Below are 54979 nucleotides of genomic sequence, written 5' to 3' on the forward strand. Positions count from 1 at the left end.
GTCGACTACGCGATCGGGAAGACGAAGGCGGAGCTGCCGGACACCGACCCCGTCGCGATGCGCCTCGGCCTCACGCTGCACCGGCTGGCGGGCGCGCTGGTCTACGACTGGGAGTCGACGGTGCACCGGCCGCGCGGGCTGAGCTGGGGCGGGTTCCGGGTGCTGTTCGTGCTGTGGCTGGCCGGCCCGCTGGAATCCCGCCACGCGGCGCGCCTGGCCGGGATGAGCCGCGCGGCGGTGTCGGCGCTGGTCAAGACCCTGGAGCGGGACGGCCTGGTGACGCGCACGCAGGTCCCTCGCGACCGACGGGCCGTCCGGCTCGCGCTGACGGAGGCCGGCCACACGTCGGTGACGGACGCCTACCAGGCGCACAACGCGCGCGAGCAGGCGTGGGCGGCGTCGCTGACGGCGTCCGAGCAGACGGTCCTCATCGGACTGCTGGAGAAGCTGACGACGAGCCCGGCCGCCGCGGCGGCGCAGCGGCTGGCTTAGCTGGCCAGCCCGGGCAGGGTGTGCCCGGTCTGCTCGGCCTTCGCACGCAGGTACCGGACGTTGTTCTCGGTGGCGAAGACCCCGGTCGGCACGCGCTCGCGCACCGCGATCCCGGCGGCCTCGAGCTGCGCGGCTTTGTCGGGATTGTTCGACAGCAGACCGATTTCTGCGACGCCGAGCGCCTGCAGCATCTGCGCGGCGACCGTGTAGTCGCGGGCATCCTCGGGCAGCCCGAGCGCGGCGTTGGCGGCGTAGGTGTCGAGGCCTTGGTCTTGCAGCGCGTAGGCGTCGAGCTTGTTGTAGAGGCCGATCCCCCGGCCTTCCTGACGCAGGTAGAGCAGGTAGCCGCCGGCCGCGGAGATCCGTTCGACGGCCTCGGCCAGCTGCGGCCCGCAGTCGCAGCGCGCGGACCCGAAGACGTCCCCGGTGAGGCATTCGGAGTGCGGCCGCACCAGCGGCACGGCCCCGGGTGTGCCGAGCACGAAAGCGAGGTGCTCACCCCCGTCGGCCAGCCCCCGGAAGGTGACGGCTTCGGCGTCGACCGCGATCCCGCCGTCGAGCCGCAGCGGGATCCGCACCCGCGTCCGCACCTCGGCCGTCATGCCTGCTCCCCTCGGATCGCCCACGTGATCGACCCTACCGGAAGTTCAAATTCGAACATCAAGATCGCGCGGAACATCACTGGGGCCAACACCGCCGGCTCGCGGGATCTTCCCGATCGAGGGAGGAAGAGCCCGCTGAGGGCCCGCCGAAGCGAGCCCTCAGGGACCGTCAGAGCCGATCGGCCGCCAGCGAAGTTCCCTCGACGCGCGCCCGGATCTTCGCGAACGCGATGTCGCGCGAGGTCGACGTGTCGTCGGCGAACGGGGAGAACCCGCAGTCGTCGCAGGTGCCGAGGCGGTCGGCCGGCAGGTACTTCGCCGCCGCCAGCACGCGGTCGCGGACCTCCTCGGCCGTCTCCACCCGCGGGTCGATCGGGTCGATCACGCCGACGAAGATCCGCTGGCCGGCCCGCAGGTTGTCCCGGATCACCTCCAGTGCGGCGGCTGGCTCGGCCTCGCTCGCCAGCTGGACGTAGAAGTTCCCCGCGTCGAGCGAGAACAACGCCGGCAGCAGGCCCGCGTAGTCGACGTCGAGGCTGTGCACCGAGTCCTGGTCGCCGCCGGGGCAGGTGTGGACGCCGATCTTCGCGCGCTCCTGCGCCGTGAACCGCTCCAGCACCGCGTTGTTGAGGTCGACGAACTGCCGCAGCAGCCCGCCGGACGGGTCGAGCTTCAGCGACAGCCGTCCCTCGGTGAAGTCGATCTGGACGGCGTGCGCCCCGGCGTCGAGGCTGCGCCGGATGTCCGCTTCGGCCTCGTTCACCAGGTCGGCGACGAACTGCTCCCGCGGGTACCCCTCGATGCCGTCGCCCGGGTAGATCAGCGAGATCGCCGACGCGGCGATCGCCGCCTGCTTGACCGGTTTGTCGGTGAGTGTCTTCGCCCGCGTCAGGTACTCGTCGGCGTGCGTCGCGTACCGGAACGGGCCGGCGGTCAGCCGCGGCAGCTGCCGGGTGTGCCCGTCGGCGAACGGGATGACGACGCCGTCCGGCGCCAGCGCGGTCAGCCCGGCCAGCGGGTACGTCGCGAAGCTCGGCTTGCCCTGTTCGCCGTCGGACACGACCGGCGAGCCGGTCTCTTCGAACCGCCTGAGCGTGTCGGCCAGCGCCCGGCTCTCCAGCTCGGCGAGCGCGGCGGCCTCGATCCGTCCGGCGGCGAACGCGCCGAGCCCCTCGATCAGGTAGTCCGGGCGCGGGATGCTGCCGATCGGTTCGGTGGGCAGGGTCATGGCGTCCTCCGCTGCTTGACGGTCCTGACCGGCCTCGACCCGGCGCGAAGCCGGCCTGACCGGCCTCGTGCCTGGCGAACGTAGCGTGATCGGGACCGGTCACGGAGCGCGGATCACCCGGTCGGCGCAGCAAAAAGCACGAATTGAGCAGGCATTCGGCGGTTAACCAGGAGGACTATTGGGTATTCGCTCTGGCGATGACGGCGGGTTCGGCGCCGAAGGAGTACCCCGATGCTCAGTCACCACGATCGCACCGAGCTGGAGAAGATCGAGCGGAACCTCGAGCTCAGTGATCCCGACCTAGCCACCGCCCTGCGCGACGGCAAGCGCCCGAAGTCGCGCGCGCTCCGCAGCGCCTTCCTGATCGCCGTCGACGTCGTCGCCGTGACCCTGCTGGTCCTCGGGCTGGTCCTGCCCGATCCCGGCGTCACGCTCTGCGGGATCCTCGCCCTGACCGGCACGGTCTGGACCCACGTGGCGCGGCACCGCATCTGAGGCAGACTGGGCCCGTGAAGTGGGTCCTGCACGTCGACCTCGACCAGTTCATCGCCGCGGTCGAGATCGCCCGCCGACCGGAGCTGCGCGGGAAGCCCGTGGTCGTCGGCGGCAACGGCGACCCGGCCGAACGCGCCGTCGTCGCGACGGCGTCCTACGAAGCCCGCGAGTTCGGGATCCGGTCCGGCATGCCGCTGCGGATCGCCGCCAAGCGCTGCCCGGACGCCGTCTTCCTGCCCAGTGACCCGCCTGCCTACCTCGAGGTGTCCGAGCACGTGATGACCGCGGTGCGGGAGTTCCCGGTCGTGGTGGAGGTGCTCGGCTGGGACGAGGCGTTCGTCGGCGCCGAGACGGACGACCCGGAGGCGCTGGCGACGTCGATCAAGGAGGCGGTGGCGCGCGAGACCGGGCTGTCGTGCGCGGTCGGCATCGGCGACAACAAGCTGCGGGCCAAGCTCGCCACCGGGTTCGGCAAGCCGGGCGGGATCTTCCGGCTGACCCAGGCGAACTGGTGGGACGTGATGGCCGCGCGCCCGACCGACGCGTTGTGGGGCATCGGCGGCAAGACGACGAAGAAGCTCGCCGAGCTGGGCATCCACACCGTCCTGGACCTCGCCGGCGCGGACGTCGCGGCGCTGGCCGCGCGGTTCGGCCCGAAGACCGGCCCGTGGCTGCGCCTGCTCGGCGGCGGCATCAGCGACGCGGAGGTGAGCGCGACGCCGTACGTGGCCCGCTCACGCAGCCGCGAGACGACGTTCCAGCGCGACCTCACGGACCCGGCGGAGATGGCCGCGGAGGTGTCGACGCTGGCGAAGCGCGTGGCGCAGGACGTCCTCGAGGAAGGCCGCCCGGCCGCGCGGGTCGCGGTGAAAGTGCGGTTCGTGCCGTTCCTGACCCACACGCACAGCATCACCCTGCCCGAGCCGACGTCGGACGCGGCCGAGATCGACCGCGCGGCGCAGGAGGTGCTGGCGATGTTCACGCTGACCCGCGCGGTGCGGCTGCTGGGGGTACGGGCGGAGTTCCTCAGGGCGGACTAGAGCCCGTCCGGCAGCGGCAACGGCCGGTCCGGGTCCAGGTCCACCCCGCCCGCCCGGAGCGTGTGGTCGAGCATCGCCCAGATCGTGCCGCTCAGCTGGGCGGTCAGCTGGTCCAGGCTGAGCGTCCCCGGGTGGTCGAGCCAGCGGGTCGTCGCCGACTCGACGTAGCCGACCAGGCCGAACGCGATCGTGTCCCCCGGCGCCGGGTCCAGGCCGAACGCCGTCAGGTAGCCGGTGAACAGGGCGCTGAGGTGGCGGGCGATCGTGCCGCGGACGTCCGCGGCGCCCTCCGGCGGGCCCGGCAGCGTGCGGACGAGGTACCGGTGCAGCTGGGCGTGCTCGGTCAGCCAGCGCAGGTGCGTCGAGATCGCCGCCGCGATCATCTCGCGCGGCGAACCCGACGGGTGCCACAGCGGCTGGAGCTCGGCCGTCACCAGCTCGGCCGCGCGCTCGGCGATCGCGCGCTGGAGGTCGGCCGCGCCGTCGAAGTGCTTGTACAGGCGGGTCCTCGCGACGCCGGCGCGCTCGGCGATCTGCTCGGTCGAGACGTCCGGGCCGTGCTCGGCGATGGCTTCGAGCGCGGCGTCGACGAACTCGGCACGCCGCCGCTCCTGCTGGCCCGCCCAGCGCGCCGCCCGCCCGTCGACCTTGGTCACGGCGGAAGCCTACTCAGGGCCCGCCGGAGGGTGTACGGTCACCGAAGTAGCTAGTACGGCGTGTACCCCCTACTTCCGGAGGTCGCCATGGGCGTCGAGGCCCAGGACCGGGACGTCACCGCGGCTCGCCTGCTCATGAGCTCCGCGAAGAACTCCTACGACCCGCACGTCGACATCGACTGGACCGCGCCGCTCGCCGAAGGCAAGGCGTACATGCCGCTGGAGCGCGTCTCGCTCTACGGCACCGACCTCTGGGCGAAGCTGACGCCGGAGCAGCGGATCGAGCTGTCCAAGCACGAGATCGCCAGCATCATGAGCGTCGGCCTGTGGTTCGAAATCGTGCTGATGCAGCTGCTCGCCCGGTACGTCTTCGACCTTGACGCGCGCACCGAGCACGCGCAGTACGCGATGACCGAGATCGGCGACGAAACCCGGCACTCGGTGATGTTCGCCCGCACCGCCGAACGGCTCGGCGTGCCGCGCTACGGCGTCCCCAAGGTCGTGCACCGCGCGGCGAAGGTGTTCGGCGCGACCGCCGCCGGGCCGTCGATGTTCGCCAGCGTGCTGGTCGCCGAGGAGACCACCGACCGGCTGCAGCGGTCGATGATGGACGACGACGGCATCCAGCCGCTGATCCGCTCGGTCAACCGCATCCACGTCGTCGAGGAGGCCCGGCACGTCCGGTTCGCCAAGGAGGAGGTGCTGCGGGAGACGCCGAAGCTGTCGAAGGCGGCGCTGCAGCGGCATCGGCTGCGGACCGCGCTCGTCGCGTTCGGCGTGATCGACAGCATGGTCGACCCGCGCATCTACCGCAGCGTCGGGATCGACGCGCGGGAAGGCCGGGCCGCGGCGCTCGCCAACCCGCACTTCCACGAGACGCGCCGCTGGATGGCCGAGAAGATCGTGCCGTTCCTCCGCGAGGCGGGGCTGATCGGCGGCCGGTCCGAGGGCATTTGGCGGCGCGCGCACCTGATCTGACCCCGCCCGGCAGAATTCCCTTCCCGGGAGGCACCGGACTACGCCAGGATTCCCCGGTGACCGAGGGATTCCCGATCGAACCCGCACCGCCGCAGCCGACGGCGCCCGCGCCGCGCTCGCGACTGACCCGGCCCGTCGCCACCGGCCTGATCGGCGTCCTCGTCGGCGCGGTCCTGGTCGGCGTGCCGTGGCTGGTGCTGAGCCTGCTCGGCGGGCCGAGCGGGCAGGCCCCGACCGCGCCGGCGAACCTGGGCGGGCTCAGCAGGGCCCAGGACGCGATCGCGAAGGTCGACGCGGTGCGCGGCAAGGCCCAGATCGACCGCGTCGGCAAGACCGACCAGGAGACGGCCGCGCGCGTGTCGGCGGCCTACGGCGGCGCCGGCGCGGTGGTCCAGGACTACCAGGACGAGGGGTTGCTGCGGTCCGTGCAGCTGATCGCCGTGCGCGCGCCGTCGCCGGAGCTGTTCGCGCCCTACGAAGACGTCCAGGCCCTCGGCGAGGCCAAGCCGGGTACCGAGCTGGTGCGCGTCGGTGCCGTGCAGTGCCTCCTGCACAACGACCCGGTCGCGCCCGGCGCCACCCCGGACCCGGACCGCTCGTTCGTGCTGAACTGCCAGCGCACCGGCCGGGACTGACCGTCACGGTGCGGAGCATGGGCACCGAGGGCAACCACGACCCCCAGGAGCTGGCCGGGATCGTCGAGCAGGCGTGGCGCGAGGTCGTTTCGTGAGCACCCATCCGGACGGCCCGCGCCGACGACGAAGCGCGCGTCCTGGGTCACCACACCGCCGCCCGCCGCGTCTACGACGCCTGCGGGTTCATCGTGGAAGTCCTGCTGCGAGCGGAATTCAACCTCGACGGCACGGACGTCGACGACGTTCTCCTGGCGCGCGCGCTCGCTTGACAGCTTCCCGGCGGCTTTGCCATCCTGGTTCCGGGCCGAGAGGCGCTGCGACGGAACTCCTTCCGCCACGCTCGGCCCGGACCGACTCCAAGGGCGCCTCCCGCACGGGAGGTGTCCTTTTTTGGTGGCACGCAAGAGCTTTCCCGCTCACGTCTCCCGCGCGGTTCCGCAACCGGCCGTCAGGAAAGAGAAATGAGCGAGAAACTCACACGCCGCAACGGGGTCGACTTCGCCGTCGCCGACCTGTCCCTGGCCGACGCCGGCCGCACGCAGCTGCGGCTGGCCGAGCACGAGATGCCCGGCCTGATGGCGATCCGCCGCGAGTACGCCGCCGCGCAGCCGCTGAAGGGCGCCCGGATCGCCGGGTCGCTGCACATGACCGTGCAGACCGCCGTGCTCATCGAGACCCTGGTCGCGCTCGGCGCCGAGGTGCGCTGGGTGTCCTGCAACATCTTCTCCACCCAGGACGAGGCCGCCGCCGCGGTCGTCGTCGGCCCGGAGGGCACCCTCGACGCCCCGGCCGGGACGCCGGTGTTCGCGTGGAAGGGCGAGACGCTCGAAGAGTACTGGTGGTGCACCGACCGGCTCTTCGCGTTCGCCGGCGGCCGGGCGCCGAACATGATCCTGGACGACGGCGGCGACGCCACCCTGCTCGTCCACAAGGGAGTCGAGTTCGAGGCGGCGGGCGCGGTGCCGCAACCGTCCGAAGAGGACCCCGAGGAGTACCGGATCGTCCTGGAGACCCTGCGCGCGAGCCTCGCGGCCGACGGCGACCGCTTCACCCGCATGGCCAAGGAGATCCGCGGCGTCACCGAGGAGACGACCAACGGCGTCAAGCGGCTCTACAAGCTCGCCAAGGACGGCGAGCTGCTCTTCCCCGCGATGAACGTCAACGACTCGGTGACGAAGTCCAAGTTCGACAACAAGTACGGCATCCGGCACTCCCTGGTGGACGGCCTGAACCGGGCCACCGACGTGATGATCGGCGGCAAGCGCGTCGTCGTCTGCGGCTACGGCGACGTCGGCAAGGGCGCGGTCGAGGCGCTGCGCGGGCAGGGCGCCCGGGTGGCGGTCACCGAGATCGACCCGATCTGCGCACTGCAGGCGGCGATGGACGGGCTCGACGTGGTGGAGCTGGACGACGTCGTCGCGACGGCCGACATCTTCATCACCACCACCGGCAACTTCGGCATCATCTCGGCGGAGCAGATGAGCCGGATGAAGCACAACGCGATCGTCGCGAACGTCGGGCACTTCGACAACGAGATCGACATGGCCGGGCTGGCGAAGCGGCCCGGCATCACCAAGAAGGAGATCAAGCCGCAGGTGCACGAGTGGACGTTCCCGGACGGCCACGCGATCATCGTGCTGTCCGAAGGGCGCCTGATGAACCTCGGCAACGCGACCGGCCACCCGTCGTTCGTGATGTCGAACTCCTTCACCAACCAGGCCATCGCGCAGATCGAGCTGTTCGCCAAGCCCGGCGAGTACGCCACCGACGTCCACCGGCTGCCCAAGCACCTCGACGAAAAGGTGGCCCGGCTCCACCTCGACGCACTTGGTGTGAAACTAACCAAGTTGTCGAAGGCCCAGGCGGAATACATCGGCGTGGACGTCGAAGGTCCGTACAAGCTCGACCACTATCGGTACTGATTCGAAGTTGCTCCATTTGCCGCAGTTTGGCAGCTCGGGAAAATGGCCATCCTCACGACGAGAGCGCATCCGCCCGGACGGCACGGAGCCGGGCCGGGTCTCGTGCGAAGGAGAGTGTCAAGTGATCGTCCTCGGTGTAATTCTACTGGTCATCGGGTTCATCGTCGGTATCCCGGTGCTGTACACCATCGGCATCGTGCTGGCCGTGGCCGGCGTGGCGCTGGCCATCCTCGGCGGCACCGGCCGCCGGATCGGCGGCCGGGCGCACTGGTACTGATCCCGTGACCCCCGCCGGCCTGGCGCGCGTCAGCAGCAATGCTGGCCGCGCCAGGCCGTTCGGCTTTCTTTTTCCCGCCACGCGAGCGATGCGGAAGATAAGGGTCCTCCGGCTCCGAGGGGGAGGGAGAGCCGAAGGACCCCGTTAGTGTTAGCACATCGCCACGCCCGTGTACACATCTGCATACACGATCGTGTTACGCGGTTGACGCCTTCTTCACGCCGCGAAGGCCTCCCCGGCCGGCGGTGAGGCCGGCGGGAAGGCCTTCGCGGATCCTGGCGGGAGGCTCAGGAAGCTTGGCGCAGCAGCGGTTTTCCCGGCGCCGCGGCACACGCGCACCCGGCGCCGAGGGCCTGGCAGTCGACGATCAGCCCGTGCCGGACCCGGTCACCGTCCCGGCAGGACGGATCGGTGCACTCGGCGAACCCGCCTTCGGGGTGCACCACCAGGGTGCCGTGACAGTGATCGATCCCCGCGTCACAAGAAGCGCACTCCATGACCGGCCCGCCCTTCCGCGTTCGTGCCCGGTGTGCTCGCACCTCTTGGTACCACCGGAAAGCACGCGGACGCGGAAGGGCGGCGGCGTGTCGCCGCGACCACCCGTCCGGGGTCAGCCGGACTTGGGCGCCCGCTTGCGCGCCGCGGGCTTCTTCTTCGCGGCGGTCGGCTCCGCGTCCTCAGCGGACTCCTCCGAAGTGGACTTCGCCCCGCGGGACTTCTTCGCCGCGTCCACGCTGGCCTGCAGCGCCGCCATCAGGTCGACCACGTCGGCCTTCGCGGTCACCGCCGCCGGCTTGGTGGTCTCCTCCCCCGCCACCTTGGCCTCGATCATCTCCTCGAGGGCCTCGCGGTAGTGGTCGTGGTACTTCTCCGGCTCGAACACCGGCTCGGCGAGCGAGTCGATCAGCGACCCGGCCATGGTCAGCTCCTGGGGCCGGATCTGCGGCGGGTCGTCGCGCAGGAAGGGGAAGTCGGGCTCGCGAACCTCGTCCGGCCACAGCATCGTCGTCATCACCAGCACGTCGGCGTGCACCCGCAGCACCGCCATGCTCTCCCGCTGCCGCACGGCGACCTTGGCGATCGCCACCTGGCTCGACTTGTGCAGCGCGTCCCGCAGCACGACGTACGGCTTCACCGCGTTCTTCTGCGGCTCCAGGTAGTACGTCCGGTCGTACTGGATCGGGTCGATCGACTCGAGCGGCACGAACTCCAGGACGTCGATCGTGCGCTGCGAGGACAGCGGCAGCTCGGCCATCTCGGCGTCGGTGATCACGACCATCTCGCCGTCGGGCAGCTCGTAGCCCTTCGCGATCTCGGCGTAGGGCACCTCGGCGCCGTCGATCGTGCAGAACCGCTTGTACTGGATGCGGCCGCCGTCGGCCTCGTGCACCTGGCGGAGCGAGACGTTCTTGTTCTCGGTGGCCGCGTACAGCTGGATCGGGATGCTCACCAGCCCGAACGACACCGAGCCCTTCCACATCGCCCGCATGCCACGCACCTCCGATAGACCACCGGGTCGCCTTCACGCTACGTGACCACCGTAGCCCGGATCGTCCTCCGGCGACAGTGCGATCTAGACCTCTGCCAGGTACTTCTCCCAGAGTGCGGGGTCCATGAACCAGTGCTGGAAGTCCGTCGGATCGGTGAAACCGTTCGCGAACCGGCGCGCCACGGCGGGGTTCTGGCCGGCCACCCCGAGGATCTGGAGCACGTGCGGGGGCGGCGGCATGAGCAGCGCGTTGGTCCATTCGGTCACGTGCCGGGCGTACTCCCAGTAGCGCTCGAACGTCGCGTCCATCCACCCCGCGTCGAACGGCCGGTCGCCGCGCTCGACGATCGCGTCCAGGTAGGTCGCGGCGCAGTGGCTCGCGTTGTTCGAACCCTGGCCGGTGATCGGGTCGTTCGCGACGACGACGTCGGCCATGCCCAGCACGATCGCCCCGCCCGGCAGTGTGCCGACCGGCTTGCGGACCACCGGGGTGTAGCCGCCGGCCAGCGTCGCCTTCGCGTCGGTGAGTTCGGCGTCGCGGCAGCGGTCGTACTCCCACGGCACGAACTGCTTCATCAGGTCGAGGATCCGCGCGAAGTGCTCGGCCGGGCCCGGGCGGTCGTCGAAGCAGTCCAGCGGGCCGCCGGGGACGCCTTCGAAGAAGAGGATGTCGCAGTTCCCGCTCAGCGTGTACGCGGGGATCATGAACAGCTCGCCGACACCGGGGACGATGTTGAACCGCACCGCCATCTTGTCCGGGTGCTCCGGCCGCGGGCGCACGCCGTGGGCGTAGGCCAGCGAGAGCGCGCGCATCGGCTTCGTGTACGGCGACCGCTCGGGCACGCGGTCGAACAGCTGGACCAGCTCGCCCTTGCCGGCCGAGATGATGACCAGGTCGTAGAGCCGGGCCAGCGCGTCCAGTTCGGACGTCATCACGCCGTGGATGACGAGCTTGCCGCCGCGGTCCTCGAACAGCTCCAGCCAGCCGGCCATCTTCACCCGCTGGTCGACCGACTGCGCGACGTGGTCCAGCTCGGCGAACCAATCGAGCGCGCGGCCGCCGTCCGGGGCGGCCACCGAGACGCCGAGTCCCTCGACGTTCACCGTGTCGGCTTCCCACAGGTCGATGCCGAGGTCCCGCTCGTGCTGCAGCGCGTCGTGGAACATGCACTGCGTCGACATCACGCGCCCGGCCCGGATCTCCTCCGGCGTCCGCGCGGACATCACCGTGACGTCGTAGTCCTTCGCCAGCAGCCCGAGGGCCAGCTGCAGCCCGGACTGCCCGGCGCCCACGATCAGGACCTTGCGCATGAAGCTCTTCTCTCCTCGTTCAGGGCTGCGGGACGCTGCCGGCCAGCTCTCGCGGGCCGGACAGCACGGCGAGCGACAGCGTGTGGCCGACCAGCTCGGTCAGGGTGGCGATCGTCGACGCCCGGTCGCGGGCGTCGCAGGTGACCAGCGGGACGCTCGGGTCGAGCGCGAGCGCGTCACGCACCTCGTCGAGGTCGTGCACCGGCTTGCCCTCGAACTGGTTGACCGCCACGACGAACGGCAGCTCCGAGTCGTTCTCGAAGTAGTTGATCGCCGCGAACGACTCGTCGATCCGGCTGGTGTCGACCAGCACGACCGCGCCGAGCGCGCCGCGGCTCAGGTCGTCCCACAGGAACCAGAACCGCGCCTGCCCGGGCGTGCCGAACAGGTACAGCAGCAGGTCCGGGCGCAGCGTGATGCGGCCGAAGTCCATCGCGACGGTCGTGGTCGACTTGCCGCCCGGCGGGATGTCGTCGACGCCTTGGCCCGCCTCGGTCATCCACGCCTCGTTGCTCATCGGCGGCACCTCGGAGACCGCCCCGACGAACGTGGTCTTGCCGACACCGAAGCCCCCGGCGACGACGATCTTCGCGGAGATCGTCAGCAGATCGCCCTCAGGCGGGGAGCCGCTTGAGCCCATCAAGGATCCTCTCGAGCACGTTGGTGTCGTGGTGGTAGGCGTGCGCCGTGGGGTGGACGAACACCGCGCCCTGGGTGGCGAGGTCGCCGATCAGCACCCGCACCACGCCCAGCGGCAGGTCCAGCCCGACCGACAGCTCGGCGATCGAGCACCGCGCGCGGGCGCGTTCGTAGAGCGAGCGCGACTCGGGCATCAGCGTGCCGCTCAGCGCCGGGTCGTACCGCGGGACCGAGACCAGCGTCTCCACCAGCAGCTGGTGGCGGGTGCTGGTGCGGCCGCCGGTGAGCGCGTACGCCCGGATCCGGCGGCTTCGCCGCGGCAAGGGGGTGTCCTTCTCGGACACGGAGATCACATCCTTGTCGGCCACTCCCATCACGCCCTGGGCCGGCGCGCGGTGAGCACCTGGCGCAGTTCGGCGCGCACCTCGGGGGTGAGCGCGTGGCCGGCGTTGGTGATGAACTGGGTCATCTCGTAGGCGACCACCTTCATGTCCGCCTCGCCCGAGGTCAGCACCGCGAGCCCGGCACCGGACCCGATGCCCATGAACAGGAAGTAGCCGTGGGTGAGCCGGATGATGATCTGCTCGCAGGCGCCCTTCCCGAACAGCGCCGCGCTGTTGCCCGCCAGCGAAAGCAGGCCGCTGGCGATCGCCGCCAGCTGCTCGGCTTCGGCTTCGCCGACCGAGTCGGACGCGGTGAGGGGAAAGCCGTCCACGCTCATGATCAGCGCGTGGCTGACGCCGTGGACCTTGCGCACGAAGTCGTCGAGCAGCCAGGCGAAGTTCGCCGGGGCCGGGTGGGGGGCGCTCACGAGGCGGTTCCTCCGGGCGTCTCGTCCTGCTGGGAACGGTGGTTCTCGGCGAGCGCCGCCCGCTCGCCGTCGGCGAAGGCGCCGAGGTCGGCGAGCAGCTGGTCGTGGCCGGCACCGAGCGTGCCCTGGTGGTGGTCCGGGGGCGGCGGTGGCGGCGGTGGTTCGGGCGCCGCACCGCGGATGCTGCCGGGCACCCGGCGCGGCAGGCCGTTGGCCGTGGTCCCGCCGGTCTGCTCGACCGGCCGCGGGCGGGGGCTCGGCTTGCGCGGCATCGGCGTGACCGGCTCCTCCCGCGGGAAGGCACCCGGGCGGCGGCGCGGGAGCCCGCCGACGCCGGCCGGCTCGCCGGCCGGGGCCTTGACCGGCTCCGCGGTCACGGTCCGGGTGCCGGACCACGCGTTCTCGGCCAGCTCGGTGACGATCCCGGTCGGCAGCAGCACGGTGGCCACCGTGCCGTGCGGGCTGCGCCGGTCCAGCCGCACGGTGACGTCGTGGCGGGCGGCGAGCCGGGAGACCACCGCGAGGCCCATGTGGCGCGCGGCGGCGTCGTCGAGGTCACCGCCGGCGGCCAGCCGCGCGTTCAGGCCGTCGATCCGGTCGGCGGGGATGCCGATGCCCTCGTCCTCGATCCGGACGAGCACGCTGCCCTGCTCGGTCAGGTGCGCGCTGATGTGCACCGGCGAGCTCGGCGAGGACTGGTTGGCGGCGTTGTCGAACAGCTCCGCCAGCACCCGGCCCAGGTCCTCGGCGGCGAAGCCGACGACGCCGAGGTTCACGACGCGGCCGATGGTGATCCGGGCGTAGTGGTCGATCGAGGACATCGCCGCGCGCATGACGTCGAGCACCGAGGTCGCGCGGGCGGCGTCGTCGGCGGTCTCCTGGCCGGCCAGGACGCGCAGGTTCTCGGCGTTGCGCCGCAGCCGGGTCGCGAGGTGGTCGAGCTGGTAGAGCTCGGCGAGGCGGTGGTGGTCCTCCTCCCCCGCCTCCAGCTCTTCGAGCCGCGCGAGGAGCTGGTCGAGGAGGTTGAGGTCACGCAGGGCGACGCTGGCGCAGATCTCGGCCAGCACCGCGTCGTCCGCGGGCGCCTCCGGTACCGCGACGGGCGGGGTCAGCTGCGCGAGCGCCGGGCCGGCCGCGGGCGCGTACCCGGGGTGCTTCGGCGGCGCGGTGAGGAACTGCGCGGCGGCGACCCGCGAACGGTCCAGCAGGACGCGTGATCGATCCAGGAGTTCCCGGGCCCGGCTGGCCATGTGGTCCCACTTCTTCCTTGCTCAGGTTCGGACGCGGTGCGCTGTGCCGACCCCCGGCGGCGACGACCGACATGCAAGCAGAAAGCCTCGTGACGTGTCCACAACCAGTCCCCGCGCGATCGCGCCGCGTGAGTGTGGATCGCGGGCGTAGCTCCTGGTGAGCGCAGTGCGCTAGGCCATTCGGCTCAATTTTGCACTTTGCCGGATGCAACAGTCCGCACACGGGCTCGATACCGCAGACCGCGCGACCGCGCACGACGGAAGCCGACTCGTGTCCGGTTCGCCCCAATTTTGCGCGCCACGCAATTTTTTGCGGGGCGCGCAAGTTTTTCGCTACACTCCGTTCATGCCGCCGGACGAACCACCGAAGCTGACGCTGCGGGAACGCAAGAAGCGCGAAGCCCGCCGGGCACTCGCGCAGGCCGCGTTGCGGCTCTCGATGGACCGCGGGCTGGAGAACGTGCGGGTCGAGGACATCGCCGCCGAGGTCGGTGTCTCGCCCCGCACATTCAACAACTACTTCTCCAGCAAGGAACAGGCGGTCTGCTCGGTGGTCGTCGACCGCCACGAGGGAATGCGCGAAGCCCTGCTCGCCCGGCCCGAGGGCGAGCCGCTCTGGGAGTCGGTCAAGCAGGCGGTGATCCACCAATATTCGCGTGAGGGCGAGCCGGATCGCGCGTATGTTGCGCGTATCCGGGAGCTGATGGGCCAGCTGATGCTGCGCGGCGAGTTCCTCAACGCCCACGCGGCGGTCGAACGCGTCCTTGCCGAGACCATCGCGAAGCGGGCGGGCGGGGCGGACCACCTCCTGTGCCGGCTGATGGCCTCCACGGTGGAAAGCGCTGTCCGCGTCGCCTTCGTCAACTGGTTCATGACCGAGGGCGAGCCGTTCCTCCCGACCCTGGAACGGCTGCTGGACGAGCTGGCCACCGGGATGCCCACCCTGACCGCCGGCACCGGACCGAACACCACCACCACACTGGGGGAACCGTTGTGCTAGTCAAGCTCCTGCGCAGTCACCTGCGCCCCTACAAGACGACGTTGTGGGTGATCGTGCTGCTGCAGCTCGTGCAGACGATCGCCATGCTCTACCTGCCGACGCTCAACGCCGACATCGTCGACAACGGGCTGATCAAGGGCGACCTGGGGTACATCCTGCGCGTCGGCGCCGTGATGCTGGCCGTGACGCTGGCCCAGATCGCCGGGTCGATCGGCGCGGTGTACTACGGCGCCCGCACCGCGATGGCGGTCGGGCGCGACATCCGCTCCGGCGTCTTCCACCGCGTGCAGGACTTCTCCGCCCGCGAGGTCGGCCAGTTCGGCACGCCGTCGCTGATCACCCGCACCACCAACGACGTCCAGCAGATCCAGATGCTGGTCGTGATGACGCTGACGCTGATGGTGTCGGCGCCGATCATGTGCATCGGCGGGATCATCCTGGCGCTCAACCTCGACGTGCCGCTCTCCTCGCTGCTGCTGGTGATCGTGCCGGTGCTGGCGGTCGCGGTCGGCACGATCATCACGAAGATGCGCCCGGCGTTCCGGCTGATGCAGGAACGCATCGACAAGATCAACCAGGTGCTGCGCGAGCAGATCATGGGCATCCGCGTCATCCGCGCGTTCGTCCGCGACAAGCACGAGCGGGAGCGCTTCGACGCCGCGAACGACCAGCTGCTCACGGTTTCGCTGCGCGTCGGCAGGCTGATGGCGCTGATGTTCCCGATCGTCATGCTGGTGATGAACACCTCCAGCGTCGCGGTGCTGTGGTTCGGCGGGCAGCGCATCGACTCCGGCAGCATGCAGATCGGGGCCCTGACGGCGTTCCTGGCCTACCTGCTGCAGATCCTGATGTCGGTCATGATGGCCACGTTCATGTTCATGATGGTGCCGCGCGCGGAGGTCAGCGCCGAGCGGATCAGCGAGGTGCTCGACACCGAGTCGAGCGTCCGCCTGCCGGTGTCGCCGATCCGCCCCGGCGCGGTGCACGGGCACCTGGAGCTGTCCGGGGTCGAGTTCCGCTACCCCGGCGCGGAAAAGCCGGTGCTGTGCGACATCTCGCTGATCGGGCGGCCGGGTGAGACCACCGCCGTGATCGGGTCGACGGGTACCGGCAAGACCACGCTGCTCAACCTGATCCCGCGGCTCATGGACGCCACGAAGGGCACGGTGAAGGTCGACGGCGTCGACGTGCGCGACCTCGACCCGGCGGTGCTCGCCCGCGCGGTCGGGCTGGTGCCGCAGAAGCCGTACCTGTTCGCCGGGACGGTGGCGAGCAACCTGCGCTACGGCGATCCCGACGCCACCGACGAAGAGCTGTGGCACGCGCTGGAAGTCGCGCAGGGCAAGGACTTCGTCGCAGCGATGCCCGAAGGCCTCGACGCACCGATCGCCCAGGGCGGCACGAACGTCTCGGGCGGCCAGCGGCAGCGGATCGCGATCGCGCGGATGCTGGTGCACAAGCCGGAGATCTACCTGTTCGACGACTCGTTCTCGGCGCTGGACTACGCGACCGACGCGGCCCTGCGCCGGGCGCTGGTGTCGGAAACCGCCGACGCGACGGTGATCATCGTCGCCCAGCGCGTCAGCACCATCCGGGGCGCCGACCGCATCATCGTCCTCGACGAGGGCCGCGTCGTCGGCACCGGAACCCACCACGAGCTGTTCGACGGCAACGAGACCTACCGCGAGATCGTGCTGTCCCAGCTGACCGAGCAGGAGGCGGCGTGAGTACCACGGAACAGTCCGCCGTCACCGAGGCGGGGGAACGCCCGACCGCGCAGCGGCACAAGAACACCGGGGCCGCGACGGCCGGTCCCGGCCGGTGGATGGCCGGCGGCGCGCCGCCGGAGAAGGCCCTCGACTTCAAGGGGTCGCTCAAGCGCCTCCTGCAGCTGCTCGCCCCGCAGCGGCTCCAGCTGGTCGGGGTGCTCGTGCTGGGCGCGGCGAGCGTCGCGCTGACGGTGATCGGCCCGAAGATCCTCGGCCAGGCCACCGACGCGATCCTCGCCGGCGTGCTCGGCAAGCAGGTGCCGCCGGGGGTCACCAAGGAGCAGATCGTCGCCGGGCTGCGCGCCCGCGGCGACGGCACGCTCGCCGACATCTACAACCGCGTCGACCTCGTACCCGGCGTCGGCATCGACTTCGACAAGGTCGGGCAGATCCTGCTGACCGTGCTGGCGCTGTTCGTCATCGCGTCGTTCTTCGGGCTGATCCAGGCCCGGCTGACGACGACGCTGGTGCAGCACGCGGTCTACCGGCTGCGCCAGGACGTCGAGGAGAAGTTCGCGCGGCTGCCGCTGAAGTACTTCGACCGCCAGCCGCGCGGCGAGGTGCTTTCCCGCGTCACCAACGACATCGACAACCTGGCGATGTCGCTGCAGCAGACGCTGTCGCAGATCGTCTCGTCGCTGCTGACGGTGATCGGCGTGCTGATCATGATGTTCCTGATCTCGCCGCTGCTCGCGGTGATCGCGCTGGTCACGGTACCGCTGTCGGCCGTCGTGGCGGCGAAGATCGGCAAGCGGGCGCAGCCGAACTTCATCAAGCAGTGGTCCACGACCGGGAAGCTCAACGCGCACATCGAGGAGATGTACACCGGGCACTCGCTGGTCAAGGTGTTCGGCCGCCGCGACGAGTCCGCGGCGATCTTCGACAAGCAGAACGAGACGCTGTACGAGGCGAGCTTCCGGGCGCAGTTCATCTCCGGGATGATCCAGCCGGCGATGATGTTCATCGGCAACCTGAGCTACGTCCTGGTCGCGGTGATCGGCGCGCTGCGCGTCGCGTCGGGCAGCCTGACGCTCGGCGAGGTGCAGGCGTTCATCCAGTACTCGCGCCAGTTCAGCCAGCCGGTGACGCAGATCGCCAGCATGGCGAACCTGCTGCAGTCCGGCGTCGCCTCGGCCGAGCGGGTGTTCGCGCTCCTCGACGCCGGAGAGCAGGCACCGGAGCCCGAGCACCCGGAGCGGCCGTCGGTGATCCGCGGGCGGGTCGAGTTCCAGGACGTCTCGTTCCGCTACCTGCCGGACGAGCCGTTGATCGACGACCTGTCGCTGTCGGTGGAGCCCGGGCAGACGGTGGCGATCGTCGGCCCGACCGGCGCGGGCAAGACCACGCTGGTCAACCTGCTCATGCGGTTCTACGAGCTGGACGGCGGCCGCATCACCCTGGACGGCGTGGACATCGCGAAGATGAACCGCGAGGAGCTGCGCGACCAGACCGGCATGGTGCTGCAGGACGCGTGGCTGTTCGGCGGCACGATCGCGGAGAACATCGCCTACGGCGCGGACGACCCGACCCGCGAGGAGATCATCGAAGCGGCGACGGCGACGTACGTCGACCGGTTCGTCCGGACGCTGCCGGACGGCTACGACACGGTGCTCGACGACGAGGGCGGCACGGTCAGCGCGGGCGAGAAGCAGCTGATCACGGTGGCGCGGGCGTTCCTGGCCAAGCCGGTCATCCTCATCCTGGACGAGGCGACCAGCTCGGTCGACACCCGCACCGAGGTGCTCATCCAGCGGGCGATGAACTCGCTGCGCAGCGGCCGCACGAGCTTCGTCATCGCCCATCGGCTTTCGACGATCCGCGACGCGGACGTGATCCTGGTGATGGAGCACGGCCAGATCGTCGAGCACGGCGACCACGAAACGCTCCTGAGCAGCGGCGGCGCCTATGCCCGGCTGTACGCGGCCCAGTTCGCCGAAGCGATGGCGGAGACGGACTGACGCGGGCTCCGGCCGATCCGGCCGTCGGTCCCGGTACCCTGAAAGCCTTCGAGCGGAAGGGGTACCGGGCACCGATGGCCGACCGGCTCGAGGAGTACCGCGGCAAGCGCGGGAAGGACCGCACCCCCGAACCCTGGCCCGACGGTCCGCCGGAGCCCGGGGGCGACGACCTCTTCGTCATCCAGGAGCACCACGCCTCCCGGCTGCACTGGGACTTCCGGCTGGAGCGCGCCGGCGTGCTCGTGTCGTGGGCCGTGCCGCGGGGGCTGCCGCTCGCACCCGGCGTGAACCGGCTCGCGGTGCACACCGAGGACCACCCGATGGAGTACCTCACGTTCTCCGGCGAGATCCCGGCCGGCGAGTACGGCGGTGGCCGGATGACCGTGTGGGACACCGGGAAGTACGAAACCCTGCACTGGAACGACCACAAGGTCGAGGTCGTCTTCCACGGCGAGCGGGCGCGCGGCAAGTACGTGTTCCTCAACCGGCACAACGCCGACGACGACCGCGACTGGATGCTGCGGCGCCTCGACCCGGCCGAGCCGGGGCACGAGGACGCGCCGGAGTTCCTCGAGCCGATGACCGCCGTCGCGGGCACCCTGCCCGCCGACGACGACGAGTGGGCGTACGAGTTCGCCTGGGGCGGCGACCGCACGATGGTGTGCGTCTCCGGCGGCCGGCTCACCGCCCACGACGATACGGGCGCCGACGTCACCGGCCGGTACCCGGAGCTGCACAAGGTCGGCGAAACCCTCGGCTCGACCGAAGTGCTGCTGGACGGCGAGATGGTGATCGTCCGCGACGGCCGCCCGGATCCCGGCGGCCTCGACGAACGCCGCCGGGTGGACGGGACCGCCGCCAAGCAGATGATGCGGCACTGCCCGGCGTTCTTCTTCGCCTTCGACCTCCTGCACCACGAGGGCCGCCCGACGCTGGAGCTCCCGTACCTGCAGCGCCGGGAGATGCTGGCCGATCTCGGCCTGTCCGGCAGCAACTGGCAGGCGCCCCAGTACTTCCTGGGCAACGGCGAGGCCGTCCTGGCCGCGGCGCGCCAGCACGGCCTTGGCGGGATCCACGCCAAGCGCGCCGACAGCCCCTACCGCCCCGGCGAGGCGGACGGCGACTGGCTCCGGATCGAGGCCTGACCTGTCCCTCAGTCGCCGCGGGCGAGCACGACCACGCCGGCCACGACGACCACCGCGCCGGCGACCACGTTGCCGACGAGCGCGGCCGTCGATGGCTGCGTCTCGGCCGCGTGCCGCAGCAGCCACGGCGAAAGCGCGGCCCACGCGCCGAGGACCGGGACGACCCAGCCGAGGAAGCGCAGCCGCCGCATCGCGATCGCCAGCGCGATCAGGACCACGCCGACGGCGGTGTTGCTGAACGCGAGCACGCCCGCGCCGCCGAACCCGGTGACCCAGGGGGCGAGCACGAGGTAGAGACCGGCGAGCAGGACGAGGCCCGCGGCCGCGCCGAGCACGGCGGTCCGCTGCCCGCCGGCCGGGGTGCTGTGCGAAGTCATCTCCTCACCTCCACCCCGGAGAGGTACCCCGCGGTAGCGGCCGGTAACCGGGGCCTGCCCGCAGCCCTCGAGGCGGGCAGGCCCCGGACGCCGGCTCAGCAGCCGCAGGTGTAGTACGTGATGTCCCAGTGGTTGCCCTCGTCGCAGTAGAGGTTGCCGGAGCCGGCCTTCCACTGCGGGTAGCCGTCGCCGCGCAGCCCGATGTAGCTGAAGGTGTTCTTGATGTAGCTGTCGATGCAGCTGTTGTGCGCGATGTCGACCTTGTAGCCGTTGTAGTGGCTGTAGGTGCCCGACGCGTGGCCGACCTCGGTCCCGCCGGTGATGTTGATCGCGCAGCCGCTGGCCCGCTTCAGCGTGATCACGCCGGTGACCGTCGTCTGGTTGATCTGCTCGTAGGACGTGCACGTCGAGTTGGACCGCGTGGTGCAGTTCCCGCTCGACGAGTGCGTGACCCCGGCGGCGGACAGCTGCGACGCCGCCTGCGCCTGGGTGAGCTTGGTGACCTCGACGCTCGCCGACGCGGTGCCGATGGTGGCGAACGCCACCGTCGCGGCCGAAGCGGTCAGTCCTGCCGCCACGCGCGTGAGCATCCGTTGTCCCGGCATGCCTTGCCTCCTCGGGTACGACGATCCGAACGGCGGCAGCCAACTGGGCACGGCCATAACTTCGCCAAACGACGCGGCCGCCGGGTGCGCTGCGGCCGCGTCAGGTCCTGATCTTCGTCAAGACTTCACGAGTCCGGTCCCGTGCCGGGGATTCGCTGGTGACGGCGGTGAGGCCCCGCAGCGCGAGCAGCTCCCACAGCGGGAACCCGAGCTCGGCGAAGAGGTCGGCCGACGTCCGCAGCAGCCGCGCCGCCTCCGGCCCGCGGCCCTCGTCCGCGTGGGTGCGGCCGAGGCTGAGCAGGGCGTAGCCGGCGCCGCGGCGGTCACGCAGCTCCCGGAACACCCCCATCGCGACGCGCAGGTGCCGCCGCGCGCCCGCCGGGTCGCCCGCGCGGCGGCGGGCCTCGGCCAGGCAGCGGTGGGTGTAGGCGGCGGCATGCCGGTGCCCGAGCTGTTCGAACAGCGTCAGCGAGCGCGCCAGGCAGCGTTCCCCGTCGGCGAGCTCGCCCGCCTCGATGTGCAGGTCGCCCAGGCTGCGCAGGACGTGCGCCTCCCAGTGCCGCTCGCGGGTGCGGACGGTGCTGCCGAGCGCGCCGGCGAGCAGGTCGGCCGCCTGGTCCCAGCCGCCGTGGCGGCGCAGGACGTCGGCGTAGCGCTTGGCGGCCTGGTCGTGCCAGCGGCCGTCGTCGCACTCGCGGGCGAGCAGCATGCTCACCTCGAAGCTCTCGACCGCGCGCCGCACGTCCCCGACGTCCTCGGCCAGCGAGCCCAGCTGCGCCGCCGCGGCCGCCTGCCCGCGGCGGTCGCCGCATTCGCGCAGCAGGTCCAGGGCCTCCAGCAGCCCGGCTTCGGCGGCCCGCGGGTCCCCGCCGTCGAGGTCGACGTCGGCGAGCGCGGCCAGCACCGCGCCGGTGCCCTGCGGGTCGTCGAGCTGCCGGAAGCGGTTCTCGGCCATGACGAAGTAGTTCCGCGCCTGCCGGGCGTGGCCGTGCTGCCAGTGCAGCGAGCCGAGGTTGTACAGCTTCTCCGCTTCCGCGTGCGGGTCCTGGCGGCGGCGGGCCGCGGCCAGGCCGAGCACCGACACGGCGTGGGCGGCGTGGCCGAGCCACGGCGTGCCGGCCAGCGCCGTGCACGCGTCGGCGAGGCGTCCGGTGAGGTCGTGCCAGCCGTGCGCGCCGGCCAGCCGCGCGGCCGCGGCGAGGTGGGCGGTCTCTTCGACCGCCCAGGCCGCCGGATCGGCCGAAACCCGGCGCAGCACAGCGGGATCGGGCTTCGGCAGATCGGCCGGCATACCGCCCTGGGCGTGTTCGGCGAGGACGAGGGTGGCTTCGCAGGCTCGACGGAGCGCGGCTGAGTCGGTTTCCGGGTTTTCGGTGAGGACGAGCCGGGTGAAGGACGGAACAGCCCAGTGGGGTGTGTCGGGGCGCCGGGAGCCCGGCCTGAGCTGGTCGCGCGGATCTTCTTCCCCGGCTCGGTCCGCGGCACCGGCCCGTTCCACCAAGTGCGCCGCGGCCAACTCTTCGAGCCGGTCGCGGGCCTCGTCCAGCGGGCGGTCCAGCAACGCGGCCACGCACCAGTCCGGTACCGGCCCTTCGAACGCCGCCAGCAGCCTCAGCAACGACCGATCCACGGCCGGCTGCTCGCGCAGCGCCGACGTCACCTCCGCCCGGACGCTGAGGTCGCCGGTGGCCAGCTCGTCGAGCCGACGACGGTCGTCGGACAAGCGGGCCGCCAGCTCCCCCACCCGCTGGTTCGGCCGGGCCGCCAACTTCGCCCCGGCGATCCGGACGGCGAGCGCGAGCCCGGCGCACGACGCGAGAAGCCGTTGAGTCGCTTCGGGTTCCGCGCGCAGCCGCGCCTCCCCCGCGATCGCCGCGAGCAGCGCCCAGGCGTCCTCAGTGGACAGTCCGGCGACCGGCACCGGCCGCGCCCCGCACAGGCCGGGCAGCTCGCGGCGCGTCGTCACCAGCGTCGCGCAACCGGGCCCGCTGGGGAGCAACGCCCGCACCTGCGCCTCGGTCGTGACGTCCTCCAGCAGCACCAGCAGCCGGCGGTCGGCGGTGTAGCTGCGCCACAACCTGGTCAGGCCCGCGCGGTCGGCCAGCTCCGCCGGTCTCGCGCCGAGCACGCGCAGGAACCCCGCCAAGACCGTCGCGGGGTCGGCGTCGCGCAGGGAAGCGGTCAGCTGGCCGTCGGGGAAGCGGCGGCGCGCCCGCCAGGCCGCCTGGACGGCCAGCGCGGACTTCCCGGCCCCGGCGGCTCCGTGCAGCACGACGGGGCCCGGGCCGCGCAGGGCCCGGCCGACGTCGGCGAGCTCGGCCGTACGGCCGGTGAAGTCGGGCACCGCGGGCGGGAGCTGGGCGGGCGGCCCGGGGGTCGTCCACTCGGTGCCGGCGATCCGGCGGTACACCGCGACGAGGTCGTCGCCGGGCCAGACGCCCGCCTCTTCCCAGAGCGCCCGCCGCGTCCGGCGGAGCACCTCCAGGGCCGACTCGCGGTGGCCGACGGCGCCGAGCGCGGACGCGAGCCGGGCGGCGAAGCGCTCGTCGGCAGGCCGGGCCGCGACGACCGGGTCCAGCCGCTCGACCACGGCCCGGCCGTCGCCGTCGGCGAGCTCCAGCTCGACCAGCTGCAGGAGCGCGGCCGAGCGCCGGTCCTCCAGCCACAGCTTGTGCGCCTCCAGCAGCGGACCGCCCGCCACGTCGGCGAAGGCGTCACCGCGCCAGCACGCCAACGCCCGTTCGAGCGCGCGACGGCGTTGCGCGCGGTCGTCGGCACCGGCGGACAGCAGCGTCAGGAAGTCGTCGGCGTCCAGCTCTCCCGGCTCGACGGTCAGCGCGTAGCCGCGCGGTCCCGAACGCAGGCGTTGCCCGGCCTCGGCGGCCCCGAGGCCGGGCGAGAGCGTCTTGCGCAGCTTCGACACGGTGACCTGCACGATCGCCGCGGCGCTCGACGGCGCGCCGTCCGGCCACAGCTCGTCGACGAGGGTGTCGCGGCCGACGAACTGGCCGGCGCGCGCGAGCAGCACGGCGAGCAGCCGCCGCGGCTGGGCCGCCGACGGCAGCGCGACGGAGGCGGTCATCGGACCGAGGACCTGGAACCGCACGGCTACACCTCATCCGCGAGATCACCTGATCAAGCGGGGTGAATGTAGCCGTCCGAGGCTGGGCATTTCCCTCGATCACCCGGATGGCCGACGACGTTGGTTCAGGAGTTTGCCAGCAGCTTGCCCAGCAGCTCCGGGTTGTCCGCCAAGCCGGCTCGCAGCGTGTGCTCGCGCAGCGGCCTTAGGTCGCCGTAGGGCTGGTTCGCCCAGTCCAGGCGGCCCTGCGGCGGCTCGGGGTCGTACTCGATGGCGAACTGGACGTTCGTCGCGATCTGCCGCCCGGCCAGCCGTTCGACCAGGTGCAGGGCCAGGTCGATGCCGGCCGAGACGCCCGCCGCGGTGATCACCCGGCCGTCCTCGACCCAGCGCTCGGCGACCGGCGTCGCGCCCAGCCCGGTCAGCAGGTCGCGGAACATCCAGTGCGTCGTCGCCCGCTTGCCGTCGAGCAGCCCGGCCGCGCCGAGGACCATCGCGCCGGTGCAGACGGACGTCACCAGCTCGGCGCCGGCGGCCGCGGTGCGCAGCCAGGCGAGCAGGCGCTCGTCCGACATGGCTTTCAGCGTCGGCACGGTGCCGCCGGGCACCAGCACCGCGTACGGCGAAGGCACTTCGTCGAACGTGTGGCTCGGCGCGACGCTCAGCGGCGTGTCGGTGCCGACGGTGTCCTTCGTGGCCCCGACGACGACGGTCCGGTAACCCGGGTCGAGCTGGGCCAGGGCGCTCAGCACCTGGAGCGGGCCCACCAGGTCCAGCGGCGTCAGCCCCGGGTAGACGACGAAGGCGAGGGTCTTCTGCTCAGCGGTCATGGCCCCACCCTGGCGAGGAGCCGCGGCCCCCGGGACGTGGATGTCCGAAATCCTGCGAACCGCGTCCGAGCGCCGGTCCGGGTGTTAGCGTGCGATCATGCCAGGCTCACCCAGACGGGTCACGATCGTCGGATTTCCCGACGTGGAGCTGCTGGACATCGCCTGCCCGGCCGACGTCCTCGACGCCGCCAACCGCCACGGCGCCCGCCCGCCGTACGAGATCCGGCTGGCCACGATCGACGGTCAGGCCGTCCGCACCTGCTCCGGCTTGGTCCTGCAACCCCACCTGCGGCTCGACCAGGTGGCGGGCGACCTCGACACGCTCGTCGTCGCGGGCGGCTGGGGCAGCACGACGGCGGCGTCCGACGAGCGCGTGCTGGCCCACATCCGGCGGCTGGCCCAGACGAGCAGGCGGGTCGCGTCGGTCTGCACGGGCGCGGAGGTCCTCGCCGCCGCGGGCCTGCTCAACGGCCGGCGCGCGACCACCCACTGGCGCTGGGCGGCGAAGCTGGCGGATGCCTACCCGGCGGTGACGGTGGACCCGGTGCCGCTCTACGTCCAGCACGGCAACGTCTACACGGCGGCCGGGGTGACCAGCGGGCTCGACCTGACCATGGCGCTCGTGGAGGCCGACCACGGGCCGACGCTGGCCCGCGAGGTGGCGCGGTCCCTGGTGACGTACCTCCAGCGGCCGGGGAACCAGGCCCAGGTCAGCCTCTTTCTGGCCGGGCCACCGCCGGAGCACCGCGAGGTCCGCGACCTCACCGCCTACATCGCCGAGCACCTCGACGAGGACCTCGGCACCCCGGCGCTGGCCGCTCGCGCCGGGATCAGCACGCGCCAGCTGACCCGCCTGTTCGACGCCCACCTCGGCACGACCCCGGGCAAGTACGTCCGCACGGTCCGCACCGAGCACGCGGCGCGGATGCTGTCCGGCACCGACCTCCCGCTGGCGACGATCGCCCGCCGCTGCGGATTCGGCTCGACGGAGACGTTGCGCCAGGCCTTCCTCGACCACTTCGACACCCCGCCGTCGGCCTACCGCCGCGTCCATGTCCGCCAGGCCTACGGCTGACCCCGCGTCGTCCCCGCGTGATCGAAGGGACGACACGGTGCATCCGGGCGAACCGGGCCGTGGGCGGCCCCTCGCGCGGGGCGGCGGATCCCGCTGTCAGGATGTGCGGGTGGACCGCCCCGACCTCGACGACGACGAAACCGGCCCGATTCGCCGGATCACGGACGAGGTGTCCCCTTCGCCGGCCCGCGGCGCGTCCGGAACGCCGGGTACGCCCCGTCCGGCCGCCCGCCGGACGCCGCCCGAAGGCGCGCGACGCGCCGCCGATCCCGCCCGCCGCCGCACCGACACCGGGCCCCAGCGGGTTCAGCGGACCGACAGCGGCAACCGGGCCGACACCGGGCCCCAGCGCGCCGCCCGGCGCGGGGACACCGGGCCGCAGCGGGTCCCGGCCGGGACCAAGCCCCGCACCGCGCAGCAACCCGAAGCCCGCACGGCCAAGAAAGCCGAGCCCCACCTCGAAACCGGGCACGGCCACGGGCATGGACACGGCCACGGACCCGCGGCCCCGGCGTCGAAGCGCGTCCGGCTGCTGCTGATCTGGCTGCTCGCTCCGCTCGCCCTGGCCACCGTCGTCGGCATGATCGTGCTCTACCCGTGGGGCAAGCCGGACCCGAAGAGCGTCGTCCCGCAGGGCACGCCCGTGGCCGCGAACATCACCGCGACGAACACCGGCCCCTGTCTGGCCCAGGGCCAGGTCCAGGTCGGCGACCAGAACGACCCCGGCGCCAAGCCCTGCCTGACCGTCGACCTCACCATGACCGACGGGCCGGCCGGCGGGAAGCAGCTCAAGCTGACCGTGCCGATCGAGCCCAGCACCCCGCGGTTCACCGCGGGCGACGCCGTCGTGCTCGCCTACAACGGCGGGAACGCGGGCGACCCGGCGAGCTTCCAGCTCGTCGACTTCCAGCGCGGCACGCCGCTGCTCGTGCTCGCCGCGCTCTTCGCCGTCGCCGTGCTGGTGCTGGGCCGCTGGCAGGGCGTCGCCGCGCTCGTCGCGCTCGGCCTGTCGTTCCTGGTGATCGCCCTGTTCATCCTCCCGTCCATCCTCGCGGGCGAAAACCCGCTGGTGGTGGCCATCGCCGGATCCGGCGCGATCATGTTCATCGCGCTCTACCTGACCCACGGCCTGACGGCGAGAACGTCCGCGGCCGTCCTCGGCACGCTCGCCAGCCTCGCCCTGATCGGTGTCCTGTCGGCGATCTTCTCCGCCGCGGCGTCGCTGACCGGGCTCGACGACAGCACGTCGACGCTCATCGGGTCGCTGGGCCACGGCATCGACTCGCGCGGGCTGCTGCTCGCCGGCGTCGTGATCGGCGCGCTCGGCGTGCTCGACGACGTCACCGTCACCCAGACCAGCGCCGTCTGGGAACTCCGCCGCGCCAACCCCGACCTGAGCTGGCAGGAGCTGTACCGCTCGGGCCTGCGGATCGGCCGCGACCACGTCGGTTCGGCGGTCAACACGCTCGTGATGGCCTACGCCGGGGCCGCGCTGCCGGTGCTGCTGTATTCGTCGATCTCCGGCGTCGGGCTGGGCGCGCTGCTGGGCAGCGAGGAGATCGCGCAGGAGATCATCCGCACGCTCGTCGGCAGCGTCGGCATCGTCGCGGCCGTCCCGGTGACGACCGTCCTGGCCGCGCTGATCGCCTCCCGCGAGCCGGCCGAGTACCTCAGCAGCACCATGAAGGCGGTTCCGTCCCACCCGTAACACCGGCGCACCCCGGCCGCGACGGACCAGCGAGAACGCGGTAGGAAGGCGGCAGCCGACCCGGGAGGCGCCATGTTCCTGCTCGCCGGACCGCGATCCCTCGTCCGTGGCGCGCTGCGGGTGGTCACGGCCACCGTCCAGGCCGTCGAATCCCTGCCACGCATCGCCACGGCTCTCGAAGACGTCCGGGCGACGCTGCACCACGTCGAGCGCCTCGCCGCCTACATCGCGCAAGAGGTCCCGGAGCTCGTGTACCAGCTCGAGCAGCTGCGCGAGGCGGATGAGGAGCTCAGTCGAGAGTCGCCACGAACCGGCTGACGGCCTCCATCGTGAACCGCTGGACGTACTTGCCGGACGGCGCCACCGAAGCCAGCCGGTAGAGCGGCCGCTCGGCCACGCCGGAGCCGCGCGCCTCGGCCTTCAGCTCGGCGACCAGCAGCTCCCCGAACACGAGCCCGTTCGCCTCGACGTTGTTCATCAGCGCGTTGGCGAGCTTCCGCAGCTGGAGGATGCCCAGCTCGCGGCCGCCGGTCCCGGAGAACACCGCGAGATCGACCTTCCCGACCTTGCCCCGCTGGCCGGCGTTGACCAGCAGGCTCACCGTGCGGGAGCCGCGGACGTCGCCGATCACCAGGTCGAGCCGCGTCGCGGCGACCAGGTCGACTCGGCGCAGGCCCCAGGTGCGCACGAGCAGCGTCGAGCCCTCCAGCCAGACGCGGCGCCGGATGCTGACCGCCATCACGTACAGCAGCGGCAGCGCGATCACCAGCGCGACGGCCAACCCGAGCACGGTGCCGCCGATCAGGCCCGCGACGCCGCCGAACGCGGCGGCGACGATCACCACGCCGATCAGGCCCGAGATCCCGCGGCGACGGCGTCCGCGCGGGTCCTCCTCGAACAGCGCCAGCCGCTCCTGCTGCTCCTCCGCCATGCTCACGCCCCCGTCCCGGCGAGGAACGGGTTGCCCGCGCGTTCCCGCCCGATCGTCGTCGCCGGGCCGTGCCCCGGCAGCACCACCGTGTCGTCCGGCAGGCTCTCCAGCAGGGCACGCACCGACTCCGCGTCGGCACCGCGGCCGACCGATCCGGCGAACAGCGTGTCGCCGGTGAGCGCGAGCCGCCCGCCCTCGGGCGTCGTCAGGCCGAGCACCACGGATCCCGGCGTGTGCCCGGGGACGGGCCGGACGTCGACGTCCAGGCCGGCGAAAGTGCCCGCTTCGAGCGGCACGGAGTCGCCCTCGTACAGCTGCGCGTCACCGGGGTGCAGGTGCAGCGGGACGCCGTGGGCCGCGGTGACACCGGCGGCCGAAGCGACGTGGTCCGGGTGCCCGTGGGTGGCCACGAGCGCCGACGGGACCAGCCGGTGCCCGGCGAGCGCCGCGGCCAGCGGCCCGGCCACGTCCTCCCCCGGGTCCACGACCACGCACGGCCCACCGGCGGCTTCCGCCAGCAGGTAGCAGTTGGCCTGCAGCGGGCCGCTGCCGAACCCGACGACGAGCACCGAACGCCTCCCGGACTTCCGCGCCGGATGGCGCCGATCACGATCGGGTTGAGACTAGCGGGCCCTGTACATGGTCCTCACAGGCTGTGCCCATACACTGCCGCTACCTCAGACGTGTGACACGAGCGGAAACCTGGAGGGTACGGGGTGGCGACCAACCAGCAGCGCCGCGAAGCTGCGAAGCGCAAACTCGAGCGACAGCTCGATCGCCGTAAGGAGCAGCGGAAGCGACGCCAGCAGATCGGCATCGGCGTGGTGGCCGTGTCCGTGCTCGTCGTCGCCGGTGTCGTGGTCTGGATCGTGACCGCCAACGGGGCGAACACGGCGGACACCGCGGCGTCCTCGTCGGCCGCCCCGCCGCCCACCGAACTGCAGATCCCGACGCAGCGCACGGCGCTGCCGAAGCGGTCGAAGCCGCTGCCCAACCCGACGACGTGCGACTTCAAGGCCGACACGACGGGCAAGACGCCGAAGAAGGTGAACCTGCCCGACGGCAAGAACGTCCCGTCGACCGGCACGGTGAACGTGACGCTGAAGAGCACCGCGGGCGATATCCCGCTGACGCTCGACCGGGCGCTCGCGCCGTGCGCGGTGCAGAGCTTCGTCAGCCTCGCGAAGCAGAACTTCTACAACGACACCATGTGCCACCGGCTCGGCACCGAGGGCCTGCAGATGCTGCAGTGCGGTGACCCGTCGGCCACCGGCGACCCGTCGGCCGACGGCCAGGGCGGCCCCGGCTACACGATGCCGGACGAGGCGTTCCCGGAGATCAAGTACGGCCGCGGCATCCTCGCCATGGCGAAGACGTCCGCCCCGAGCTCCGGCGGCAGCCAGTTCTTCATGGTCTACGGCACCGCCGACGGCCTCCCGGCGGACTACTCCGTGTTCGGCAGCATCAGCGACGAGGGCCTGAAGGTGCTCGACGCGGTCGCCAAGGCCGGCATCGCGAACCCGAACCCGCAGGACGGCACCGGCGCGCCGACGAAGCAGGTCAAGTTCACGGGCGTCACCGTCCAGTAGTGCCGGGACGCCTCGAGCTGAACGGGGACCCGCTCGGCCCGGACGCCGCCGTCGCGGCGATGACCTCCTACGGTCACTTCACCGCGATGCAGGTCCGGGACGGGCGGGTCCGCGGCCTCGCCTTCCACCTCGAGCGGCTGGCGGCGAGCACGCGCCTGCTGTTCGGCAGCGATCTCGACGTCGACCTCGTCCGGTCCTACGTCCGGCAGGCGATCGACGGTGAACCCGCGCTTTCGGTGCGCGTCCTGGTGCTCACGCGCTCGTTCGACGAGCCGATGCGGCCGGAGATCCTGGTCCGGACGCTCCCGCCGCACCCGCCCGACCCGGCGCCGCTGCGCCTGGGGACCGTGCGCTACCAACGCGATCTGCCGCAGGTGAAGCACCTGGGCACGTTCGGCCTGATCTACCACGCCCGCCAGGCGGAGCTGGCCGGCTACGACGACGCGCTGTTCGTCGACCCCGCCGGCCGGATCAGCGAGGCGTCGGTCTGGAACGCCGGATTCCTGGCCGGCGACACGGTCGTGTGGCCGGAAGCCGCGGTGCTGCCGGGGATCACGATGCTGGTGCAGAAGGAAGCCCTGCGCCGCCTGGGCGTCCCGCAGGAGACACGCGAGGTCCGGCCCGCCGACCTGCGCGACTTCGACGCCATGTTCGTGACGAACTCCGAGACCCCGGGCCGCGCGGTGGCCTCGGTCGACGACCTCGTGCTGCCACCCGCGGACCGCGCGGTGGAGCTGCTCGCGTCGGCCTACGAAACCGTGCCCTGGGACGAGATCTGAACCGCGCCCGCGCCCGCCCCGTGTAGAGGGGGCAACACCGGGACCCGACCGGGTCACCGGGGAGAGGGTGGGCGACCATGGCCGAAAACCGGGTTCCCGCGGTCCGCCGCGTCCTCGGGCGAGCCGGGCAGGCCGGTGCCGCCGGTGTCCTCTTCGCCGTGCTCGCCGGCGGTCCCGCGCTCGCGCAGGCCACACCGCCGCCGCCGGTCAAGTACTTCATCGTCCCGCACGCCGACAACCCCGAGGACATCACGCTGTTCAAGATCGCCGAACGGGCCCTCGGCGACGGGAACCGGTTCCCCGAGATCTTCCAGCTGAACAAGGGACGGCCGCGGCCGGACGGGACGCCGTTCACCGACCCCACGGCCATCGAGCCCGGCCAGGTGCTGCAGCTGCCCGACGACGCCAAGGACCCGGCCGTGCAGTACGGGCCCCTGCCCGCCGCTCCCCCCGCCGCCGTCCCGCAGGCCGCCGTTCCGCAGGCGAAACCCGCCGAAGCACCCTCGTCCGGTCTCGGCGTCGGGCTCGCGTCGGCGGTCAGCGGCACCGGGGGCCTGCTGACCGGCCTGATCGCCGGGCTCTGGTGGCGACGGCGCCCGCAGCTCGTCCCGCCGCCGCCGTTCGAACCGGCCGAGCACGCCGAGTCCGCCGAGTCCGCCGACGGGTCCGGCTCGGTGAGCGGAACCCTGCCGATCCCGGTGGTGCCGCCCGAAGTGCTGCGGCCGGAACCGATCACCACCGAGCTCTCGATCATCGTGCTCGACACCGCCGAGACCCAGGTGATCGCCGCGGTCCGGCCCGGCTCGCGGTTCCACTTCCGGCTCGGCGGAAAACCGGACTTCGCCGACAGCTCGACCGTGCTCGTCGTCGACGGCGAAGAGGAGCAGCCCCTGAGCTGAACGGATCAACCAGCGCCCGAACGCTGGCCTTCGGGCCGCCGGTGCCGCGATAGTCGAACGATGACCTCGGATCCGTTCGGGACCCTGCGCAAGGCGCTGTGGATCGGCGGCGCCCCGTGGACCGGGAAGTCCACGGTCGCGCGCCTGCTGGCCGACCGCCACGGGCTGGCCGCCTACCACCACGACGACCGCGCCCGCCCCGGGAACGCTCCCGGCGGCGACATCCCCGCCGTCGAACAGCTGACCGCCGTGCTGGCCGAGTTCGAGCAGCGGTTCCAGTCGGCGCTGGACGAGCTGCGCGCGTGGGAGTCCCCGCGCCCGATCGTCGCCGAAGGCTGGGGCCTGCGCCCGGAACTGGTCGCCCCGCTGGTGGATTCGCCGCGCCGGATGGTGGTGCTGGTGCCGACCGAGCTGTTCCGCCAGCACCAGCTGCGCCACCGCGCGGACGAGCCCACGATCCCGGAGCAGCGGAGCTCGCTGACCCGCGACCGGATGCTGGCCGCGCAGGCGGTCCGCTCGGCGCGGGCCCGGGGCATCCGCGTCATCGAAATCGACGGCAGGCTCGATCCCGCGGGGGTCACCGACGTGGTCGCCGAGCACTTCCGCGAGTACCTGGACGCGTGACTTCCCGCGCCGGCAACGGGGTTCAGCGGTGGGTGAAGCGCGGTGGCCGTCGCTCCAGGAACGCGGCGACGCCCTCCGCGTAGTCCACGCCGTGCAGCGCCTCGGACCGGATCTCCTCGACCTCCGCGTCCGAGGTCTCCTGCCCCGCCACGATCTTTTCGATGATCCGGTTCATCCCGCGGATCGACGCCTGTGAGCGCGCGCAGAGCGTCGAGGCGAACTCCAGCGTCGACGTCTCCAGCTCGCCGGCCGGGAAGACGTCGTTGAGCAGCCCGATCTCGCGGGCCCGGCCCGCCGTGATCAGCTCGCCGGACAGCAGGAAGTACTTGGCGTGCGCCGGGCCGACCAGCGAGACCAGCTGGCGCGTCGAGTCGAAGTGGTAGACGATGCCGAGCTTCGCCGGGGTGATGCCGAACCGGGACCCCTCGGCCGCGAACCGGAAATCGCACGCCACCGAGATCTGGCAGCCGCCGCCGATGCAGTTGCCCTGGATCATCGCCACCGACGGCTTGCGCAGCGCCGTCAGCGCCGCGACCGCGCCTTCGACCGCCTTGTCGTAGCTCGCCGCGCCCTCGGCCGTCGTCCGCCGCTCGCCGAACTCGCTGATGTCCGCGCCGGCCGAGAAGTGCTTGCCCGCGCCCGCGAGCACGAGCACCTTCAGCGCCGGGTCGGCCGCCACCTCGGCCACCACGTCCGGGATCGCCGACCACATGCCGTAGGTGATCGCGTTCATCTTCTCCGGCCGGGTCAGCGTGAGCCGGGCGACTTCGCCGTCGCGCGTCAGCTCGAATCCGTCGGTCATGATGGAAATCTAACAGTGGCGCGAAGAGCGTCCGTTGAGGGCGGCGGTGGGGAGGAAGGCGGAGCTTAACTGCTCGCCCTGAGCGAAAACTGCGGTGTGTGACACGGTCCTGTCGCTAGCTTGGGGGTCATGGCGATGATCGAGGTGGGCGGGACGGCGTTCGGCTACGACGAAGCGGGCGAGGGGCCCGCGGTCGTGCTGCTGCACGCCGCCATCGGCGACCGCCGGATGTGGGACGCCCAGTTCGCCTCGCTCGCCAGCACGCACCGGGTGATCCGCTACGACCGCCGCGGCTTCGGGGAGACCTCCGACGGGCCCGGCGAGTACGCCCACTACGAGGACCTGCTGGCCCTGCTCGATGCCCGGGGGATCGAGCAGGCCGCGCTGGTCGGGGCGTCGATGGGCGGGGCGTGCGCGCTGGACGCCGCCCTGGCCGCGCCGGAGCGGGTCACCCGGGTCGTGCTGCTCGGCTCGGGCCTGACCGGGCACACCTGGCCCGAGCACATGCAGCGGGACATCGCGCGGGTGACCGCCGAGACGGTCCCCGCCGAACGTCTTGCGCGCTACGCCGCCCGCGAGGGCGACGTCGACGAGGCCGACGTGCGCGCCATGGCGGAGGCCAACATCCGCTACCTCGTGGCCGGCCCGGAGCGTGCCGTGTCCGTGCTGCCCGCCGGAATGCTCGCGCTGGTGCGGGAAATGTGCGAGCAGGTCTACCGGCACGACTGGACGGCTCCACAGTGGACGGAACGGATCCCGGACACCCGGCACCGGCTCGGCGAGATCACCACCCCCGCCCTGGTGGTGATCGGCACGGCGGACGCGCGCGGGCTCGTCGAGCTGTCCCACCACCTCGCCAAGTCGCTGCCGGACGCGGAGCTGGTCGAACTCCCCGACACCGGGCACCTCCCGGCGATGGAACGGCCGGACGAGGTCGGCTCCCTGCTGCGGAGGTTCCTCTAGGACAGTCCGCTAGGACAACAGCTTCGCGGTCAGCTCGCCGCGGCTGCGGACGTCCACCTTGCCGAACACGGACTTGAGGTGGTCCTGCACCGTGTGCGCCGAGATGCCGAGCCGGGCCGCGATGTCCGAAGTGGACCGACCGGCCAGGACTTCGTGGCAGACGTCGCGTTCGCGGGTGGTCAGGCCGTACGCCGCGAGCAGCACGCTCAGCAGCTCGGCCCCCGAGGCCCGGCCGATCGTCACCACCGTCTCGTCGCCGTCCGGGTCGGTGACCAGCCGGCCGGCGTGCAGGACGATCCAGCCGCCGCGGGCGTCGCGGACCCGGGCGCGGAACGTCCCCGTCGCCGCCGCTCGCGCGCCGGTCACCACGGCGCGCAGCAGCACCGCGAAGCGGCCGGGGGCGATCTCGTCCAGTTCGGCCTGCCACGCCGCGGCCGCGGCGGTGGCCGCCCGCTGCCGGCCGTCCGGGCCGGTCACCACGATCGCCGGGTCGGCCCGCTCCCCCGCGTCCCGCGTGCGCGCGGCCACCCGCGTCGCCGCCGCCAGCGCCGGCGCGATCGCCGTCAGGAACTCGACCTCGCGGTCGCTGAACTCGCCGCCCCGCACCAGGCCGGCCGCGCCCCACGACGTCCCGTCGACCCGGAACACCGCGCGCAGCTCGTGGCGCAGGCCCAGCGGCCGCCAGACCTCGTTGAGCCGCCCGCTGCGTTCGACGTCGCGGCGCGGCAGGTCCGAGAGCCGGGCCACCGGCACCGGACGGCCGGCCAGCTCGGCGAAGGTGTGCGGCTGGGCGCCGTCGTACTCGTAGGTCGCCAGCAGCGGCTCGTACTGCCCCGGGATCCGTGTCCGCCCGCTCGTCATCGAGCTGATCACCGCGGTGTCCGGGTCCAGCGACGCCCAGCACGTCAGCTCCGTGGGCACGACGCGCTCGACCAGCTCGATGGCGGCGGCGTGCAGCTCGGCGACCCCGAGGCCCGCCGTCGCGAGCGCCGCGATGTCGCGCCGTACTCCGCGCGCCCGGCCCTCCCACATGAACGCAGTATGCGCCGGGCCGCGGCACCCGGGTATCCCACATTCCCGGGATGGTCCGCCGTTCGCCCGGTTCCTACCGTCGGCGGCATGACCCACTTCAGTGCCCCGGGCGAAGGCCCGGAACTCGATTCGAAGGACGCGCGGATCACCGTCAAGATCGGCGCCGAGCACACCGGCGGCGCCTACGAGCTGTTCGAGGTCGACGCGCCGCGCGGGCCGTCGGTCCCGCCGCACGCCGAGCCGTGGGCGAAGAGCTTCTACGTGCTGCACGGGCGCATCACGGTCTACGTCGACGGCGAGCTGCACGACCTCGGCCCCGGCGCGTCGATCAGCATCCCGGCGGGCGCGGTCAACACGTTCACCGTGCACACGCCGTCGGCGAAGTTCCTCGCGGTCAGCCTGACCGACGCGATGGGCCGTTTCTTCCGCGACGTCGACCAGGTCCCGGCGGAGCGGATCCCGGAGGTCGCGAGCCGGCACGGCGTCGAGCTGGTGCGGCCGTGAACGCCGTCGTCCAGGTCTTCGCCGGGATCGCGGCGCTGGTGCACCTGCTCGCGTTCACCTGGGAGGTCGTGCTGTTCGAACGGCCGGGCGTGCACCGGGACATCTTCGGCATCCCGACGGAGAACCTGCCCGCCACCCGGCTGTGGTCGTTCAACGTCGGCTGCTACAACCTGTTCCTCGCCGCCGGCCCGGTCACCGGGGTGATCCTGCTGCACACCGGCCACGTCGACGCCGGGCGCGCCCTGGTGCTCTACTGCTGCGGGTTCATGGCGCTGGCCGGGGTCGCGCTCGGCGTGTCGGATCTGCTCGCCCTCAGCCGTCCGCGGGGCACCGGCCGCGGTGGCGCGTTCGCGCAGACGGTCCCGCCGGTGGTCGCCCTGGTCGCGGCCTTGTTCTAGCCGGACCCGATCAGCTGCTCGCTCCAGCTCCGGATGGCCGCGGCCTGGCCGGGCGTGAGCCGGTCGAGGACGAGCCGGCGGACGTTGGCGCCGTGTGCCCGGGTGGCGCGCTCGGCCGTGCGACGTCCTTCGCCGGTCAGCTCGATCCCGGTGCGCCGGCCGGTGGCGCCGTCCTCGATCCGCGCCACCAGGCCGCGGTTCTCCATCCGCGTCAGCAGGTGCGCGACGCGGCTCTTCTCCCAGTCGAGCGCGTCGGCCAGTTCGCCGACGCGCATCGGCCGGGTCAGCGTCATCAGGACGCTGAACTCGGCCTTCGAGATGCCGCAGTCGCGCTGCAGCCCGCGGTCGAGTTCGCGGACGAGCAGCCGCTGGGCGCGCATCCAGGTGTCCCAGAACGCCCAGTCCTCCGGGCCCATGTCCGCCATGGCGACAGTCTACGCTAGAGTTGACACGTCAACTTCTGGGGAAAGGACACCGATGAAGACACTCCTGCGCGGCGGCATGGTGGTCAGCATGGACCCGGCCGTCGGGGATCTCCCCCGCGGTGACGTGCTGATCGAGGACGGCCGGATCGCGGCCGTCGGCGCCACTGTCGACGGCTCCGACGCCGAGGTCGTCGACGCCTCGGGCAAGATCGTGCTGCCCGGGTTCGTCGACACCCACCGCCACACCTGGCAAACGGCGTTCCGCGGCCTCGGCGCCGACTGGACGTTCGACCAGTACCGCGTCGCGATGCACGGCACGCTCAAGCCGCACTACCGGCCCGAAGACGTCCACCTCGGCAACCTGCTCGGCCGGATCGGAGGCGCTGAACTCGGGCGTCACGACGATGCTCGACTGGTTCCACTGCGCCGACCACCCGGAGAACGCCGACGCCGCGATCGCGGCGCTGCGAGAAGCGCCCGGCCACTCGATCTTCTGCTACGGCGCCGCCGGGCCGGACATCGAGCCGGAGATCCGGCGCGTGCGGGACGTCCTACCCGGCGAGGACCTGGCGCTGGGCCTGCGTGGCCCGGTGATGTCCACAATGGACGAAACCGCGGCGGATGTCGCACTGGCCAAGGAACTCGGGCTCCGGATGAGCACGCACGTGCACGGCACCGGTGGCTGGCCGCACGGCGACCGGCCGATCGCCGGGATGGCCGAGCGCGGGCTGCTCGACGACCGCGTCACCGTCGTGCACGGCAACGGCCTCTCCGATGACCAGCTGGCGATGCTGGCCGACGCGGGCAGCTCCGTGTCGATCAGCCCCGACGTCGAGCTGAAGATGGGCTTCGAACCGCTCATCACCGGCCGGGCGCTGGCCGCCGGTATCCGCCCGTCGCTGTCGGTCGACGACTGCCCCTCCGCCGGCGGCGACCTGTTCTCCGCCATGCGCACGGCCTTGGCTGCCGAGCGCGGCGGCCTCGCCTCGCGGGACGTCCTCGCGTTCGCCACGATCGACGGTGCCCGGACCTGCGGGCGCGAAGCCCGGACCGGCAGCATCACAGTCGACAAGGACGCCGACCTCGTCCTGCTCGACGCCGAAGACCCGTCGGTCTTCCCGGTCGGCAACGCGGTCGGCACGGTCGTCGCGGCCGGTCATCCCGGCCTGGTGGACAGCGTCTTCGTCGCCGGAAAAGCGGTCAAGCACAACGGAAAGCTGCTCGACGTCGACCTGCCGGCCCTGCGCGCCCGCCTGCTGGCGTCGCGCGACCGGATCGCCGCGGCCGCCGGCATCGCGGTGGACGGCTCCTGGACTCCCTAGGAAGCCGACGTCACGCGGTAGACGTCGTAGACGCCTTCCACGCCGCGGACCACCTTGAGGACGTGGCCGAGGTGCTTCGGGTCGCCCATCTCGAACGAGAACCGGCTGACCGCCACCCGGTCGCGGGACGTCGTCACCGACGCCGAGAGGATGTTGACCTTCTCGTCGGCCAGCACCTTGGTCACGTCCGAAAGCAGCCGGTGCCGGTCGAGCGCCTCGACCTGGATCGCCACCAGGAACACCGAAGACGCCGACGGCGCCCATTCGACCTCGACCAGCCGCTCGGGCTGGGACTGCAGGTCACCGGCGTTGGTGCAGTCGGTGCGGTGCACCGAGACACCGCCACCGCGGGTCACGAAGCCGAGGATCTCGTCGCCCGGCACCGGGGTGCAGCAGCGGGCCAGCTTCGCCCAGACGTCGCTGGCGCCCTTGACCACCACGCCGACGTCGTTGGAGCCGCGGCGCCGCGTGACGGTCGAGGGCGTCGCGCGCTCGGCGAGCTCCTCCTCCGCCGCGTCGACCCCGCCGATCAGCGCGACGAGCCGCTGGACGACGTGCTTCGCGCTGGTGTGGCCTTCGCCGACCGCCGCGTACAGCGACGAGATGTCGGCGTGGCGCAGCTCGGTGGCGACCGCGCCCATCGACTCCGCGGAGACCAGCCGCTGGATCGGCAGGCCGACCTTGCGGATCTCCTTGGTGATGGCTTCCTTGCCGCCTTCGATCGCCTCGTCGCGGCGTTCCTTGGCGAACCACTGCCGGATCTTCGCGCGGGCCTTCGGCGAGCCGGCGAACTGCAGCCAGTCCCGCGACGGCCCCGCGTTCTCCGCCTTCGACGTGAAGATCTCGACGACTTCGCCGTTTTCCAGCTTGCGTTCCAGCGCGACCAGCCGGCCGTTGACGCGGGCGCCGATGCAGCGGTGCCCGACCTCGGTGTGCACGGCGTAGGCGAAGTCGACCGGCGTCGAGTCCACGGGCAGCGTGATCACGTCGCCCTTGGGCGTGAACACGAAGATTTCGCGCGAGGCCAGTTCGTAGCGCAGCGACTCGAGGAAGTCACCCGGGTCCGCGGCCTCGCGCTGCCAGTCGAGGAGCTGGCGCATCCACGCCATCTCGTCGACGTCCATGGCGTTGCCGTTGTGCGTGCCCTTGGTCTCCTTGTAGCGCCAGTGCGCGGCGATGCCGTACTCGGCGGTGCGGTGCATCTCGTAGGTGCGGATCTGCACCTCGAGGGGCTTGCCGTCCGGGCCGATCACGGTGGTGTGCAGCGACTGGTAGACGCCGAACCGCGGCTGGGCGATGTAGTCCTTGAACCGGCCGGGCACCGGCTGCCACAGCGCGTGGACGACGCCCATCGCGGCGTAGCAGTCGCGGACGTCCTCGACGAGGATCCGCACGCCGACCAGGTCGTGGATGTCGTCCAGGTCGCGGCCGCGGACGATCATCTTCTGGTGGATCGAGTAGTAGTGCTTCGGCCGGCCCTCGACCTTCGCGGTGATCCGCGACGACACGAGGTTGCTCGTCAGGTCGGTGATGACCGAGCGCAGGTAGATGTCGCGCGAGGGCGCGCGGTCGGCGACCAGGCGCACGATCTCGTCGTACTTCTTGGGCTGCAGGATGGCGAACGCGAGGTCTTCCAGCTCCCACTTGACCGTGGCCATGCCGAGGCGGTGGGCCAGCGGGGCGAGGACCTCGAGCGTTTCGCGGGCCTTGCGGGCCTGCTTCTCCGGCGGCAGGAAGCGCATGGTGCGCATGTTGTGCAGCCGGTCGGCGAGCTTGATGACCAGGACGCGGGGGTCCTTGGCCATCGCGATGACCATCTTGCGGATGGTCTCGGCCTCGGCGGACGTGCCGAGCTTGACCTTGTCCAGCTTGGTGACGCCGTCGACGAGCTCGGCGACCTTCTCGCCGAAGTCGGCCTTCAGGCTCTCGACCGCGTAACCGGTGTCCTCGACCGTGTCGTGCAGCAGCGCGGCGACCAGGGTCGTGGTGTCCATGCCCAGCTCGGCGAGGATCGTCGCGACGGCGAGCGGGTGGGTGATGTAGGGGTCGCCGGACTTGCGCCGCTGGTTCCGGTGCAGCTCCTCCGCGACGTCGTAGGCGCGCTGCAGCAGCCCGAGGTCGGCGTTGGGGTGCAGCTCGCGGTGGATGACGGCCAGGGGTTCGAGGACCTGCTTGACCGGGGCGGCGCGCTGTGCGGTGATCCGCCGGGCCAGGCGCGCCCGGACCCGCCGGGTCGCGGACGGGTTCGGCGCCGCGCCGTTCGGCTTGGGCGGCTGGGCCGCCGCCTGCCCGTTCTGCGGGGCGCCCTCTTTCGCGGGCACCGCGGCGTCGAGCTCCTGGCTCACCCGCACCTCCTGCTGCTCGTGCGGCCTTCGAACCACCAGGGTAGCCGTTGCGCCTCGCGGCCCTCCCGGGTGCGCCCGTTCAGGGGGATGCCGAGGCCACGACCAGCGGATTCACGCCTGCCGCGGGTCGTGAGTGAGAAACAGCGTTAGAACACTGTTTCTCACTCACGACCAGCCACGGCAGACCACTCAGCAGACCTTCAGCGCGTGGACCTTCCGGTCTCCGAGGACCTCGCGGCCGCCCAGGGCCGCCAGCTCCAGGACCACCGACACGCTGTCCACGACGGCTCCCACGTCTTCCAGGAGCTTGCCCGTCGCCGCCACCGTGCCGCCCGTGGCCAGGACGTCGTCGAGGACCGCGATGCGCTGGCCCGGCCGGACCACGCCCGCCGGGAGCTCGACCGTCGCCGTGCCGTACTCCAGCGCGTAGTCCACCCGGCCCGCCACCTGCGGGAGCTTGCCGGGCTTGCGGATCAGCACCACGCCCAGGCCGCGGGCGTACCCGACAGCCGCGGCGAGGAGGAACCCGCGGGCCTCCACGCCGGCGAGCGCCTCGACCTCCGGGCCGACGGTGCCCGCCAGCGCGTCGATCACCGCCTTGAACGCGCCCGCGTCCGCGAACAGCGGGCTGAGGTCGCGGAACAGCACGCCGGGCTCCGGGAAGTCCGGCACCTCGGCGATCAGGCCGAGGGCGTCGTCCAGCTGCACGTCAGCGCTTCCGCTTGCCCGCGGGCTTGCCGGCCGGGCGCTGCTTCTGGATCCGGGCGGGCACGCCGGCCGCGGCCGCGTACGCCTTCTCCTTGCGCAGTTCCTTCGCCAGGGCGTCGTCGTCCGAGGCGTCGAAGTTGTCGTCGCCGGCCGTCTTGCGCTCCTGGGCGACGCGACGCTGGCGGACGCGCTCGGCCTGCTGCTGGTACTTCGGGTCGCGCATCTTGAAGTCGACCAGCAGCGGCGTCGCCAGCGCGACCGACGACAGCACGCCGACGAGGGTACCGGTGAGCTGCACCAGCGCGAGGTCCTGCAGCGTGCCGGAGCCGAGCAGGACGTACCCGACGATCAGCAGGCCCAGGATCGGCAGCAGCGCGATGAACGCCGTGTTGAACGACCGCATCAGCGTCTGGTTCAGCGCCAGGTTCGCGGCCTCGCCGTACGTGCGGCGGGTCAGCCCGAGCAGGCCGCGCGTGTTCTCGCGGACCTTGTCGAACACCACCACCGTGTCGTAGAGCGAGAAGCCGAGGATCGTCAGCAGGCCGATCACGGTCGCGGGCGTGACCTCGAAGCCGACCAGCGAGTACACGCCGGCCGTGACCAGGATGTCGTGCAGCAGCGAGACCAGCGCCGCCGCAGCCATGCGCAGGTCAAAGTAGATCCCGAGGAAGATGACCACCGCGACGAGGAACACGCCGAGCGCGATCAGCGCCTTCTGCGAGATCTCGCCACCCCAGGACGCGCTCACCGCGCTGTCGCTGATGGCCTGCACGCTCGACTGACCGTTGCTGCCGATCGGGCCCAGATCCTGGAACAGGCCCTGCTTGACCTTCGCGACGTCGGCCGCGTCCAGCGTGTCGGTGCGGATCTGGATGGTCGACGCCTTGCCGCTGCCGACCTTCTGCGCCTCCGTGGCCGGCCGGCCGAGCGCCTTCTGGAACGACGCCTTCGCCTGGTCCTCGGTGATCACGCCGTGGGTGCCGGTGGCCGGCATCTGGATCTGCGTGCCGCCCTCGAACTCGATGCCGAGGTTGAAGCCGCGGAAGATCATCGAGGCGAGGCAGACCAGCACCAGCGCCGCGAAGAAGATGTACCACCGCCTGCGCTTGCCGACGACGTCGAACGCGCCCGTGCCGACGTAGAGCCGGTGGAAGACGCTTTCCTTCTTGCCGGGCTTCACCGTCGCCTTGGCGTTGCCTTCAGCGTCCGTGCCCAGTTCTTCGACCCCCACGTCAGGCCTCCTTCACGTTCGCGCGGCCGACCGAGGTCGAATTCTTACGCTGCGAACCCACTTGCTGCACGGCGCCGAGGCCCAGGTGCCTCGGATTGGACAGGAACGGCGACTTGGACGTGGACACCATGGCCACCAGCGGGTGCGTCACCAGGTACACGACCACCAGGTCGAGCACGGTGGACATGCCGAGGGTGAACGCGAAGCCCTGCACGTCGCCGACCGCGATGACGTACAGGATCGCCGCGGCCAGGAAGCTCACGCCGTCCGAGGCCAGGATGGTGCGCCGGGCGCGGACCCAGCCGCGGGGCACCGCGGACCGGAACGTCCGGCCCTCCCGGATCTCGTCTTTCAGCCGTTCGAAGTAGATGACGAACGAGTCCGCCGTGATGCCGATGGCGATGATCAGGCCGGCGATGCCCGCGAGGTCCAGCGTGTAGCCGATCCAGCGGCCGAGCAGCACGAGCACCGCGAAGATCAGAGTGCCGGACAGCGCCAGCGACAAGATCGTGAGGACGCCGAGCAGCCGGTAGTAGAACAGGCAGTAAATGAACACCACCAGCAGTCCGATGCCGCCGGCGATGAGGCCGGCCTGCAGCGAGGCCAGGCCGAGGGTCGCCGACACCGTGGTCGCGTCCGAGGACGCGAACGACAGCGGCAGCGAGCCGTACTTGAGGATGTCCGACAGGCCCTTCGCCTCGGCCTGGGTGAACTTGCCGGTGATCTGCGTGTTGCCGTCCAGGATGGCGACCTGGATGTTCGGCGCCGACACGACCTGCGTGTCGAGGACGAAGGCGGCCTGCTGGTTGACGTTCTTCGACGTGAAGTCCGCCCAGATCTTGGTGCCCTCGCTCTTGAAGCTGAGGTTCACCACCCACTGGCCGTTCTGCGTGTTGTAGGTCGCGTTCGCGTCCGAGATCTCGGTGCCCGGCAGGAACTCCGGATCCAGCAGGTACTTGTACGTGTCGTGGTCACCGCAGGCGACCAGCGGCAGCTTCGGGTCGTCGTTGCCCTCGAGCGGGTCCTTGGCGTTGGGCCCGCAGCTCAGCGACGCCATCGCCTGCGTGACGAGGTCCTGGTTGGCGGTGCCGTCCGCGCCGATCAGCTGCGGGTTCTGGCGGATCGCCTTCGCGGCCTGGATCTCCTTGGCCGTCTGCGCGTCCACCGAGCCGTCCGACGGCGCCGGAGCGGCCGGGGACTGGCTCGTCGTGGGCGGCTTCGTGGTGCTGGAGCTCGGCGGGGCCGGGGTGGTGCTCTGCTGCTGGGCCGGCGCGCCCGCGGCACCGCCACCACCGGCGGCCGGGCTCGTCGGCGGGGCGCTGGAGCCGGCCTTCGGCGCGCCGGAGGACGGCGGCCCCGAGCTGCTCGGGGCACCCGAGGTCGGCGTGCCCGTGGCGGGCGGCGGGGTGGTGGTCTGCGGCGGCACGACCGGCTGCGTCGCGTTGGCGACGACCTTCCGGAAGCCCAGCTTCGCGGTCTTGCCCAGGTTCTTCGCCTGGTCGCCCTGCTCGCCGGGGACGGTGATGACGACGTTGTTGCCGTCGAGAAGGACCTCGGTACCGCTGACGCCGATCCCGTTGACGCGCTTTTCGATGATCTGGCGCGCCTGGTTGAGGGACTCCCGGGTCGGCTGGCCGCCGTCGGGGGTGCGGGCGGTGAGCGTGACCCGGGTGCCGCCCTGCAGGTCGATGCCCAGCTTCGGGGTCGGCTTGTGGTTGCCGGTGAGGAACACCAGCGCGTACAGCACAACCACGATCAGGGCGAACAGGGCGAGATAGCGTCCCGGGCGGAGATGCCCGGCTGAAGCTGCCACAGTGCTTCGGTCTCCTCGGACGGGGTGGACCCCAACGTTTTGGTGCCCGCCCGGAGGGTTACCGGGAGGGACTGTGTGCGATTCACTCCCGGGCACGGGTATGACGGCGGACACGCACGCAGCACCGAGACACTACTCGGTGCTGCGTGAGCCCGGCGTTGCAGGCCACACCGACTTTCGTCGTGCCTTTTCGCGGCGTGCCCGGGGCGGGACCGCGGGTTACTTCTTGCCGTGCTCCAGCGGCGGCGCCACCTGCGCGGTGGTCTGCGGCTCGTCCTTGACGACCGGCTCGGTGATCGTCTCCTCGGCGGGCGCCTCCACCTCGTCGGCGGCGGCCTCGTCGGTCTCGACGACCGGCTCGACCTTCTCGCGGACCGCCAGGCGCAGCCAGGTGGTGACGACGCCGGGCGCGATCTCGATGTCGATCGTGTTGTCGCCCGAAGTGTCGGCGACGGTGCCGTAGAGACCCGACGTGGTCATCACGCGGTCACCGGGCGCCAGGCTGCTCTGCAGGTCCTGCTGCGCCGCCTGCTGCTTCTTCTGCTTGCGCGTGCTCATCACCAGCGGCACGGCGAGGACGAGCACGAGGAGCAGGGGCAGCAATAGACTTTGCATGATTCTCCGTTCGACGGACACCGGCACCATGCCGAAATGTCCGGTTCTTGGGTATGTGCTCCGGTCAAGTGTGCCAGGTACCAGCGCGGACGCCAGCACCCACCCGCCGGTTCGGGCCGTTCAGTCCTGCTCGAACAGCGACGGCCCGCCCTGGTCCGGGCGCCCCGGGAGGTCCGCGGGCGGCACCATGCCGAGGTGTTCCCACGCGGCCGCGGTGGCGACCCGGCCCCGCGGGGTGCGGGCGAGCATACCGGCGCGCACCAGGTAGGGCTCGCACACCTCTTCGACCGTGGTCGCCTCCTCCCCCACGGCCACCGCCAGCGTCGAGATCCCGACCGGTCCGCCGCCGAACGACCTGGTCAGCGCGGTGAGCACGGCCCGGTCGAGCCGGTCGAGACCCAGCTCGTCGACGTCGTAGACGGCCAGCGCGGCCCGGGCGACCGCCAGGGTCACCTTGCCGTCGGCGCGGACCTCCGCGTAGTCGCGGACGCGCCGCAGCAGCCGGTTCGCGATCCGGGGCGTGCCGCGCGAGCGGCCGGCGATCTCCTGGCAGCCGTCGCGGTCGATCGGGATGTCGAGGATCGTCGCCGCGCGGCGGACGACCAGCTCCAGCTCGGCGTCGGTGTAGAACTCCATCTGGCCGGTGAAGCCGAACCGGTCGCGCAGCGGGCCGGTCAGCGAGCCCGAGCGCGTGGTCGCCCCGACCAGCGTGAACGGCGCGATCTCCAGCGGAATGCTGGTGGCGCCCGGCCCCTTGCCGACGACGACGTCGACCCGGAAGTCCTCCATCGCGAGGTAGAGCATCTCCTCGGCGGGGCGGGCGATCCGGTGGATCTCGTCGATGAACAGGACGTCGCCGGCCGCGAGGTTGGACAGCATCGCGGCGAGGTCGCCCGCCCGTTCCAGCGCCGGGCCGGAAGTGATCCGGATGGCCGCGCCCAGCTCGGCCGCGACGATCATCGCCATCGACGTCTTGCCCAGCCCGGGCGGCCCGGACAGCAGGACGTGGTCGGGCGGCACGCCGCGGCGGCGCGCGCTCTCCAGCACCAGCTCCAGCTGCTCGCGCACGCGCGGCTGGCCGACGAACTCGTCGAGCTTGCGGGGCCGCAGCGTGCCTTCGACGTTCTCCTCACCGGTCTGCGCCCACGCCGAGAGGGCTTCGTCCTCGTCCACCGCTTCATACTCCACGGCCGTGTCCTACCGCTTCCGGCCGAGGGTGGCCAGCGCGGCGCGCAGCACGCTCGCCGTCGTGTGGCCGTCACCATCGGCGAGGACCTTGTCGACCGCCAGCTCGGCCTGCTTGGCCGGGAACCCGAGGCCGGCCAGCGCCTCGACGACCTCCGCGCGCAGGGCGCCGGGCGCGGTGACCGCGGGCGCGTCCCCGGAGCCGAGCGCCGTGACCTTGTCGCGCAGTTCGAGAGTGAGCCGTTCGGCGCCCTTGCGGCCGATGCCGGGCACCGAGGTGAGCACGGTGATGTTGCCTTCGACCAGCGCGGCGCGCAGCTTGCCGGGGTCGAGCACGGCGAGGGTGGCCAGCGCGAGCCGCGGCCCGATCCCGGACACGGTCTGCAGCAGCCCGAACAGCTCGCGCGCGTCGGCGTCGGCGAAGCCGAACAACGTCAGCGAGTCCTCGCGGACGACCAGCGCGGTGTGCAGCCGGGCCTCTTCGCCGCGGCGGAGGGTGGCCAGCGTCGCCGGGGTGGCCTGCACGGCGAAGCCGACCCCGCCGACCTCGACCACGACGTGGTCCAGGCCGACCGACAGGACTTCTCCGCGTACCGACGAGATCATCGTGCTGCTCCAGGGTTCTTGGCTTGTTTGGCCGCCGCCGCGAGGCGGGCCTTGTGCGTGCGGGCCATTTCGGCGGCGCGAGCCTCGGCTTCGGCGAGCCGGGCTCGCATCGGCTCGCGCCAGAGGTGGCAGATGGCCAGGGCGAGAGCGTCCGCGGCGTCGGCGGGCTTGGGCGCGACCTCGAGGTTGAGCAGGCGCATCACCATGGCCGTGACCTGCGCCTTGTCCGCCCGGCCCGACCCGCTGACCGCGGCCTTCACCTCGCTCGGCGTGTGGAAGACGACGGGCAGGCCGCGGCGCGCGGCGGCCAGCGCGACCACGCCGCCCGCCTGCGCGGTGCCCATCGCGGTCCGGACGTTGTGCTGGGCGAAGACGCGCTCGACGGCCACGGCCGCCGGCTTGTACTTGTCCATCCACCGCTCGACCTCGTCGGAGATGCCGAGCAGCCGGTGCGCCAGGTCGGCGTCGGCCGGTGTCCGCACGACGTCGACGGCGACGCAGCGGACGGCCCGGCCCTGGCCGCCGTCGACCACGCCCAGGCCGCACCTGGTCAGACCGGGGTCGACCCCGAGCACGCGCACCCGTTCTTCCTTCCGCCGCGAACACCAGTTCGAGCAGGCTACTGGGCGCGCCTGCGGCAGGATGGGTGACATGCCGGAGCCGTCGGATTTCGTCACCCACCTGGGTCTTGAGCCCCTGCCGGTCGAGGGCGGGCGGTGGGCGCAGAGCTGGCGCTCCGAGGCCGGGTCCGCGATCTACTACCTGCTCGTCGCGCCCGAGTCCTCCGCGCCGCACCGGCTGGACCGGGTCGAGGTCTACGCCCACCACGCCGGCGCGCCCGCGGCGATGCTGCTGCTGCACCCGGACGGCTCGGTCGAGCGGCCCGTGCTGAGCACGGACGTCGCCGCCGGGCAGCGGCCACAGGTCGTCGTGCCCGCCGGGACCTGGCAGGCGACGGTCACGCGCGGATCGTGGAGTCTGCTGGGCACGGTCGTGGTGCCGCCCTACACCGACGACTGCGTGGAGTTCGCTTCGGTGGCGGAACTCGCCTCACGGTATCCGGAAGCGGCCGCCGACCTGCGGAAGTTCTAGGGGCCGTCGACGCCGGGGGTCCAGCTCTCCGGGTCACCGCTGTCGGTCAGCACCGGCTGCCACTGCGCGAAGCCCTCGGGCGCGTCCGGGTGCCACGGGAACTTGCCCTCCGGCGTCGCGACGATCAGCTGCAGCGCCGGGAAGTCGCCGTCCGGGTAGATGAGGAACGCGGTGCCGAAGTACTCGGGGTAGTGCCCCTTGTTGACGCGCTCGAGGACGACCGGGACGCCCTCGAAGAAGTCGTCGTAGCGCGTGCCGACCTCGAAGATCTCGCCGTTGGCCGCGCGGTCGACGTACGCGTCGAGCAGCACCTGGCCCATCTGGTCGGGCAGCCCGACCACGACCGCCTCGGGGACGTGGTGCAGCGCCCACGCGCAGGCGGTGAAGCAGTAGCCGGCGCCCTCGTCGTCGGCGGCCACCGTGATGACGGCGTTGCCGCGTTCCTTCGCCTGCGTCTCGATCCATTCGATCAGGCGCTGCTGCTCTTCGGTCAGCTCGGCGGCGAGGTCGGCGGAGGCGGCGGGGGTCGTCGAGGTCACGGCGCACATTCTGCCTGACGTGCCGCCGAGAGCCCAGGGCCCGGGCCGGAAAGTTTCCGACCCGGGCCCGGATGCCTTGCGGGGCAAGGGAAAACTCAGCCGACTTCGGCGAGCACCTCGTCCGAAACATCGAAGTTCGCGTACACGTTCTGGACGTCGTCGCAGTCTTCGAGGGCGTCGATCAGCTTGAAGACCTTCTTCGCGCCGTCCGCGTCCAGGGGAACGCTGACCGACGGCAGGAACGTCAGCTCCGCCGACTCGTACTCGAAGCCGGCTTCCTGCAGTGCCTTGCGCACCGGGACCAGGTCGCCGCCCTCCGAGACGATCTCGAAGCTCTCGTCGAGGTCGTTGACCTCTTCGGCGCCCGCGTCGAGGACCGCCATCAGGACGTCGTCCTCCGTCGCGTCGCCCTTCGGCATGATCACGACACCCTTGCGGGTGAACATGTAGGCGACCGAGCCCGGGTCGGCGAGGGAGCCGTTGTTGCGCGTGAGCGCGGTGCGGACCTCCATCGCGGCGCGGTTCTTGTTGTCGGTCAGGCACTCGATCAGCACCGCCACGCCGTTGGGGCCGTAGCCCTCGTACGTGATGTTCTGCCAGTCGGCGCCGCCGGCCTCTTCGCCGGCGCCGCGCTTGCGGGCGCGCTCGATGTTGTCCTGCGGGACCGAGTTCTTCTTCGCCTTCTGGATGGCGTCGTAGAGCGTGGGGTTGCCGTCCGGGTCGCCACCACCGGTGCCGGTCCGCGCGGCCACCTCGATGTTCTTGATCAACCGCGCGAAGAGCTTGCCGCGCTTCGCGTCGAGGTTGGCCTTCTTGTGCTTCGTGGTGGCCCACTTGGAGTGGCCGCTCATCTCTCCTCCATCTGTTCCGTACCCCGGCCGGGCACCGCGTCTCAGGCAGCCTCTCGCACGAGGTCTACGAACAGCCGGTGCACCCGCACGTCGGGCGTCAGCTCCGGGTGGAACGCGGTCGCCAGCACCGCCCCTTGCCGGACCGCGACGATCCTAGCGGTCTCGTCTCCCACGCCGGGCACGCCGCTGACGGTGGCCAGCACCTCGACGCCGTCGCCGGCCTTCTCGACCCACGGGGCCCGGATGAAGACGGCGCGCACCGGCCCGCCGTCCACCTCGGCGAAGTCGAGGTCGGCCTCGAAGGAGTCGACCTGCCTGCCGAACGCGTTGCGCCGCACGACGACGTCGAGCCCGCCGAGCTGCTGCTGGTCCGGCCGCCCGTCGAGGGTCTGCCGGGCCAGCAGGATCATCCCGGCGCACGAGCCGAACGCGGGCAGGCCGCCGGCGATCCGCGCGCGCAGCGGTTCGAGCAGCTCGAACGTCTCGAGCAGCCGCGACATGGTGGTCGACTCGCCACCGGGCAGCACCAGACCGTCCACTTCGGACAGTTCGCCGGCGCGGCGCACCGGGACGGCCCGCGCGCCCGCTTCTTCCAGCAGGGCGACGTGCTCCCGCACGGCACCCTGCATGGCGAGCACCCCGACGACTGGCTCCGACGACACCCGACCTCCCGAAAGACCTTCCCACCAGCCTAGACGCCTTGCCCCGGCCGCTTCCCGGCAGGTCAGCCGGGTCCGGCGCCGCTCACGCGGGCCGGTCAGGGCACCCCGGCCAGCCGCAGCAGCGCCGCCGTGGCCGCGGCAGCCACCACCACCAGCGCGAACGGCGCCTTCCGCCACGCCAGCACGCCGGCGACCAGCACCCCCGCCGGCCGGGCGAAGCCGGCGAACCCGTGTCCCTCGGTCAGCGCGCTCACCGCCACCAGCGCGGCCAGCAGGACCACCGCCGCCAGCGCCATCAGCCGTTCCGCTCGTGGTGACAGCCTCACCCGGCTGCGCAGCACCGGCCCGGCGAAGCGGAACGCGAACGTCCCCAGCGCCAGCACCACCGTGCCGACCAGCAGCTCCACCCCGTCCATCAGCGCACCTCCTGCGGTTCCGGTTCCTTCGCCGCGACGCCCACCACGACGCCCGCCAGCGCCAGCAGCACCGGCAGCCCCGCGGGCAGGAACGGCGTCGCGGCCAGCGCGACCACCACCCCGGCGAGCACCGGCAGCCGGGCCGAGCGGTCGCGCAGCGACGGCAGCACCAGGGCCAGCAGCACCGCCGGGAACGCCGCGTCCAGGCCGAACACGTCGGTGTCCTTGATGACCGCCCCGGCGAACGCGCCCGCGACGACCCCGAGGTTCCAGCAGGCGAACAGGCCGATCCCGCACGCCCAGTACGCCGCGCGACGCCGGTGCGCTTCCCGCTGGGCCAGCGCGAACGCCACCGACTCGTCGATCATCAGGTGACTGCCGGCCAGCCGGGCGGCCCACCGCTTGCCCAGGACGTCGCCGACCGCGAAGCCGAACGGCAGGTGCCGCGCGTTGGCCAGCAGCCCGGCCAGCACCGCGGCGAACGGGTTGCCGCCCGCGGCCACGATCCCGACGAACATGAACTGCGACGCGCCGGCGAAGACCAGCAGCGACATCAGCATCGGCAGCCACAGGGGGAAGCCGGAGCTCACCGCGATGGCGCCGTAGGACACCCCCACGAGACAATCGGCCAAGCAGACCAGGCCGATGTCACGGGCGAGGCCCCGATCGAGTGTTCGCCATATCGAACGCATGTGTTCTATGGTGAACACAGGCACCCGTGTTCGTCAAGGCGAACAGAACGACCGATGGAGCGAACAGCAATGTCGCAGGAAACCACCGGCGCGCCGCTGGAGATCATCGCGGCGTCCCTGCGCCGGGAACGCACCCGCGCGGGCTTGTCCCTGACCGAGGTCGCGCGCCGCGCCGGCCTGGCCAAGTCGACGCTGTCCCAGCTCGAGTCCGGCACCGGCAACCCCAGCGTCGAGACGCTGTGGGCGCTCGGCGTCGCGCTCGACGTGCCGTTCTCCCGGCTCGTCGAGCCGGATCGGCCAAAGGTCCGCGTCATCCGCGCCGGCAAGGGCCCGACGGTGTTCGCCGAGCACGCCGACTACGCGTGCACGCTGCTGTCGGCGTGTCCCCCGTCCGCACGCCGGGACATGTACCTCATCCGGGCGGAACCCGGGACGCCGCGGCGGTCCGACCCGCACATGACCGGCGTGATGGAGCACATCGTGCTGTGCGCGGGACGCGCCCGGGTGGGCGTGCTGGAGGCGCCGGAGGAGCTGAACCCCGGCGACTACATCTCCTACCCGGGCGACGTCCCGCACATCTTCGAAGCCCTCGAGCCGGGTACTTACGGCGTCGAGATCTCCGAGTACATCTGAGACATCATCAGGCGCGACGTCACCAGCCGCGCTCGGCGAGGCGGTGCGGCTCCGGGAGCTCCTCGACGTTGATGCCGACCATGGCCTCGCCCAGGCCGCGCGAGATCTTCGCGAGCACGTCCGGGTCGTCGTAGAAGGTCGTAGCCTTGACGATCGCTTCGGCGCGCTGGGCCGGGTTGCCGGACTTGAAGATGCCGGAGCCGACGAACACGCCCTCGGCGCCGAGCTGCATCATCATCGCCGCGTCGGCCGGGGTGGCGATGCCGCCCGCGGTGAACAGCACCACCGGGAGCTTGCCGTTGGCCGCGACCTCCTTGACCAGCTCGTACGGCGCCTGCAGCTCCTTGGCCGCGACGTACAGCTCGTCCTCCGGCAGCGAGGTCAGCTTGCGGATCTCGCCGCGGATCCGACGCATGTGCGTGGTGGCGTTGGAGACGTCGCCGGTGCCGGCCTCGCCCTTGGAGCGGATCATCGCCGCACCCTCGGTGATCCGGCGCAGCGCCTCGCCGAGGTTGGTCGCGCCGCAGACGAAGGGCACCGTGAACGCCCACTTGTCGATGTGGTTGGCGTAGTCGGCCGGGGTCAGCACCTCGGACTCGTCGACGTAGTCCACGCCGAGGGACTGCAGGACCTGCGCCTCGACGAAGTGGCCGATCCGGGCCTTCGCCATCACCGGGATCGAGACGGCCTCGATGATGCCGTCGATCAGGTCGGGGTCGCTCATCCGCGCGACGCCGCCCTGGGCGCGGATGTCGGCGGGCACGCGCTCCAGCGCCATCACCGCGACCGCGCCGGCGTCTTCGGCGATCTTGGCCTGCTCGGCGGTGACCACGTCCATGATCACGCCGCCCTTGAGCATCTCGGCCATGCCGCGCTTCACCTTGGCGGTGCCGGTGACGGACTGGACGGTGCCACTGGTGGCGGTGGTCTGCTGCTCGGACACGACGAGGCCTTTCGACACGAAATCGGGGGGTACGCATCCGAGGGTAGGTCCGTGGTGGACCCTTCAGGCAGGCCAGTACGCGGCTATCTCAGGAGTCCACTTCCGGCACCCCCGCGACCAGGGCTTCCGCGCTCCGGGTGCGTGCGTAGAGGACGTGACGTCCGGCACGATGCCCGCTGACCAGGCCCGCGGCCTTGAGGACGCCGAGGTGCTGCGACACCGCCCCGGCGCTGAGCCCGGTCCGGCGGGCGAGCTCGGCGGTGGACGCCGGCGCGGTCAGCTCGGTCAGCAGCATGGCGCGGCCGCGGCCCACGACGGCGGCCAGCGCGCCGGGTGCCGTGGCGCTCCCGGTCTCCCAGAGCGTGGCGATTCCGCGCGGCGGGTAGCGCAGCACCGGCTGCCACCGCGGGTCGGTCTTGGAGAACACCCGCGGCCAGACGAACGCCGAGGGCACCAGCACCAGGCCGCGCCCGTCGAGCGGGACGGCCGCGTGCAGGTGCCGGTGCGCGACCGTGAGCGTGCCGCCCTGCCACCGGACCAGCGGCGTGAGGTCGTTGAACAGCTCGGCCGCGCCGCCCTGGGCCAGCAGCCGCGACCGGTGCAGCACGTCGGCCTCGAGCAGCGCGCGGATCCGCGGCCAGTCGTGGGCGAGCACCAGCTCCCAGTACTGCTCCATCAGCGCCGCGAGCCGCTCGAGACCGGCCTCGGGGTCGCGGTGGAAGCGGTTCAGCGCGGGTGTGCGCGGGCCGGCCATCGCGTCCAGCTCGCGCCGGACGACGCGCGCGGGCACGTCACGCAGGTCGGCGAGCTCGTCGGCGAGGTCGGGCAACGGCGTCGACGGCGTACCGGCCAGGAAGCCCGGCAGGTGCCGCAGCGGGACGAGGTCGCGCAGCAGGGAGATGTCGAGCCCGGCGCCGTCGAGCGCCGCGGTGGCGCGCTTGACCCACGGCAGGTGCAGGGCGTGCTCTCCCGGCTGGTTCAGGACGCGGACGCTCGCCACGATCTCCCACGCCGGGGAGAACGCGAACCGGGTGTGTGCCAGGTCCTCTGTGGAGAATGCCAGGTCCAGCACGCGCTGCCTCTCTGCCGAAATTCCGCGCAGTCTACGTCTCTCCCAAGTGGACAGTCGAGTGGGGCACCGAAAGTCCTTGCGGGAAGGCGAAAATTCCTCGCGGGTCATACTTCCGGGCGACGGCGCGCAGTCGCGCCACGTTCACCCCGTAGTACGCCTCGGGCCAGTCCGGCATCTCCGGGTCGAGGTAGTTGACGTAGCCGGTGGTGCCGAACTCCGGCCCGAGCCCGTCGCGCACGGCGGCCAGCGAGCGCCGCGCACCGGCCTCACCGCCGTCTTCCGGCGCCGCGCCGTGCAGGAACTGGAGGTTGGCCAGCGCCGTCCGGTGCGGGAACGCGGTCTCGCGGACGCCGACGCGCGCGATGGCGCCCCCACCCGCGTCGACGATCGTGCGGACGCCCGGGTCCCGGGTGAGCACCTCGACGACCGCGCCCGGGTCGGCGAGCGGCCGGGTCAGCATCCGCGACGTGCCGATGTACGTGCCGCGGTCCGCGGCCGCCGACGGCCGGGACTCCTGGTCGTCGAACGACCGCATGGCGCCCAGGTGGTCCTGGACGTCTTCCGTCCACTCGGTCGGCGCGGTGCCGACGCGGCGGACGAGGTCTTCGAGCAGCGCGTGCATCCGGGCCCGCGGCCCGAGGAACGTGCCGCCGAGCGAAGCTTCGTTCCAGGCCAGCCCCATCCCCGACCACAGCTCGTCCGGCGCCGCCGGCTGCCACGCCTGCCAGGCGGCGAGCAGCGCGGCCGCCGCGGCCGGCGGAAACTTGAGGGTGAAGGTGGCGACGTCGGCGACGGGCACCGTCCGGAAGGTGAAGCCGGTGACGATCCCGAAGTTCCCGCCGCCCCCGCCCCGCAGCGCCCAGAACAGGTCGGGCTCCGAGGCGGCCGAGACCGTGCCTACCCGCCCGTCGGCCGTGACGACCCGGGCCGCCTCGAGGTGGTCGCACGTCAGCCCGTGTTCGCGGTCGAGGACGCCGACCCCGCCGCCGAGGGCGAGCCCGGCGATGCCGACCGTGGCGCAGCTGCCCGCCGGCAGCACCCGGCCGGCCGCGGCGAGCGTGGTCGCGATCGGGCCGAGCCGGGCGCCCGCGCCGATCACCACCCGGCCGTCCGGGCGCGGCTCGATCCCCGAAAACCGGCTGAGGTCCACGACGATCCCGCCGTCCACAGTGGAGTAGCCGGGGTAGCTGTGCCCGCCGCTGCGGGCGGCCACCGGCAGCCCGTGCCGGGCCGCGAAGGCCACGGCCGCCTGGACGTCCTCGACCCGCGCGGCGGCGATGACGGTGGCCGGCAGCCGGTCGTCGTACATCGTGAAGAAACCCTGCTTGGCTTCCGGGTAACCCGGGTCCCCCGGCCGGAACAACGGCCCGGCGAGCCGCTTCCGGAGCCGTTCCCAGTCGTCCGGCGGCGGCGCCCCGGCCAGGCCCGCCACCGGCACCGCCCCGGAGATCCGCAAGAACGTCCGCCTGTCCATGCCACTCCCCCGCCCCGCGTCCCCCCGGGCATTCGGCTGGTCCGGGGAGCCCTGCCTTGCCGTGACCAGGGTAGCGGGTGTGTGATCGAGGACACATCCCGTACACCACCCGTTCGCCGAGGAGTCGTCATGGCAGACAAGCAAGCCAAGAACGCCGACACCGGGGCCGCCGTCGCTGTGGACGACCCCGCGAAGGTCCGCAACGTCGTGCTCGTCGGCCCGTCCGGCTCGGGGAAGACGACCCTCACGGAGGCCCTCCTCGCGGCGTCCGGCACCGTCCCGCGCGCGGGCTCGGTCGTGGAGGGGACGACGGTGTGCGACCACGACCCCGCGGCGGTCCGCCAGCAGCGTTCGGTCGGCCTCTCGGTGGCGCCGGTGCTGCACCAGGGCCACAAGATCAACCTGATCGACACGCCCGGGTACGCCGACTTCGTCGGGGAGCTGCGGGCCGGGCTGCGTG

General features: G+C 72.0%; 61 protein-coding genes and 1 riboswitch (2 of these 62 cut by a window edge). Of the genes, 25 read left to right on the forward strand and 36 right to left on the reverse strand.

What is annotated here, in order from left to right:
* Positions 1 to 492, forward strand: the 3' portion of a protein-coding gene (locus OG738_RS37325; RefSeq protein WP_329048082.1) for a MarR family winged helix-turn-helix transcriptional regulator. Its footprint begins 42 nt before the window's first position; 492 of the gene's 534 nt are visible here — the last part of the coding sequence; its start codon lies beyond the left edge, outside the window; its stop codon occupies positions 490 to 492.
* Here the strand turns inward: OG738_RS37325 and OG738_RS37330 are convergent.
* A complete protein-coding gene (locus tag OG738_RS37330; protein ID WP_329048083.1) occupies positions 489 to 1094 on the reverse strand; it encodes a GTP cyclohydrolase II in 606 nt (201 codons plus the stop codon). The genes OG738_RS37325 and OG738_RS37330 overlap by 4 nt on opposite strands.
* Before the next feature lie 169 nt (positions 1095 to 1263).
* Positions 1264 to 2322, reverse strand: coding sequence for a cobalamin-independent methionine synthase II family protein (locus OG738_RS37335; RefSeq protein ID WP_329048085.1), 1059 nt, complete (start codon positions 2320 to 2322; stop codon positions 1264 to 1266).
* Positions 2323 to 2553: 231 nt separating this feature from the next.
* Between OG738_RS37335 and OG738_RS37340 the strand changes: the two genes are divergently transcribed.
* Both OG738_RS37340 and OG738_RS37345 read left to right on the forward strand, forming a co-directional pair.
* The gene (locus tag OG738_RS37340) at positions 2554 to 2817 is read left to right on the forward strand and encodes a DUF3040 domain-containing protein (RefSeq protein ID WP_329048087.1); all 264 of its coding nucleotides are present in this window, start codon (positions 2554 to 2556) and stop codon (positions 2815 to 2817) included.
* A gap of 14 nt (positions 2818 to 2831) precedes the next feature.
* Positions 2832 to 3857, forward strand: a complete 1026-nt coding sequence (locus OG738_RS37345; RefSeq protein ID WP_329048089.1) for a DNA polymerase IV — start codon at positions 2832 to 2834, stop codon at positions 3855 to 3857.
* Here OG738_RS37345 and OG738_RS37350 read toward each other — a convergent pair.
* A complete protein-coding gene (locus OG738_RS37350; RefSeq protein WP_329048090.1) occupies positions 3854 to 4513 on the reverse strand; it encodes a TetR/AcrR family transcriptional regulator in 660 nt (219 codons plus the stop codon). The genes OG738_RS37345 and OG738_RS37350 overlap by 4 nt on opposite strands.
* A gap of 87 nt (positions 4514 to 4600) precedes the next feature.
* On the opposite strand from OG738_RS37350, the gene OG738_RS37355 reads away from it, so the two are divergent.
* From OG738_RS37355 to OG738_RS37370, 4 genes are all read left to right on the forward strand, one after another.
* Positions 4601 to 5491, forward strand: a complete 891-nt coding sequence (locus OG738_RS37355; protein ID WP_329056951.1) for an AurF N-oxygenase family protein — start codon at positions 4601 to 4603, stop codon at positions 5489 to 5491.
* Positions 5492 to 5547: 56 nt separating this feature from the next.
* Positions 5548 to 6126, forward strand: a complete 579-nt coding sequence (locus tag OG738_RS37360) for a hypothetical protein (protein ID WP_329048092.1) — start codon at positions 5548 to 5550, stop codon at positions 6124 to 6126.
* A gap of 300 nt (positions 6127 to 6426) precedes the next feature.
* A riboswitch (S-adenosyl-L-homocysteine riboswitch) is annotated at positions 6427 to 6500 on the forward strand.
* Positions 6501 to 6587: 87 nt separating this feature from the next.
* Positions 6588 to 8048 carry an adenosylhomocysteinase gene (gene ahcY / locus OG738_RS37365; RefSeq protein WP_329048094.1) on the forward strand — a complete coding sequence of 487 codons (1461 nt, stop codon included), beginning with the start codon at positions 6588 to 6590 and terminating at the stop codon, positions 8046 to 8048.
* Between the two features lie 121 nt (positions 8049 to 8169).
* On the forward strand, positions 8170 to 8325 hold the full coding sequence (locus OG738_RS37370; protein WP_329048095.1) for a hypothetical protein: 156 nt from the start codon (positions 8170 to 8172) through the stop codon (positions 8323 to 8325).
* A gap of 287 nt (positions 8326 to 8612) precedes the next feature.
* Here OG738_RS37370 and OG738_RS37375 read toward each other — a convergent pair whose 3' ends face one another.
* The 7 genes from OG738_RS37375 to OG738_RS37405 all read right to left on the reverse strand — a co-directional run bounded on the left by OG738_RS37375 (position 8613) and on the right by OG738_RS37405 (position 13825).
* On the reverse strand, positions 8613 to 8771 hold the full coding sequence (locus tag OG738_RS37375; RefSeq protein ID WP_442875835.1) for a hypothetical protein: 159 nt from the start codon (positions 8769 to 8771) through the stop codon (positions 8613 to 8615).
* 164 nt (positions 8772 to 8935) lie between these two features.
* On the reverse strand, positions 8936 to 9814 hold the full coding sequence (ku, locus tag OG738_RS37380) for a non-homologous end joining protein Ku (RefSeq protein WP_329048098.1): 879 nt from the start codon (positions 9812 to 9814) through the stop codon (positions 8936 to 8938).
* A gap of 84 nt (positions 9815 to 9898) precedes the next feature.
* A complete protein-coding gene (locus OG738_RS37385) occupies positions 9899 to 11125 on the reverse strand; it encodes a styrene monooxygenase/indole monooxygenase family protein (protein ID WP_329048099.1) in 1227 nt (408 codons plus the stop codon).
* A 19-nt stretch (positions 11126 to 11144) separates the two neighbouring features.
* Positions 11145 to 11765, reverse strand: coding sequence for a GTP-binding protein (locus OG738_RS37390; RefSeq protein ID WP_329048101.1), 621 nt, complete (start codon positions 11763 to 11765; stop codon positions 11145 to 11147).
* On the reverse strand, positions 11740 to 12138 hold the full coding sequence (locus OG738_RS37395) for a DUF742 domain-containing protein (protein ID WP_329048103.1): 399 nt from the start codon (positions 12136 to 12138) through the stop codon (positions 11740 to 11742). The genes OG738_RS37390 and OG738_RS37395 overlap by 26 nt, the downstream gene beginning before the upstream one ends.
* Positions 12138 to 12575 carry a roadblock/LC7 domain-containing protein gene (locus OG738_RS37400; RefSeq protein WP_285996770.1) on the reverse strand — a complete coding sequence of 146 codons (438 nt, stop codon included), beginning with the start codon at positions 12573 to 12575 and terminating at the stop codon, positions 12138 to 12140. The genes OG738_RS37395 and OG738_RS37400 overlap by 1 nt, the downstream gene beginning before the upstream one ends.
* The gene (locus OG738_RS37405; protein ID WP_329048105.1) at positions 12572 to 13825 is read right to left on the reverse strand and encodes a sensor histidine kinase; all 1254 of its coding nucleotides are present in this window, start codon (positions 13823 to 13825) and stop codon (positions 12572 to 12574) included. The genes OG738_RS37400 and OG738_RS37405 overlap by 4 nt, the downstream gene beginning before the upstream one ends.
* A 346-nt stretch (positions 13826 to 14171) precedes the next feature.
* Here OG738_RS37405 and OG738_RS37410 point away from each other — a divergent pair, with 346 nt between their 5' ends.
* From OG738_RS37410 to OG738_RS37425, 4 genes are all read left to right on the forward strand, one after another.
* Positions 14172 to 14825, forward strand: coding sequence for a TetR/AcrR family transcriptional regulator (locus tag OG738_RS37410; RefSeq protein WP_329048108.1), 654 nt, complete (start codon positions 14172 to 14174; stop codon positions 14823 to 14825).
* The gene (locus tag OG738_RS37415; protein ID WP_329048109.1) at positions 14819 to 16552 is read left to right on the forward strand and encodes an ABC transporter ATP-binding protein; all 1734 of its coding nucleotides are present in this window, start codon (positions 14819 to 14821) and stop codon (positions 16550 to 16552) included. Before OG738_RS37410 ends, OG738_RS37415 begins: the two co-directional genes overlap by 7 nt.
* Complete coding sequence (locus tag OG738_RS37420; protein ID WP_329048111.1) at positions 16549 to 18552, forward strand: ABC transporter ATP-binding protein; 2004 nt, start codon at positions 16549 to 16551, stop codon at positions 18550 to 18552. The genes OG738_RS37415 and OG738_RS37420 overlap by 4 nt, the downstream gene beginning before the upstream one ends.
* Before the next feature lie 74 nt (positions 18553 to 18626).
* Entirely contained in the window at positions 18627 to 19697 is a 1071-nt protein-coding gene (locus tag OG738_RS37425; RefSeq protein WP_329048113.1) for a DNA polymerase ligase N-terminal domain-containing protein, read from the forward strand.
* Positions 19698 to 19705: 8 nt separating this feature from the next.
* Here OG738_RS37425 and OG738_RS37430 read toward each other — a convergent pair whose 3' ends face one another.
* The 4 genes from OG738_RS37430 to OG738_RS37445 form a co-directional block, all read right to left on the reverse strand.
* Positions 19706 to 20074, reverse strand: a complete 369-nt coding sequence (locus tag OG738_RS37430) for an SPW repeat protein (RefSeq protein WP_329048114.1) — start codon at positions 20072 to 20074, stop codon at positions 19706 to 19708.
* Between the two features lie 95 nt (positions 20075 to 20169).
* Positions 20170 to 20679 carry a hypothetical protein gene (locus OG738_RS37435; protein ID WP_329048115.1) on the reverse strand — a complete coding sequence of 170 codons (510 nt, stop codon included), beginning with the start codon at positions 20677 to 20679 and terminating at the stop codon, positions 20170 to 20172.
* A 100-nt stretch (positions 20680 to 20779) separates the two neighbouring features.
* The gene (locus OG738_RS37440) at positions 20780 to 23785 is read right to left on the reverse strand and encodes an AfsR/SARP family transcriptional regulator (RefSeq protein ID WP_329048117.1); all 3006 of its coding nucleotides are present in this window, start codon (positions 23783 to 23785) and stop codon (positions 20780 to 20782) included.
* Positions 23786 to 23886: 101 nt separating this feature from the next.
* Positions 23887 to 24591, reverse strand: a complete 705-nt coding sequence (locus OG738_RS37445; protein ID WP_329048119.1) for a DJ-1/PfpI family protein — start codon at positions 24589 to 24591, stop codon at positions 23887 to 23889.
* 97 nt (positions 24592 to 24688) lie between these two features.
* Between OG738_RS37445 and OG738_RS37450 the strand changes: the two genes are divergently transcribed.
* From OG738_RS37450 to OG738_RS37460, 3 genes are all read left to right on the forward strand, one after another.
* A complete protein-coding gene (locus OG738_RS37450) occupies positions 24689 to 25666 on the forward strand; it encodes a GlxA family transcriptional regulator (protein ID WP_329048121.1) in 978 nt (325 codons plus the stop codon).
* A gap of 109 nt (positions 25667 to 25775) precedes the next feature.
* Entirely contained in the window at positions 25776 to 27374 is a 1599-nt protein-coding gene (locus OG738_RS37455; RefSeq protein ID WP_329048122.1) for a YibE/F family protein, read from the forward strand.
* Positions 27375 to 27446: 72 nt separating this feature from the next.
* The gene (locus OG738_RS37460) at positions 27447 to 27692 is read left to right on the forward strand and encodes a hypothetical protein (protein ID WP_329048125.1); all 246 of its coding nucleotides are present in this window, start codon (positions 27447 to 27449) and stop codon (positions 27690 to 27692) included.
* On the opposite strand, the gene OG738_RS37465 is transcribed toward OG738_RS37460, so the two are convergent.
* Together OG738_RS37465 and OG738_RS37470 are read right to left on the reverse strand one after the other, a co-directional pair.
* Positions 27664 to 28305: a hypothetical protein gene (locus OG738_RS37465; protein ID WP_329056953.1), complete on the reverse strand. Its 642-nt coding sequence runs from the start codon at positions 28303 to 28305 to the stop codon at positions 27664 to 27666. The two genes, OG738_RS37460 and OG738_RS37465, sit on opposite strands and share 29 nt — an antisense overlap.
* Positions 28306 to 28307: 2 nt before the next feature.
* The gene (locus OG738_RS37470) at positions 28308 to 28874 is read right to left on the reverse strand and encodes an MBL fold metallo-hydrolase (RefSeq protein ID WP_329048126.1); all 567 of its coding nucleotides are present in this window, start codon (positions 28872 to 28874) and stop codon (positions 28308 to 28310) included.
* Positions 28875 to 29021: 147 nt separating this feature from the next.
* Here OG738_RS37470 and OG738_RS37475 point away from each other — a divergent pair, with 147 nt between their 5' ends.
* From OG738_RS37475 to OG738_RS37490, 4 genes are all read left to right on the forward strand, one after another.
* A complete protein-coding gene (locus OG738_RS37475; RefSeq protein ID WP_329048128.1) occupies positions 29022 to 29894 on the forward strand; it encodes a peptidylprolyl isomerase in 873 nt (290 codons plus the stop codon).
* Positions 29894 to 30673: an aminotransferase class IV gene (locus tag OG738_RS37480; protein WP_329048129.1), complete on the forward strand. Its 780-nt coding sequence runs from the start codon at positions 29894 to 29896 to the stop codon at positions 30671 to 30673. The genes OG738_RS37475 and OG738_RS37480 overlap by 1 nt, the downstream gene beginning before the upstream one ends.
* A 77-nt stretch (positions 30674 to 30750) precedes the next feature.
* Complete coding sequence (locus OG738_RS37485) at positions 30751 to 31572, forward strand: hypothetical protein (protein ID WP_329048131.1); 822 nt, start codon at positions 30751 to 30753, stop codon at positions 31570 to 31572.
* Between the two features lie 60 nt (positions 31573 to 31632).
* Positions 31633 to 32196: a hypothetical protein gene (locus OG738_RS37490; protein ID WP_329048134.1), complete on the forward strand. Its 564-nt coding sequence runs from the start codon at positions 31633 to 31635 to the stop codon at positions 32194 to 32196.
* A 22-nt stretch (positions 32197 to 32218) separates the two neighbouring features.
* Here OG738_RS37490 and OG738_RS37495 read toward each other — a convergent pair whose 3' ends face one another.
* Positions 32219 to 32998, reverse strand: coding sequence for an enoyl-CoA hydratase/isomerase family protein (locus tag OG738_RS37495; protein ID WP_329048136.1), 780 nt, complete (start codon positions 32996 to 32998; stop codon positions 32219 to 32221).
* A 129-nt stretch (positions 32999 to 33127) separates the two neighbouring features.
* Here OG738_RS37495 and OG738_RS37500 point away from each other — a divergent pair, with 129 nt between their 5' ends.
* Complete coding sequence (locus OG738_RS37500; protein ID WP_329048138.1) at positions 33128 to 33961, forward strand: alpha/beta fold hydrolase; 834 nt, start codon at positions 33128 to 33130, stop codon at positions 33959 to 33961.
* 9 nt (positions 33962 to 33970) lie between these two features.
* On the opposite strand, the gene OG738_RS37505 is transcribed toward OG738_RS37500, so the two are convergent.
* Positions 33971 to 34993 (reverse strand): helix-turn-helix transcriptional regulator, encoded by a 1023-nt coding sequence (locus OG738_RS37505; RefSeq protein ID WP_329048140.1) that lies wholly within the window; start codon positions 34991 to 34993, stop codon positions 33971 to 33973.
* Between the two features lie 87 nt (positions 34994 to 35080).
* Here OG738_RS37505 and OG738_RS37510 point away from each other — a divergent pair, with 87 nt between their 5' ends.
* Both OG738_RS37510 and OG738_RS37515 read left to right on the forward strand, forming a co-directional pair.
* Positions 35081 to 35497 (forward strand): cupin domain-containing protein, encoded by a 417-nt coding sequence (locus tag OG738_RS37510; RefSeq protein ID WP_329048141.1) that lies wholly within the window; start codon positions 35081 to 35083, stop codon positions 35495 to 35497.
* Positions 35494 to 35895 (forward strand): DUF1304 domain-containing protein, encoded by a 402-nt coding sequence (locus tag OG738_RS37515; protein WP_329048142.1) that lies wholly within the window; start codon positions 35494 to 35496, stop codon positions 35893 to 35895. The genes OG738_RS37510 and OG738_RS37515 overlap by 4 nt, the downstream gene beginning before the upstream one ends.
* On the opposite strand, the gene OG738_RS37520 is transcribed toward OG738_RS37515, so the two are convergent.
* Entirely contained in the window at positions 35892 to 36320 is a 429-nt protein-coding gene (locus tag OG738_RS37520) for a MarR family winged helix-turn-helix transcriptional regulator (RefSeq protein ID WP_329048144.1), read from the reverse strand. The genes OG738_RS37515 and OG738_RS37520 overlap by 4 nt on opposite strands.
* 28 nt (positions 36321 to 36348) lie before the next feature.
* A complete protein-coding gene (locus tag OG738_RS37525) occupies positions 36349 to 36720 on the reverse strand; it encodes a hypothetical protein (protein ID WP_329048146.1) in 372 nt (123 codons plus the stop codon).
* Between the two features lie 4 nt (positions 36721 to 36724).
* Here OG738_RS37525 and OG738_RS37530 point away from each other — a divergent pair, with 4 nt between their 5' ends.
* Complete coding sequence (locus OG738_RS37530) at positions 36725 to 37642, forward strand: amidohydrolase family protein (protein ID WP_329048148.1); 918 nt, start codon at positions 36725 to 36727, stop codon at positions 37640 to 37642.
* On the opposite strand, the gene OG738_RS37535 is transcribed toward OG738_RS37530, so the two are convergent.
* From OG738_RS37535 to ruvC, 8 genes are all read right to left on the reverse strand, one after another.
* Entirely contained in the window at positions 37639 to 39987 is a 2349-nt protein-coding gene (locus OG738_RS37535) for a RelA/SpoT family protein (RefSeq protein WP_329048150.1), read from the reverse strand. The genes OG738_RS37530 and OG738_RS37535 overlap by 4 nt on opposite strands.
* 189 nt (positions 39988 to 40176) lie before the next feature.
* Positions 40177 to 40695, reverse strand: a complete 519-nt coding sequence (locus OG738_RS37540) for an adenine phosphoribosyltransferase (protein ID WP_329048151.1) — start codon at positions 40693 to 40695, stop codon at positions 40177 to 40179.
* A 1-nt stretch (position 40696) separates the two neighbouring features.
* The gene (gene secF, locus OG738_RS37545; protein WP_329048153.1) at positions 40697 to 41926 is read right to left on the reverse strand and encodes a protein translocase subunit SecF; all 1230 of its coding nucleotides are present in this window, start codon (positions 41924 to 41926) and stop codon (positions 40697 to 40699) included.
* A gap of 1 nt (position 41927) precedes the next feature.
* Positions 41928 to 43739, reverse strand: coding sequence for a protein translocase subunit SecD (gene secD / locus OG738_RS37550; RefSeq protein ID WP_329048154.1), 1812 nt, complete (start codon positions 43737 to 43739; stop codon positions 41928 to 41930).
* Between the two features lie 219 nt (positions 43740 to 43958).
* Positions 43959 to 44354 carry a preprotein translocase subunit YajC gene (gene yajC, locus OG738_RS37555; protein ID WP_329048156.1) on the reverse strand — a complete coding sequence of 132 codons (396 nt, stop codon included), beginning with the start codon at positions 44352 to 44354 and terminating at the stop codon, positions 43959 to 43961.
* A gap of 120 nt (positions 44355 to 44474) precedes the next feature.
* The gene (gene ruvB / locus OG738_RS37560; protein ID WP_329048157.1) at positions 44475 to 45542 is read right to left on the reverse strand and encodes a Holliday junction branch migration DNA helicase RuvB; all 1068 of its coding nucleotides are present in this window, start codon (positions 45540 to 45542) and stop codon (positions 44475 to 44477) included.
* A 9-nt stretch (positions 45543 to 45551) separates the two neighbouring features.
* Positions 45552 to 46145: a Holliday junction branch migration protein RuvA gene (gene ruvA / locus OG738_RS37565; RefSeq protein WP_329048158.1), complete on the reverse strand. Its 594-nt coding sequence runs from the start codon at positions 46143 to 46145 to the stop codon at positions 45552 to 45554.
* Positions 46142 to 46726 (reverse strand): crossover junction endodeoxyribonuclease RuvC, encoded by a 585-nt coding sequence (gene ruvC, locus OG738_RS37570; RefSeq protein ID WP_329048159.1) that lies wholly within the window; start codon positions 46724 to 46726, stop codon positions 46142 to 46144. The genes ruvA and ruvC overlap by 4 nt, the downstream gene beginning before the upstream one ends.
* Positions 46727 to 46796: 70 nt before the next feature.
* Between ruvC and OG738_RS37575 the strand changes: the two genes are divergently transcribed.
* A complete protein-coding gene (locus tag OG738_RS37575; protein ID WP_329048160.1) occupies positions 46797 to 47237 on the forward strand; it encodes a cupin domain-containing protein in 441 nt (146 codons plus the stop codon).
* Here the strand turns inward: OG738_RS37575 and OG738_RS37580 are convergent.
* The 5 genes from OG738_RS37580 to OG738_RS37600 all read right to left on the reverse strand — a co-directional run bounded on the left by OG738_RS37580 (position 47234) and on the right by OG738_RS37600 (position 50397).
* A complete protein-coding gene (locus OG738_RS37580; protein WP_329048161.1) occupies positions 47234 to 47785 on the reverse strand; it encodes a DUF4262 domain-containing protein in 552 nt (183 codons plus the stop codon). The two genes, OG738_RS37575 and OG738_RS37580, sit on opposite strands and share 4 nt — an antisense overlap.
* A gap of 86 nt (positions 47786 to 47871) precedes the next feature.
* The gene (locus OG738_RS37585) at positions 47872 to 48627 is read right to left on the reverse strand and encodes a YebC/PmpR family DNA-binding transcriptional regulator (RefSeq protein WP_160696230.1); all 756 of its coding nucleotides are present in this window, start codon (positions 48625 to 48627) and stop codon (positions 47872 to 47874) included.
* A gap of 41 nt (positions 48628 to 48668) precedes the next feature.
* Entirely contained in the window at positions 48669 to 49289 is a 621-nt protein-coding gene (gene pdxT / locus OG738_RS37590; RefSeq protein WP_329048165.1) for a pyridoxal 5'-phosphate synthase glutaminase subunit PdxT, read from the reverse strand.
* Between the two features lie 95 nt (positions 49290 to 49384).
* On the reverse strand, positions 49385 to 49705 hold the full coding sequence (locus OG738_RS37595) for an AzlD domain-containing protein (RefSeq protein WP_329048167.1): 321 nt from the start codon (positions 49703 to 49705) through the stop codon (positions 49385 to 49387).
* A complete protein-coding gene (locus tag OG738_RS37600; protein WP_329048168.1) occupies positions 49705 to 50397 on the reverse strand; it encodes an AzlC family ABC transporter permease in 693 nt (230 codons plus the stop codon). The genes OG738_RS37595 and OG738_RS37600 overlap by 1 nt, the downstream gene beginning before the upstream one ends.
* A 69-nt stretch (positions 50398 to 50466) precedes the next feature.
* Here OG738_RS37600 and OG738_RS37605 point away from each other — a divergent pair, with 69 nt between their 5' ends.
* Positions 50467 to 51030 (forward strand): helix-turn-helix domain-containing protein, encoded by a 564-nt coding sequence (locus OG738_RS37605; protein WP_329048170.1) that lies wholly within the window; start codon positions 50467 to 50469, stop codon positions 51028 to 51030.
* A gap of 19 nt (positions 51031 to 51049) precedes the next feature.
* Here the strand turns inward: OG738_RS37605 and pdxS are convergent, their stop codons facing one another.
* The 3 genes from pdxS to OG738_RS37620 all read right to left on the reverse strand — a co-directional run bounded on the left by pdxS (position 51050) and on the right by OG738_RS37620 (position 54519).
* A complete protein-coding gene (gene pdxS / locus OG738_RS37610; protein WP_329056955.1) occupies positions 51050 to 51973 on the reverse strand; it encodes a pyridoxal 5'-phosphate synthase lyase subunit PdxS in 924 nt (307 codons plus the stop codon).
* An 88-nt stretch (positions 51974 to 52061) separates the two neighbouring features.
* Positions 52062 to 53045, reverse strand: coding sequence for an ArsR/SmtB family transcription factor (locus OG738_RS37615; RefSeq protein ID WP_329048171.1), 984 nt, complete (start codon positions 53043 to 53045; stop codon positions 52062 to 52064).
* Between the two features lie 31 nt (positions 53046 to 53076).
* Entirely contained in the window at positions 53077 to 54519 is a 1443-nt protein-coding gene (locus OG738_RS37620) for an FAD-binding oxidoreductase (protein WP_329048172.1), read from the reverse strand.
* Between the two features lie 129 nt (positions 54520 to 54648).
* On the opposite strand from OG738_RS37620, the gene OG738_RS37625 reads away from it, so the two are divergent.
* On the forward strand, positions 54649 to 54979 hold the 5' end (the start) of the coding sequence (locus tag OG738_RS37625; protein WP_329048174.1) for an elongation factor G-like protein EF-G2. 1778 nt of this gene lie beyond the right edge of the window; 331 of the gene's 2109 nt are visible here — the first part of the coding sequence; it begins with the start codon at positions 54649 to 54651; the stop codon falls past the right edge of the window.

The sequence above is a fragment of the Amycolatopsis sp. NBC_01488 genome (genome assembly GCF_036227105.1).
Classification (GTDB): domain Bacteria; phylum Actinomycetota; class Actinomycetes; order Mycobacteriales; family Pseudonocardiaceae; genus Amycolatopsis.

Excerpts from the sequence above, each read along its gene's own strand:
- OG738_RS37485 (WP_329048131.1), top strand. The coding sequence starts at position 30,751 with ATGGCCGAAAACCGGGTTCCCGCGGTCCGCCGCGTCCTCGGGCGAGCC.
- OG738_RS37450 (WP_329048121.1), top strand. The coding sequence starts at position 24,689 with ATGCCAGGCTCACCCAGACGGGTCACGATCGTCGGATTTCCCGACGTG.
- OG738_RS37585 (WP_160696230.1), bottom strand. The coding sequence starts at position 48,627 with ATGAGCGGCCACTCCAAGTGGGCCACCACGAAGCACAAGAAGGCCAAC.
- OG738_RS37460 (WP_329048125.1), top strand. The coding sequence starts at position 27,447 with ATGTTCCTGCTCGCCGGACCGCGATCCCTCGTCCGTGGCGCGCTGCGG.
- OG738_RS37580 (WP_329048161.1), bottom strand. The coding sequence starts at position 47,785 with ATGTGCGCCGTGACCTCGACGACCCCCGCCGCCTCCGCCGACCTCGCC.
- OG738_RS37385 (WP_329048099.1), bottom strand. The coding sequence starts at position 11,125 with ATGCGCAAGGTCCTGATCGTGGGCGCCGGGCAGTCCGGGCTGCAGCTG.
- OG738_RS37495 (WP_329048136.1), bottom strand. The coding sequence starts at position 32,998 with ATGACCGACGGATTCGAGCTGACGCGCGACGGCGAAGTCGCCCGGCTC.
- OG738_RS37340 (WP_329048087.1), top strand. The coding sequence starts at position 2,554 with ATGCTCAGTCACCACGATCGCACCGAGCTGGAGAAGATCGAGCGGAAC.
- ku (WP_329048098.1), bottom strand. The coding sequence starts at position 9,814 with ATGCGGGCGATGTGGAAGGGCTCGGTGTCGTTCGGGCTGGTGAGCATC.
- OG738_RS37430 (WP_329048114.1), bottom strand. The coding sequence starts at position 20,074 with ATGACTTCGCACAGCACCCCGGCCGGCGGGCAGCGGACCGCCGTGCTC.
- OG738_RS37520 (WP_329048144.1), bottom strand. The coding sequence starts at position 36,320 with ATGGCGGACATGGGCCCGGAGGACTGGGCGTTCTGGGACACCTGGATG.
- OG738_RS37605 (WP_329048170.1), top strand. The coding sequence starts at position 50,467 with ATGTCGCAGGAAACCACCGGCGCGCCGCTGGAGATCATCGCGGCGTCC.
- OG738_RS37405 (WP_329048105.1), bottom strand. The coding sequence starts at position 13,825 with ATGGCCAGCCGGGCCCGGGAACTCCTGGATCGATCACGCGTCCTGCTG.
- OG738_RS37575 (WP_329048160.1), top strand. The coding sequence starts at position 46,797 with ATGCCGGAGCCGTCGGATTTCGTCACCCACCTGGGTCTTGAGCCCCTG.
- OG738_RS37600 (WP_329048168.1), bottom strand. The coding sequence starts at position 50,397 with ATGCGTTCGATATGGCGAACACTCGATCGGGGCCTCGCCCGTGACATC.
- OG738_RS37425 (WP_329048113.1), top strand. The coding sequence starts at position 18,627 with ATGGCCGACCGGCTCGAGGAGTACCGCGGCAAGCGCGGGAAGGACCGC.
- OG738_RS37395 (WP_329048103.1), bottom strand. The coding sequence starts at position 12,138 with ATGGGAGTGGCCGACAAGGATGTGATCTCCGTGTCCGAGAAGGACACC.
- OG738_RS37620 (WP_329048172.1), bottom strand. The coding sequence starts at position 54,519 with ATGGACAGGCGGACGTTCTTGCGGATCTCCGGGGCGGTGCCGGTGGCG.
- OG738_RS37390 (WP_329048101.1), bottom strand. The coding sequence starts at position 11,765 with ATGGGCTCAAGCGGCTCCCCGCCTGAGGGCGATCTGCTGACGATCTCC.
- OG738_RS37465 (WP_329056953.1), bottom strand. The coding sequence starts at position 28,305 with ATGGCGGAGGAGCAGCAGGAGCGGCTGGCGCTGTTCGAGGAGGACCCG.
- OG738_RS37355 (WP_329056951.1), top strand. The coding sequence starts at position 4,601 with ATGGGCGTCGAGGCCCAGGACCGGGACGTCACCGCGGCTCGCCTGCTC.
- OG738_RS37530 (WP_329048148.1), top strand. The coding sequence starts at position 36,725 with ATGCTCGACTGGTTCCACTGCGCCGACCACCCGGAGAACGCCGACGCC.
- ruvA (WP_329048158.1), bottom strand. The coding sequence starts at position 46,145 with ATGATCTCGTCGGTACGCGGAGAAGTCCTGTCGGTCGGCCTGGACCAC.
- ahcY (WP_329048094.1), top strand. The coding sequence starts at position 6,588 with ATGAGCGAGAAACTCACACGCCGCAACGGGGTCGACTTCGCCGTCGCC.
- OG738_RS37335 (WP_329048085.1), bottom strand. The coding sequence starts at position 2,322 with ATGACCCTGCCCACCGAACCGATCGGCAGCATCCCGCGCCCGGACTAC.
- OG738_RS37445 (WP_329048119.1), bottom strand. The coding sequence starts at position 24,591 with ATGACCGCTGAGCAGAAGACCCTCGCCTTCGTCGTCTACCCGGGGCTG.
- OG738_RS37490 (WP_329048134.1), top strand. The coding sequence starts at position 31,633 with ATGACCTCGGATCCGTTCGGGACCCTGCGCAAGGCGCTGTGGATCGGC.
- OG738_RS37500 (WP_329048138.1), top strand. The coding sequence starts at position 33,128 with ATGGCGATGATCGAGGTGGGCGGGACGGCGTTCGGCTACGACGAAGCG.
- OG738_RS37435 (WP_329048115.1), bottom strand. The coding sequence starts at position 20,679 with ATGCCGGGACAACGGATGCTCACGCGCGTGGCGGCAGGACTGACCGCT.
- OG738_RS37595 (WP_329048167.1), bottom strand. The coding sequence starts at position 49,705 with ATGGACGGGGTGGAGCTGCTGGTCGGCACGGTGGTGCTGGCGCTGGGG.
- yajC (WP_329048156.1), bottom strand. The coding sequence starts at position 44,354 with ATGCAAAGTCTATTGCTGCCCCTGCTCCTCGTGCTCGTCCTCGCCGTG.
- OG738_RS37505 (WP_329048140.1), bottom strand. The coding sequence starts at position 34,993 with ATGTGGGAGGGCCGGGCGCGCGGAGTACGGCGCGACATCGCGGCGCTC.
- OG738_RS37330 (WP_329048083.1), bottom strand. The coding sequence starts at position 1,094 with ATGACGGCCGAGGTGCGGACGCGGGTGCGGATCCCGCTGCGGCTCGAC.
- OG738_RS37410 (WP_329048108.1), top strand. The coding sequence starts at position 14,172 with ATGCCGCCGGACGAACCACCGAAGCTGACGCTGCGGGAACGCAAGAAG.
- OG738_RS37510 (WP_329048141.1), top strand. The coding sequence starts at position 35,081 with ATGACCCACTTCAGTGCCCCGGGCGAAGGCCCGGAACTCGATTCGAAG.